The 54,444-nt window shown below is 69.9% G+C and carries 58 protein-coding genes (2 of these 58 only partly in view); 16 read left to right on the plus strand and 42 right to left on the minus strand.

Annotation, left to right across the window (positions count from 1 at the left end; translation table 11 throughout):
• Both PE066_RS10250 and PE066_RS10255 read right to left on the minus strand, forming a co-directional pair.
• Window positions 1–422 carry the beginning of a phosphopantetheine-binding protein gene (locus PE066_RS10250; protein ID WP_271236434.1) on the minus strand. It extends 571 nt beyond the left edge of the window, so only the first 422 of its 993 coding nucleotides appear in the window; the start codon lies at window positions 420–422; its stop codon lies off the left edge, out of view.
• Window positions 419–1,384: a radical SAM/SPASM domain-containing protein gene (locus PE066_RS10255; protein ID WP_271236435.1), complete on the minus strand. Its 966-nt coding sequence runs from the start codon at window positions 1,382–1,384 to the stop codon at window positions 419–421. The genes PE066_RS10250 and PE066_RS10255 overlap by 4 nt, the downstream gene beginning before the upstream one ends.
• 186 nt (window positions 1,385–1,570) lie before the next feature.
• On the opposite strand from PE066_RS10255, the gene PE066_RS21375 reads away from it, so the two are divergent.
• Together PE066_RS21375 and PE066_RS10265 are read left to right on the plus strand one after the other, a co-directional pair.
• A complete protein-coding gene (locus tag PE066_RS21375) occupies window positions 1,571–1,975 on the plus strand; it encodes a cysteine-rich CWC family protein (protein ID WP_336298458.1) in 405 nt (134 codons plus the stop codon).
• 71 nt (window positions 1,976–2,046) lie between these two features.
• On the plus strand, window positions 2,047–2,811 hold the full coding sequence (locus tag PE066_RS10265) for a class II glutamine amidotransferase (protein WP_271236436.1): 765 nt from the start codon (window positions 2,047–2,049) through the stop codon (window positions 2,809–2,811).
• 3 nt (window positions 2,812–2,814) lie between these two features.
• Here PE066_RS10265 and gshB read toward each other — a convergent pair whose 3' ends face one another.
• Window positions 2,815–3,762, minus strand: coding sequence for a glutathione synthase (gshB, locus tag PE066_RS10270; RefSeq protein WP_271236437.1), 948 nt, complete (start codon window positions 3,760–3,762; stop codon window positions 2,815–2,817).
• 21 nt (window positions 3,763–3,783) lie between these two features.
• A complete protein-coding gene (locus tag PE066_RS10275) occupies window positions 3,784–4,494 on the minus strand; it encodes a glutathione S-transferase N-terminal domain-containing protein (RefSeq protein WP_271236438.1) in 711 nt (236 codons plus the stop codon).
• A 148-nt stretch (window positions 4,495–4,642) separates the two neighbouring features.
• On the opposite strand from PE066_RS10275, the gene PE066_RS10280 reads away from it, so the two are divergent.
• Window positions 4,643–5,521, plus strand: a complete 879-nt coding sequence (locus PE066_RS10280) for a transporter substrate-binding domain-containing protein (protein WP_271236439.1) — start codon at window positions 4,643–4,645, stop codon at window positions 5,519–5,521.
• A gap of 58 nt (window positions 5,522–5,579) precedes the next feature.
• On the opposite strand, the gene PE066_RS10285 is transcribed toward PE066_RS10280, so the two are convergent.
• From PE066_RS10285 to PE066_RS10335, 11 genes are all read right to left on the minus strand, one after another.
• On the minus strand, window positions 5,580–7,448 hold the full coding sequence (locus tag PE066_RS10285) for a potassium transporter Kup (protein WP_271236440.1): 1,869 nt from the start codon (window positions 7,446–7,448) through the stop codon (window positions 5,580–5,582).
• 124 nt (window positions 7,449–7,572) lie between these two features.
• Window positions 7,573–8,868 carry a glutamate--cysteine ligase gene (gene gshA, locus PE066_RS10290; protein ID WP_271236441.1) on the minus strand — a complete coding sequence of 432 codons (1,296 nt, stop codon included), beginning with the start codon at window positions 8,866–8,868 and terminating at the stop codon, window positions 7,573–7,575.
• 106 nt (window positions 8,869–8,974) lie between these two features.
• Window positions 8,975–10,258: a glutamate-5-semialdehyde dehydrogenase gene (locus PE066_RS10295; RefSeq protein WP_271236442.1), complete on the minus strand. Its 1,284-nt coding sequence runs from the start codon at window positions 10,256–10,258 to the stop codon at window positions 8,975–8,977.
• Window positions 10,259–10,306: 48 nt separating this feature from the next.
• Complete coding sequence (gene holA, locus PE066_RS10300) at window positions 10,307–11,380, minus strand: DNA polymerase III subunit delta (protein ID WP_271236443.1); 1,074 nt, start codon at window positions 11,378–11,380, stop codon at window positions 10,307–10,309.
• 10 nt (window positions 11,381–11,390) lie between these two features.
• Window positions 11,391–12,644, minus strand: a complete 1,254-nt coding sequence (gene rocD, locus PE066_RS10305) for an ornithine--oxo-acid transaminase (RefSeq protein WP_271236444.1) — start codon at window positions 12,642–12,644, stop codon at window positions 11,391–11,393.
• A gap of 120 nt (window positions 12,645–12,764) precedes the next feature.
• Entirely contained in the window at window positions 12,765–13,256 is a 492-nt protein-coding gene (locus PE066_RS10310; protein ID WP_271236445.1) for an LPS-assembly lipoprotein LptE, read from the minus strand.
• Window positions 13,256–15,895 (minus strand): leucine--tRNA ligase, encoded by a 2,640-nt coding sequence (gene leuS, locus PE066_RS10315; protein WP_271236446.1) that lies wholly within the window; start codon window positions 15,893–15,895, stop codon window positions 13,256–13,258. Before leuS ends, PE066_RS10310 begins: the two co-directional genes overlap by 1 nt.
• Before the next feature lie 31 nt (window positions 15,896–15,926).
• Entirely contained in the window at window positions 15,927–16,340 is a 414-nt protein-coding gene (locus PE066_RS10320) for an ExbD/TolR family protein (protein WP_271236447.1), read from the minus strand.
• Window position 16,341: 1 nt separating this feature from the next.
• Window positions 16,342–16,995, minus strand: coding sequence for a MotA/TolQ/ExbB proton channel family protein (locus PE066_RS10325; RefSeq protein ID WP_271236448.1), 654 nt, complete (start codon window positions 16,993–16,995; stop codon window positions 16,342–16,344).
• 38 nt (window positions 16,996–17,033) lie between these two features.
• The gene (gene dapB, locus PE066_RS10330; protein WP_271236449.1) at window positions 17,034–17,855 is read right to left on the minus strand and encodes a 4-hydroxy-tetrahydrodipicolinate reductase; all 822 of its coding nucleotides are present in this window, start codon (window positions 17,853–17,855) and stop codon (window positions 17,034–17,036) included.
• A gap of 6 nt (window positions 17,856–17,861) precedes the next feature.
• A complete protein-coding gene (locus tag PE066_RS10335; RefSeq protein WP_271236450.1) occupies window positions 17,862–18,410 on the minus strand; it encodes an outer membrane protein assembly factor BamE in 549 nt (182 codons plus the stop codon).
• 76 nt (window positions 18,411–18,486) lie between these two features.
• Between PE066_RS10335 and fur the strand changes: the two genes are divergently transcribed.
• Complete coding sequence (gene fur, locus PE066_RS10340) at window positions 18,487–18,924, plus strand: ferric iron uptake transcriptional regulator (protein WP_271236451.1); 438 nt, start codon at window positions 18,487–18,489, stop codon at window positions 18,922–18,924.
• Here the strand turns inward: fur and hprK are convergent.
• From hprK to PE066_RS10365, 5 genes are all read right to left on the minus strand, one after another.
• Window positions 18,921–19,871 (minus strand): HPr(Ser) kinase/phosphatase, encoded by a 951-nt coding sequence (hprK, locus tag PE066_RS10345; RefSeq protein ID WP_271236452.1) that lies wholly within the window; start codon window positions 19,869–19,871, stop codon window positions 18,921–18,923. The genes fur and hprK overlap by 4 nt on opposite strands.
• 16 nt (window positions 19,872–19,887) lie before the next feature.
• Entirely contained in the window at window positions 19,888–20,355 is a 468-nt protein-coding gene (locus tag PE066_RS10350) for a PTS sugar transporter subunit IIA (RefSeq protein ID WP_271236453.1), read from the minus strand.
• Window positions 20,356–20,504: 149 nt separating this feature from the next.
• A complete protein-coding gene (gene hpf / locus PE066_RS10355) occupies window positions 20,505–20,831 on the minus strand; it encodes a ribosome hibernation-promoting factor, HPF/YfiA family (protein ID WP_271236454.1) in 327 nt (108 codons plus the stop codon).
• A 186-nt stretch (window positions 20,832–21,017) separates the two neighbouring features.
• Window positions 21,018–21,197, minus strand: a complete 180-nt coding sequence (locus tag PE066_RS10360; protein WP_271236455.1) for a hypothetical protein — start codon at window positions 21,195–21,197, stop codon at window positions 21,018–21,020.
• 34 nt (window positions 21,198–21,231) lie between these two features.
• Window positions 21,232–21,471 carry a hypothetical protein gene (locus tag PE066_RS10365; RefSeq protein WP_271236456.1) on the minus strand — a complete coding sequence of 80 codons (240 nt, stop codon included), beginning with the start codon at window positions 21,469–21,471 and terminating at the stop codon, window positions 21,232–21,234.
• A 124-nt stretch (window positions 21,472–21,595) separates the two neighbouring features.
• Here PE066_RS10365 and PE066_RS10370 point away from each other — a divergent pair, with 124 nt between their 5' ends.
• From PE066_RS10370 to corA, 3 genes are all read left to right on the plus strand, one after another.
• Entirely contained in the window at window positions 21,596–22,204 is a 609-nt protein-coding gene (locus PE066_RS10370) for a cysteine hydrolase family protein (protein ID WP_271236457.1), read from the plus strand.
• Between the two features lie 60 nt (window positions 22,205–22,264).
• A complete protein-coding gene (locus PE066_RS10375) occupies window positions 22,265–23,461 on the plus strand; it encodes a patatin-like phospholipase family protein (RefSeq protein ID WP_271236458.1) in 1,197 nt (398 codons plus the stop codon).
• Window positions 23,462–23,589: 128 nt separating this feature from the next.
• The gene (gene corA, locus PE066_RS10380) at window positions 23,590–24,576 is read left to right on the plus strand and encodes a magnesium/cobalt transporter CorA (RefSeq protein WP_271236459.1); all 987 of its coding nucleotides are present in this window, start codon (window positions 23,590–23,592) and stop codon (window positions 24,574–24,576) included.
• Between the two features lie 39 nt (window positions 24,577–24,615).
• Here the strand turns inward: corA and PE066_RS10385 are convergent, their stop codons facing one another.
• From PE066_RS10385 to PE066_RS10405, 5 genes are all read right to left on the minus strand, one after another.
• Complete coding sequence (locus tag PE066_RS10385) at window positions 24,616–25,308, minus strand: 5'-methylthioadenosine/adenosylhomocysteine nucleosidase (protein ID WP_271236460.1); 693 nt, start codon at window positions 25,306–25,308, stop codon at window positions 24,616–24,618.
• 3 nt (window positions 25,309–25,311) lie between these two features.
• On the minus strand, window positions 25,312–26,991 hold the full coding sequence (locus tag PE066_RS10390) for a long-chain-fatty-acid--CoA ligase (protein WP_271236461.1): 1,680 nt from the start codon (window positions 26,989–26,991) through the stop codon (window positions 25,312–25,314).
• A 138-nt stretch (window positions 26,992–27,129) separates the two neighbouring features.
• Window positions 27,130–28,557: an NAD(P)(+) transhydrogenase (Re/Si-specific) subunit beta gene (locus tag PE066_RS10395; protein WP_271236462.1), complete on the minus strand. Its 1,428-nt coding sequence runs from the start codon at window positions 28,555–28,557 to the stop codon at window positions 27,130–27,132.
• Window positions 28,554–28,862, minus strand: coding sequence for an NAD(P) transhydrogenase subunit alpha (locus PE066_RS10400; RefSeq protein ID WP_271236463.1), 309 nt, complete (start codon window positions 28,860–28,862; stop codon window positions 28,554–28,556). The genes PE066_RS10395 and PE066_RS10400 overlap by 4 nt, the downstream gene beginning before the upstream one ends.
• A gap of 2 nt (window positions 28,863–28,864) precedes the next feature.
• Entirely contained in the window at window positions 28,865–29,980 is a 1,116-nt protein-coding gene (locus PE066_RS10405; protein ID WP_271236464.1) for a Re/Si-specific NAD(P)(+) transhydrogenase subunit alpha, read from the minus strand.
• A 163-nt stretch (window positions 29,981–30,143) separates the two neighbouring features.
• On the opposite strand from PE066_RS10405, the gene PE066_RS10410 reads away from it, so the two are divergent.
• Genes PE066_RS10410 through mnmA form a run of 3 tightly spaced genes read left to right on the plus strand, consistent with a single transcriptional unit; the run spans window position 30,144 to window position 32,512 of the window.
• On the plus strand, window positions 30,144–30,866 hold the full coding sequence (locus PE066_RS10410; protein ID WP_271236465.1) for a hypothetical protein: 723 nt from the start codon (window positions 30,144–30,146) through the stop codon (window positions 30,864–30,866).
• An 11-nt stretch (window positions 30,867–30,877) separates the two neighbouring features.
• The gene (locus PE066_RS10415; protein WP_271236466.1) at window positions 30,878–31,357 is read left to right on the plus strand and encodes an NUDIX hydrolase; all 480 of its coding nucleotides are present in this window, start codon (window positions 30,878–30,880) and stop codon (window positions 31,355–31,357) included.
• Window positions 31,358–31,402: 45 nt separating this feature from the next.
• Window positions 31,403–32,512 (plus strand): tRNA 2-thiouridine(34) synthase MnmA, encoded by a 1,110-nt coding sequence (gene mnmA / locus PE066_RS10420; protein ID WP_271236467.1) that lies wholly within the window; start codon window positions 31,403–31,405, stop codon window positions 32,510–32,512.
• On the opposite strand, the gene PE066_RS10425 is transcribed toward mnmA, so the two are convergent.
• The 3 genes from PE066_RS10425 to PE066_RS10435 all read right to left on the minus strand — a co-directional run bounded on the left by PE066_RS10425 (window position 32,490) and on the right by PE066_RS10435 (window position 35,332).
• A complete protein-coding gene (locus PE066_RS10425) occupies window positions 32,490–33,458 on the minus strand; it encodes an NAD(P)H-dependent flavin oxidoreductase (RefSeq protein WP_271236468.1) in 969 nt (322 codons plus the stop codon). The two genes, mnmA and PE066_RS10425, sit on opposite strands and share 23 nt — an antisense overlap.
• Window positions 33,459–33,595: 137 nt before the next feature.
• Window positions 33,596–34,087, minus strand: a complete 492-nt coding sequence (ssb, locus tag PE066_RS10430) for a single-stranded DNA-binding protein (RefSeq protein WP_271236469.1) — start codon at window positions 34,085–34,087, stop codon at window positions 33,596–33,598.
• A 36-nt stretch (window positions 34,088–34,123) separates the two neighbouring features.
• Window positions 34,124–35,332, minus strand: coding sequence for an MFS transporter (locus tag PE066_RS10435; protein WP_271236470.1), 1,209 nt, complete (start codon window positions 35,330–35,332; stop codon window positions 34,124–34,126).
• Window positions 35,333–35,468: 136 nt separating this feature from the next.
• Between PE066_RS10435 and uvrA the strand changes: the two genes are divergently transcribed.
• A complete protein-coding gene (uvrA, locus tag PE066_RS10440; RefSeq protein ID WP_271236471.1) occupies window positions 35,469–38,405 on the plus strand; it encodes an excinuclease ABC subunit UvrA in 2,937 nt (978 codons plus the stop codon).
• A gap of 10 nt (window positions 38,406–38,415) precedes the next feature.
• On the opposite strand, the gene PE066_RS10445 is transcribed toward uvrA, so the two are convergent.
• Window positions 38,416–39,645 carry an NAD(P)/FAD-dependent oxidoreductase gene (locus PE066_RS10445; RefSeq protein WP_271236472.1) on the minus strand — a complete coding sequence of 410 codons (1,230 nt, stop codon included), beginning with the start codon at window positions 39,643–39,645 and terminating at the stop codon, window positions 38,416–38,418.
• A 93-nt stretch (window positions 39,646–39,738) separates the two neighbouring features.
• Between PE066_RS10445 and PE066_RS10450 the strand changes: the two genes are divergently transcribed.
• On the plus strand, window positions 39,739–39,957 hold the full coding sequence (locus tag PE066_RS10450; protein WP_271236473.1) for a DUF3606 domain-containing protein: 219 nt from the start codon (window positions 39,739–39,741) through the stop codon (window positions 39,955–39,957).
• Window positions 39,958–39,971: 14 nt separating this feature from the next.
• Here PE066_RS10450 and pyrF read toward each other — a convergent pair whose 3' ends face one another.
• On the minus strand, window positions 39,972–40,796 hold the full coding sequence (pyrF, locus tag PE066_RS10455; protein ID WP_271236474.1) for an orotidine-5'-phosphate decarboxylase: 825 nt from the start codon (window positions 40,794–40,796) through the stop codon (window positions 39,972–39,974).
• Between the two features lie 146 nt (window positions 40,797–40,942).
• On the opposite strand from pyrF, the gene PE066_RS10460 reads away from it, so the two are divergent.
• The gene (locus tag PE066_RS10460) at window positions 40,943–41,830 is read left to right on the plus strand and encodes a DMT family transporter (RefSeq protein WP_271236475.1); all 888 of its coding nucleotides are present in this window, start codon (window positions 40,943–40,945) and stop codon (window positions 41,828–41,830) included.
• A 13-nt stretch (window positions 41,831–41,843) separates the two neighbouring features.
• Here the strand turns inward: PE066_RS10460 and PE066_RS10465 are convergent, their stop codons facing one another.
• Window positions 41,844–42,683 (minus strand): M48 family metallopeptidase, encoded by an 840-nt coding sequence (locus PE066_RS10465; protein WP_271236476.1) that lies wholly within the window; start codon window positions 42,681–42,683, stop codon window positions 41,844–41,846.
• Between the two features lie 31 nt (window positions 42,684–42,714).
• On the opposite strand from PE066_RS10465, the gene PE066_RS10470 reads away from it, so the two are divergent.
• Window positions 42,715–44,070 (plus strand): AmpG family muropeptide MFS transporter, encoded by a 1,356-nt coding sequence (locus PE066_RS10470; protein ID WP_271236556.1) that lies wholly within the window; start codon window positions 42,715–42,717, stop codon window positions 44,068–44,070.
• A gap of 2 nt (window positions 44,071–44,072) precedes the next feature.
• On the opposite strand, the gene PE066_RS10475 is transcribed toward PE066_RS10470, so the two are convergent.
• Entirely contained in the window at window positions 44,073–45,545 is a 1,473-nt protein-coding gene (locus PE066_RS10475; RefSeq protein WP_271232484.1) for a class I adenylate-forming enzyme family protein, read from the minus strand.
• Window positions 45,546–45,634: 89 nt separating this feature from the next.
• On the opposite strand from PE066_RS10475, the gene PE066_RS10480 reads away from it, so the two are divergent.
• Together PE066_RS10480 and PE066_RS10485 are read left to right on the plus strand one after the other, a co-directional pair.
• Window positions 45,635–46,351: a response regulator gene (locus tag PE066_RS10480; protein ID WP_271232485.1), complete on the plus strand. Its 717-nt coding sequence runs from the start codon at window positions 45,635–45,637 to the stop codon at window positions 46,349–46,351.
• Window positions 46,352–46,361: 10 nt separating this feature from the next.
• Window positions 46,362–47,558 carry a sensor histidine kinase gene (locus PE066_RS10485; protein WP_271232486.1) on the plus strand — a complete coding sequence of 399 codons (1,197 nt, stop codon included), beginning with the start codon at window positions 46,362–46,364 and terminating at the stop codon, window positions 47,556–47,558.
• Between the two features lie 106 nt (window positions 47,559–47,664).
• On the opposite strand, the gene PE066_RS10490 is transcribed toward PE066_RS10485, so the two are convergent.
• From PE066_RS10490 to PE066_RS10535, 10 genes are all read right to left on the minus strand, one after another.
• Window positions 47,665–48,663 carry a fumarylacetoacetate hydrolase family protein gene (locus PE066_RS10490; RefSeq protein WP_271232487.1) on the minus strand — a complete coding sequence of 333 codons (999 nt, stop codon included), beginning with the start codon at window positions 48,661–48,663 and terminating at the stop codon, window positions 47,665–47,667.
• Window positions 48,664–48,675: 12 nt separating this feature from the next.
• Window positions 48,676–49,356: a Crp/Fnr family transcriptional regulator gene (locus PE066_RS10495; RefSeq protein WP_271232488.1), complete on the minus strand. Its 681-nt coding sequence runs from the start codon at window positions 49,354–49,356 to the stop codon at window positions 48,676–48,678.
• A gap of 12 nt (window positions 49,357–49,368) precedes the next feature.
• Window positions 49,369–49,698, minus strand: coding sequence for a ferredoxin FdxA (gene fdxA, locus PE066_RS10500; protein ID WP_271232489.1), 330 nt, complete (start codon window positions 49,696–49,698; stop codon window positions 49,369–49,371).
• Window positions 49,699–49,710: 12 nt separating this feature from the next.
• On the minus strand, window positions 49,711–50,487 hold the full coding sequence (locus tag PE066_RS10505; RefSeq protein WP_271232490.1) for a ferredoxin--NADP reductase: 777 nt from the start codon (window positions 50,485–50,487) through the stop codon (window positions 49,711–49,713).
• A gap of 7 nt (window positions 50,488–50,494) precedes the next feature.
• Entirely contained in the window at window positions 50,495–51,370 is an 876-nt protein-coding gene (locus PE066_RS10510; RefSeq protein ID WP_271232491.1) for a tripartite tricarboxylate transporter substrate binding protein, read from the minus strand.
• A gap of 98 nt (window positions 51,371–51,468) precedes the next feature.
• Complete coding sequence (locus PE066_RS10515; RefSeq protein WP_271232492.1) at window positions 51,469–52,833, minus strand: (Fe-S)-binding protein; 1,365 nt, start codon at window positions 52,831–52,833, stop codon at window positions 51,469–51,471.
• The gene (locus PE066_RS10520) at window positions 52,830–53,237 is read right to left on the minus strand and encodes a Rid family hydrolase (RefSeq protein ID WP_271232493.1); all 408 of its coding nucleotides are present in this window, start codon (window positions 53,235–53,237) and stop codon (window positions 52,830–52,832) included. The genes PE066_RS10515 and PE066_RS10520 overlap by 4 nt, the downstream gene beginning before the upstream one ends.
• A complete protein-coding gene (locus PE066_RS10525) occupies window positions 53,234–53,566 on the minus strand; it encodes a DUF1330 domain-containing protein (protein ID WP_271232494.1) in 333 nt (110 codons plus the stop codon). The genes PE066_RS10520 and PE066_RS10525 overlap by 4 nt, the downstream gene beginning before the upstream one ends.
• Before the next feature lie 189 nt (window positions 53,567–53,755).
• Window positions 53,756–54,397, minus strand: coding sequence for a GNAT family N-acetyltransferase (locus tag PE066_RS10530; RefSeq protein WP_271232495.1), 642 nt, complete (start codon window positions 54,395–54,397; stop codon window positions 53,756–53,758).
• A gap of 20 nt (window positions 54,398–54,417) precedes the next feature.
• Window positions 54,418–54,444, minus strand: partial view of an AMP-binding protein gene (locus PE066_RS10535; protein ID WP_271232496.1) — the 3' portion only. The gene runs 1,683 nt beyond the window's last position; only the last 27 of its 1,710 coding nucleotides appear in the window; the start codon falls outside the window, past its right edge; it ends in the stop codon at window positions 54,418–54,420.

Below are 54,444 nucleotides of genomic sequence, written 5' to 3' on the forward strand. Positions count from 1 at the left end.
GAACCATGGCCCACCACGGCGCCCACCAGCACCACGCTCGACCGCCCTACCGAAGCGGCGGCGCCGATCGTCGCGTGCTCGTAGATGCTGACTTCACCGGCCAGCTGGGTGCCGATCAAGTCGACGCCGGGGTGCACCAAGGAAGCGAAGGGAATGCGAAAGCCTGCGATGCGCTCGCGGGCGCGGGCGCGGCCGGCGGTGGTGCGGGTGACGAGGTTCACCACTTCATCGAGCGCCGGGTCGGCTTCGCGCAGCAGGTCGAACGAGCCGGCCACGCACAGGTCCATGCGGGTGCTGCCGTGCTTGCTGGCATCGTCGTCGAGCAGCACGATGCGACGCCAGCGCCTGCTGGCGCGGTTGACCTGCAAGGCCAGGCGGATGCCCTCGCCGTTGCCCGCACCGCACAGGTAGAGCGTTCTCATCGGGCCGCCTCCCCGTTCAGGCGTTGCCAGGTGGGCTCGATGGGGACCGCTTCGGCTTCCGGCCGCACCCGTTCGGCGGCGCCGGTCATCCAGTCGGTGCACTTGAGGCAGCGCGCCGGCAGCTGGTCGAACCTGCGCTCCAGGTGCAGATCCCGATACCGGCCGAGCTGGGCCCACAGGCTCGAGAGGCTGTCGTGCCAGGCGTTGCCGGCGCCCTCTTCGCACTCGGTGTCGCCGGGACAGCGCGGCACGCGGCCGTCCCAGAACACATGCATCATCGTCACGGCCCAGGGGCAGGGAATGCGCTCGTCATTCGAGATGCCCAGGCCGGTTTCGAACTGGCCGCCCCAGCTGAGCTGGCGGCGCACCTTCACCACGGCGTTGCGCGCCAGCCAGTAGGCCTTGTATTCACCGACTTCGTGGGCGTTGTCATCCATGGCGATGAACTGCACCTGGATGGCCAGCTTCGAGCCGGACTCGTCGCGCCGCTTCAGCAGTCGTTCCACGTTGGCATACACCACGTCGCGATCGGCCTTCACGCGGTACTTCTCGAAGGACGCCTTGGAGAAACCGTCGACGCCGAAGACGATCAGGTGCGCGCCTGAACCGAGGATCGCCTCGTTCAGATCGGCCGTGAGCAGCATGCCGTTGGTGTTGATGTTCATCGACTTCAAGCCGACCGACCGGCCGTAGTCGAGGCACTTCAACAGCAGCTCGGGCTCGAGCAGGGGCTCGCCGCAGAACGAGAACCAGCATTCGGTCCGGGGCGAGATGGCTGCGATCTCGTCGGCACACTTCTGCCACAGCGCGAAGGGCATCGTGCCCTTGGGTCGCTTCATCCAGGGGTGGTGGCACATCGAGCAGGCCAGGTTGCATTCGGCGCAAAGTTCGACAGCGAATTTCCTGGGGAAGGCGAACTTGCCCAAGGTGGCGGCAATATCTTCGAGTTCGACGGCAGCCATCGTGCATCTCCATGAAAGGTGGAACGGGACGCCCCGATGCCGGAGGGAACCCAAGCCACACCCGGCATCACGAATCAGCCTAATGAATGCCCGTGATCTGGTGGGGTCGCGGGAGGCCACGTTCGACCGAGTGCTTGATCTGCGTCATCGGTTCTTCACCAGCGAACCGAACGGCACAAGCCATCCGTGGCCGCACTCCTGCGCGGAGACCACGCCGATGAGTCCTTCGATGAGCTCGGGCGCAAGCCCATCCGTTTCGACGGCGGGAACAGCGCCCGCACCGCTTCGATCCGGACGGCCGCGGCTTGCGCGGCGGACATCCTGTGCGCCTCGAACGAACGCACCCGCATCCAGGTGCCCGCTAGACTGCCCGCCATGAACCCGCGCGCCGTCGTCGACCCGAGCCGCTGCCCGCTGTGCGGCCAGTCCAACCGCTGCGCCAACGAAGTCGAGCGCGCGACCGGGCGGCCGCAGCCGCCCTGCTGGTGCACCCGGGCCGATTTCACGCGCGAGCTGCTGGCGCAAGTGCCGCCGCAGGCCGTCGACAAGGCCTGCATTTGCGCGGCTTGCGCCGCGGCGGCCGCGAGGTAGCGGCCCCCTTGCCATCAAGCCCGCGCCGGCAGCTGGTCCCGCGCGGGGCAGCACTCGCGAATAATGGCCGCATGTGCCAGCTCCTCGGGATGAACTGCAACACCGCCACGGACATCACGTTCAGCTTCAGCGGCTTTGCCCAGCGCGGCGGCCGCACCGACCACCACGCCGATGGCTGGGGCATCGCCTTCTTCGAAGGACGGGGCCTGCGCCACTTCGTCGATCACGAGCCGGCGGCGCAGTCGCCGGTGGCCGGGCTGATCCGCCGCTACCCGATCAAGAGCCGCAACGTCATCGCCCACATCCGCAAGGCGACGCAGGGCGAGGTCGCGCTGGAGAACTGCCACCCGTTCGTGCGCGAACTGTGGGGCCGCTACTGGGTGTTCGCCCACAACGGCGACCTGAAGGACTTCCAGCCGCGGCTGCACGCCAGCTTCCAGCCGGTCGGCAGCACCGACAGCGAGCGGGCCTTCTGCTGGATCCTGCAGGAGCTGTGGAAGTCGCACGCCGGCGTGCCCAGCGTGGCCGAGCTGACCCTCACCCTGCGCGAGCTGGCCCCGCGCATCGCCCGCCACGGTCCGTTCAACTTCCTGCTGTCCAACGGCGAGGCGCTGTGGGCGCACTGCGCGACCAACCTGTTCCACGTCGAGCGCAAGCACCCGTTCACCCATGCGCGGCTGAAGGACGAGGACCTGTCGATCGACTTCGCCCACCACACCACGCCGCAGGACCGGGTGGCGGTGGTGGTCACCGCGCCGCTGACGGTGAACGAGGACTGGCAGCAGATGCAGCCGGGCGAGCTGCGCGTGTTCGTCGACGGCGCCGCGGTGGCTTGAACGTCAGGCGGCCATCGCCGCTTCCAGCGCGTCGATGAACATGGCGGGCACGTCGAAGCCGGCCTGCTGGTGGATCTCCTGGAAGCAGGTCGGGCTGGTGACGTTGATCTCCGTGAGGTAGTCGCCGATCACGTCCAGGCCGACCAGCAGCAGCCCGCGCGCGGCCAGCACCGGCCCCAGCGCCTGGGCGATCTCGCGGTCGCGCGCGGTCAGCGGCTGGGCCACGCCCTTGCCGCCGGCGGCCAGATTGCCGCGCACTTCCGAGCCCTGCGGAATGCGCGCCAGGCTGAAGGGCACCGGCTGGCCGCCGATCACCAGCACGCGCTTGTCGCCCTGCACGATCTCGGGCACGAAGCGCTGCACCATGATCGTCGTGTCCCCGTGACGGTTGAGCGTCTCGGTGATCGAGCCCAGGTTCAGTCCGTCCGGTCCGACCCGGAAGATCCCCATGCCGCCCATGCCGTCCAGCGGCTTGAGGATGATGTCCTGGTGCTCGGCATGGAAGCGCCGCACCTCCTGCGGGTCGCGCGTCACCAGCGTCGGCGCGACGAACCGGGGGAACTCCATCACCGCCAGCTTCTCCGGGTGGTCGCGCAGCGAGCGCGGGCTGTTGAACACGCGCGCGCCCTCGCGCTCGGCCTGCTCCAGCAGGTGGGTGGCGTAGAAGTATTCCGGGTCGAACGGCGGGTCCTTGCGCATCAGCACCGCGTCGAATTCGTTCAGCGCGAGCGTCGGGCTGGCGGTCTCGGCGAACCAGTCCTCGTCCGAGCCGGTCAGGCGGATCTCGCGCACGCTGGCGTGCACCGGGCCGCCGGAGCGCCAGGACAGATGGCGCGGCTCGCAGGCGGCAACGGAATGGCCGCGCCGCTGCGCCTCGCGCATCATGGAAAAGGTGGTGTCCTTGTAGACCTTGAAGGCCTCCAGCGGATCGGCAACGAAAAGCAGCTTCATGGTGTGGGCTCGGCGGTGCGTTCAGGCGCGGGGCGCCGGGATGGCGAGCCCGCGCTGCACCGCGGGGCGGGCGAGGAAGGCGTCAAGTGCGCGCTGCACGTGGGTGAAGGTGCCGAACTCGACCAGCTCGCCGGCGCCATAGAAGCCGACCAGGTTGCGCACCCACGGGAACGTCGCGATATCAGCCACGCTGTAGTCGTCGCCGGCCAGCCAGCGGCTTTCGGCCAGTTGCTTGTCCAGCACGCCGAGCAGGCGGCGCGACTCGGCGACATAGCGGTCGCGCGGACGCTTGTCCTCGTAATCCTTGCCGGCGAACTTGTGGAAGAAGCCGACCTGGCCGAACATCGGCCCGACCCCGCCCATCTGGAACATCAGCCACTGCACCGCCTGCCAGCGCAGCGCCGGATCGCGCGGCAGCAGCTGGCCGGTCTTCTCGGCCACGTACAGCAGGATGGCGCCGGATTCGAACAGCGCGAGCGGCCGGCCGCCGGGCCCGTCGGGATCGAGGATGGCCGGGATCTTGTTGTTCGGGCTGAGCGACAGGAATTCCGGCGAGAGCTGGTCCTGCCGGTCGAAGTCGATCCGGTGCACCTCGTAGGGCAGCCCGGTCTCCTCCAGCACGATGGAGGCCTTGACGCCGTTGGGCGTGGCCAGCGAGTACAGCTGCAGCCGATCCGGGTGCTGCGCCGGCCACTTGCGGGTGATGGGAAATGGGGACAGGTCCGTCGTCATCCCGACACCGTAGCACGGCTTCGGAGCGCCCGCGGCGCGTGGGTTCTCCGGCGGCGTGCCATGGGTTTGCGAGGAGGCGCCGCGCCGCGGCCCTGCCTACACTCGACCGGCAGCGATGGGCTGCGACCCCGATACGACAGGAGTTCGCATGAAGAAGATGTTCCTGATTCCCCTGGCGCTGGCCCTGGGGGCCACGGGCGCGGCCGCCGACACGCTCAAGAAGGTGGCCGACAGCAATCGGATCACGCTCGCCTATCGCGAGGCCTCCGTGCCTTTCAGCTACCTGGCCGGCCCCGAGAAGCCGGTGGGCATGATGGTGGAAATCTCCGAGGCCATCGCCGCCGAGGTCGGCAAGGTCACCAACAAGCCCAACCTCGAGGTGCGCTGGCAGGCCGTGACCTCCGCCAACCGCATCCCGCTGCTGACCAACGGCACGGTGGACCTGGAGTGCGGCTCGACCACCAACAACAGCGCCCGCGGCAAGGACGTGCAGTTCGCCATCAACCACTTCTACACCGGCACGCGCCTGCTGGTGAAGAAGGACAGCGGCATCAAGAACTGGTCCGACCTGGCCGGCAAGACCGTGGCCACCACCACCGGCACCACCAATTTCCAGGTCATGCGCAAGTACAACGCCGACAAGAACCTGAACATGAACATCGTCGCCGCCAAGGACCACGGCGAATCCAAACTGCTGGTGGAATCCGGCCGCGCCGTCGCCTTCGGCATGGACGACATCCTGCTGTACGGGCTCAAGGCCAGCGACCGCAACCCGGCCGACTGGGACGTGGTCGGCGAGGCGCTGCAGGTGGAGCCGTACGCCTGCATGCTGCGCAAGGACGACCCGCAGTTCCACGCGCTCGTCAACCGCGTGATCGGCGGCATGATGAAGGACGGCACCTTCGAGAAGCTGTACGCCAAGTGGTTCACCTCGCCGATCCCGCCGCGGAACGCGAACCTGGGCTTCCCGATGGCGCCCGAGCTGAAGGAGAACCTGAAGGTCCAGAGCGACAAGCCGGCCACCTGAGCGGCGGCGGCGCCATGCAACAAGGGGCGCCACGGTGCCCCTTGTTGCGTTGGTGCCGTCAGATCTCGACCTTGGCGCCGAGCTCCACCACCGCGTTGCTCGGCAGGTTCAGGAACTCGGCCGCCGCGCCGGCGTTGTGGTGCATCTGGGCGAACAGCTTCTCGCGCCAGGGCGCCATGCCGCCGCCCATGGTGGGCACCACCAGGTCGCGCGAGAGGAAGTAGCTGGTGGTCATCGGCTGCAGTTCGCAGCCGCGCCCGCGCATCTGCTCCAGCGCGCGCGGCACGTCGTAGTCGTTCTTGAAGCCGTAGTGGATCACCACCTGCCAGCAGTTGCGGCCCAGCGGCTCGACCTCCAGCCGCTTGCCCATGCCGATCCACGGCACCTCGTGGCTGCGCACGGTGACGAACAGGTTCTGTTCGTGCAGCACCTTGTTGTGCTTGAGGTTGTGCAGCAGCGCGTTGGGCACGGTGCCCGGCTCGGCGGTCATGAACACCGCGGTGCCCTCGACCCGCGTCGGCGGACTGACGAACACCGCCTCCAGGAAGCTGGGCAGGTCGATCGCGTCGGCCCGCAGCTTCTCGTTCATCAGCGCCCGGCCCTCCTTCCAGGTCATCATCAGCGTGAACATCAGCGCGCCGATCAGCACCGGGAACCAGCCGCCGTGCAGCAGCTTGAGCAGGTTGGACGAGAAGAACATCAGGTCCACCGCGAAGAACAGCGAGGTCGCCGCGATGCACAGCGCCAGCGGGTAGCCCCAGGCGTAGCGGATCACGAAGAAGGTCAGCACCGTGGTGATCAGCATGTCGGTGGTCACCGCGATGCCGTAGGCGAAGGCCAGGTTGGTGGAGTTGCGAAAGAGCCCGACCGCCAGCACGATCGCCCCGAACAGCGTCCAGTTCACCACCGGGATGTAGATCTGGCCGGTCTCGCGCACCGAGGTGTGCCGGATCTCCATGCGCGGCAGGTAGCCCAGCTGGATCGCCTGCTTGGTCACCGAGAACGCCGCCGACAGCAGCGCCTGCGAGGCGATCACCGTGGCGGCGGTGGCCAGCAGCACCAGCGGCACCAGTGCCCACGACGGGGCCAGCTTGTAGAACGGGTTGTCGACCGCGCCCGGCGTGTACAGCAGCAGCGCACCCTGGCCGAAATAGTTCAGCACCAACGCCGGCATCACCAGCCCGAACCAGGCCAGCCGGATCGGCTTCTTGCCGAAGTGCCCCATGTCGGCGTACAGCGCCTCGGTGCCGGTGACGGCCAGCACCAGCGCGCCGAGCAGCACGAAGCTGGTGCCGGGCTGCTGCAGCACGAAGCGTAGCGCATGGTGCGGGCTGACCGCGCCCAGCACCTCCGGATGGGCGGCGATGTGCGGGATGCCCAGCGCCGCGATCGACAGGAACCACACCGTGCAGACCGGCCCGAACAGCCGGCCGATGCCGCCGGTGCCGCTCTTCTGCAGCCAGAACAGGATGAAGATGATCACCAGCGCCGCCGGCACCACGTAGGGCGTGAGGGCCGGCGACAGCAGCTCCACGCCCTCCACCGCCGACAGCACCGAGATCGCCGGGGTGATCACGCCGTCGCCGTAGAAGATGGCGGTGCCGAAGATGCCGACCACCAGCAGCGCGCCGCGCAGCCGCGGGCGCTCGTTCATCGCGGTGGTGGCCAGCGCCAGCATGGCGATCAGGCCGCCTTCGCCGTTGTTGTCGGCGCGCAGGATCAGGCCGACGTACTTGACCGAGACGACGATCGTCACGGTCCAGAAGACCAGCGACAGGATGCCGTAGACGTTGTCCGGGGTGAGCGCGACCAGGCCGGAGTTGAACACCACCTTGAGCGCATACAGCACGCTGGTGCCGATGTCGCCATAAACGATGCCGATGGCGCCCAGGGTCAGCGCCGCTAGCGAGGATTTGGTGCTTGGCACGAAGGCCCCCGTCTTGGCGCCGGCAAAGGCGCGGGGTTCCGTTAGTCGAAAAGCCCGCTATTGTGCGCCCGCGCCCCGGCTTGCGCAGCGGCCATGTTGCAGCGCAACAACTCGCGCCGCCCCGTCAGTCGTAGGTCTCCGCCTCGGGGTCGGTGGCTTCCAGTTCGTAGCTGGCGGCCAGCATCGCCAGCCGGCCGATCACCCCGTACATGTAGAAGCGGTTGGGTGCGCTGGCGCCGGGCTTTTCCCCCAGTTGCGGCAAGCGCGTGCTTTCGGCGAACGCCAGGGGTACGAAGCCGGCCCCGGGTGCGTTCAGGTTCTCGTCGATGCCGCGCTCGGGGTGCACGCGGTAGAAGCCGCCGACCACGTAGCGGTCCATCAGGTAGACGACGGGCTCGGCCACCGCGTCCTGGATGCGCTCGTAGGTCTGCACGCCCTCCTGGATGATCACGTCCTTGATCGGCTGGCCATCCTTGATGACGCCCATCTTGTTCTTGGTGCGCCGGTTGAGCTGTTCCAGGTCCTTGACGTCCCGCACGGTCATGATGCCCATGCCGTAGGTCCCGTTGTCGGCCTTGACCACCACGAACGGCTTCTCGTTGATGCCGTATTCCTTGTACTTGCGGCGGATGCGGGTCAGCAGCGCGTCGACGTTGGTGGTCAGGCAGTCCATGCCCGTGCCTTCGGCGAAATTGATCTCGCCGCAGCGGTTGAACATCGGGTTCACCAGCCAGGGGTCGATGCCCAGCATCTTGCCGAAGCGCTTGGCCACCTCCTCGTAGCTCTGGAAATGCCGGCTCTTGCGCCGCACCGACCAGCCGGCGTGCAGCGGCGGCAGCAGGTACTGCTCGTGCAGGTCCTCCAGGATGCCGGGCGCGCCGGCCGAGAGGTCGTTGTTGAGCAGGATGGTGCAGGGGTCGAAGTCCTTCAGCCCCAGGCGCCGCTTGCTGCGCACCACCGGCTCCAGCAGGATCGACTCGCCGGTGGGCAGGCGCACCGTGGTCGGCTCCTTGATGTCCGGGTTGATCGAGCCGATGCGCACGTTCAGCCCGGCCATGTGGAAGATGCGCTTCAACTGAAGCACGTTGGCCAGGTAGAAGCTGTTGCGCGAGTGGTTCTCCGGGATCACCAGCAGGTTCCTGGCTTCCGGGCAGATCTTCTCGATCGCCGCCATTGCCGCCTGCACCGCCAGCGGCAGCATCTCGGGCGTCAGGTTGTTCCAGCCGCCGGGAAACAGGTTGGTGTCCACCGGCGCCAGCTTGAAGCCGGCGTTGCGCAGGTCCACCGAGGTGTAGAACGGCGGCGTGTGCTCCATCCACTCGAGCCGGAACCAGCGCTCGATGGCGGGCGTCGACTCCAGGACGCGCTGCTCGAGCTCGTTGATCGGGCCGGTCAGGGCGGTGATGAGGTGGGGGACCATGGGGCTTGCCGCCGGCGGGCGACGGAAATATTCGACAGGATTCTAGGGATTTGAGGCCGTCGCAACGGCTTGCAAGGGCAGCTCGGCCGTGGCGGCGCGGCCACCCTCAGGTGCGGACTTCGCCCTGGCCCAGCACGACCCATTTCAGGGAGGTGAGCCCTTCGATGCCGACCGGACCACGGGCATGGAACTTGTCGGTGCTGATGCCGATCTCCGCGCCCAGGCCGTACTCGAAGCCGTCGGCGAAGCGGGTGCTCGCATTGACCATCACGCTGGCCGAATCGACCTCGCGCAGGAAGCGCTGCGCATGCACGTGGTCGCGCGTGACGATGGCGTCGGTGTGGTGGCTGCCGTAGCGGTTGATGTGGGCGATCGCCTCGTCCAGTCCGGCCACCACCTTGACGCTGATGATGGGCGCCAGGTACTCCTCGGACCAGTCCTGCTCGGTCGCGTCCTTGAGCAGCTCGCCCGGCGCGGCGGCCGCCAGGATGGCCCGGGCCTCGCCGTCGCAGCGCATCTCCACGCCCTTGGCCGCGAGCACCGCACCGATCTTCGGCAGGAATCCGGCGGCCACCCCGCGCGCCACCAGCAGCCCCTCGCTGGCGTTGCAGGGGCTGTACTTCTGGGTCTTGGCGTTGTCCACCAGCTTCACCGCCATCTCGAGGTCGCAGGGATCGTCGACGTAGGTGTGGCAGTTGCCGTCCAGGTGCTTGATCACCGGCACCTTGGCGTCGCGGCTGATGCGCTCGATCAGGCCCTTGCCGCCGCGCGGGATGATCACGTCCACGTACTGCGGCATGGCGATCAGCTGGCCGACCGCCTCGCGGTCGGTGGTCTGCACCAGCTGCACCGCGTCCTCGGGCAGGCCGGCTTCGGCCAGCGCCTCGCGCACCAACCGCGCCAGCGCCTTGTTGGACTCGATCGCCTCCGAGCCGCCGCGCAGGATGCAGGCGTTGCCGCTCTTGATCGACAGGCTGGCCGCCTCCACCGTCACGTTGGGGCGGCTTTCGAACACCATGCCGAACACGCCGATCGGCACCCGCATGCGGCCGACCCGGATGCCGCTGGGCTGCTCGGCCAGGCCGCTGACCTCGCCGATGATGTCGGACATCGCGGCCAGCTGCTCGCAGCCTTCGGCCAGCGTCTCGACGATCTTCGGCGTGAGCTTGAGCCGGTCCACCATGGGGGCGGCCAGGCCGCCCGCCTCGGCCCGCTCGATGTCCTTGCGGTTGTCGATCGCCAGGGCGTCGACCGCCCCCCGCAGCCTGCGCGCCAGCGCGCGCAGGGCCGCATTGCGGGCTGCCGCCGATGCCGCCGACATGCGGGTGCTGGCCTGCCGGGCCTGCAGGCCCAGCGTCTGCATGTATTCGGCGACGTTCAGCGCATTCATGGGCCCGAATTATCCCCCCTGCGTCGCAGGGGGCGCCGCCGCGAGGGCTCAGGCGCGGCTGCGCGGGGACGCCGCCGGTGCGCAGGCCCGGCACAGCTCGCCGGCCAGCCGGTGCAGCGCCTGCCAGCCATCGGCCGGCCAGCCCGGCGCCTTCAGGCCCTTGACGATGCCGTCCACCACGTGGGCGGCCTGCAGCAGGTTGTCCAGCGTCACGGCGGGCAGGCGCGGCAGCACCCGCTCGAACAGCCGCTCCTTCAGCCCCCAGACCCGCTGCTCGCGCAGCGCCAGCGGCAGCGGCCGGCCGGCGGCGATGGCGTCCTTGACCCGCTTGAGCGCGCGGATGTCCTCGGCCAGCGTGTAGTGCACCAGCACCTCGGCCTCGCCCTCGGCCTGCAAGCCGTCCAGCATGCGCTGCACGCGCGCCATCTGGCCGGCCAGCACCGCCTCGGACAGCTTGAACACGTCGTAGCGCGCCACGTTCAGCACCGCCGCCTCGACCTGCTCGAACCCCAGCTCGCCGGCCGGGTACAGCAGGCCCAGCTTCTGGATTTCCTGGTGCGCCGCCAGCAGGTTGCCCTCCACCCGGTCGGCGAAGAACTGCAGCGTGCGCTGGCCCTCTTCGCCGGCGGCCACCCGCTGGCCCTGGCGCGCCAGCCGCTGGGCGATCCAGGGCGGCAGCGCGGCGCGCTCGACCGGATCGAGCTGCACCGTGACGCCGTGGCTGTCGAGCGCGGCGAACCAGGCGCCGTTGCGCGTCAGGCGGTCCAGCCGGGGCAGCAGCACCAGCGTCAGGGTGCTGTCGTTGCCGGGCGCGGCCTCGGCCAGTTGCTGCAGGGCCGCGCTGCCGTCCTTGCCCGGCTTGCCGGAGGGAATGCGCACTTCCAGGATCTGCCGCTCGGCGAACAGGCTGAGCGAACCACCGGCGGCCAGCACGCTGCTCCAGTCGAAATGGGCGCCGGCCACGGTGTGGACGCTGCGCTCGGCATAGCCCTGGGCGCGCGCCGCCTCGCGGATCGCGTCGGCCGCTTCCTGCACCAGCAGCGGCTCGTCGCCGTGCAGCGTGTACAGGGGCTTGAGCCCCTTGCCCAGGTGGGCGGCGAGCTGGGCGGCGGCAACTTGCATCGATGCAAGTTTAGGCGCTGTGGCTGGCCGTCCGCACCGCCGCCAGCGCGACGTCCCGGAACACGCCGACCGCCCTGTCGATCAGCGCCGGCGTGATGGTCAGCGGCGGCGCGAAGCGGTTCACGGTCTCGTGCGTCTCCTTGGACAGCACGCCGCGCCGCGCCAGCTGCTCGACCAGGCGGCGCGCCGAGCCGTGGGCCGGGTCAATGTCCACGCCGGCCCACAGCCCGCGCCCGCGCACCGCGCGGATCAGCGGCCGGGCGGCGCCCTGCACCTCGTGCAGCCGCTCCAGCAGGTACGGGCCCCGTTCGGCGGCGCGCTCGACCAGCCGTTCCTCGTGCAGCACGCACAGGCCCTCCAGCGCGACCGCCGCCGCCAGCGCATTGCCGCCGAAGGTGGAGCCATGGCTGCCCGGGTCGAACACGTCCATCACCGCGGCGTCGGCCAGGAAGGCGCTGACCGGCAGCAGGCCGCCGCCCAGCGCCTTGCCCAGCACCAGCGCGTCGGGCCGGATGCCCTCGTGCTCGAAGGCGAACCAGCGCCCGGTGCGGCCCAGCCCCGCCTGCACCTCGTCGGCGATCAGCAGCACGCGCTCTCGCGTGCACCAGTCGCGCAGCTCGCGGAAGAATCCGGGCGGCGGCAGGATCACCCCGGCTTCGCCCTGGATGGTCTCGATCAGCACGGCGCAGGTGTGCGGGCCCGCGGCGGCCCGCAGGCTGGCCATGTCACCGAAATCGAAGGCGCGAAAGCCGGGCGCGAAGGGGCCGAAGCCGGCCTTGTACTCCGGCTCGCTGGAGAAGCCGACGATGGTGCTGGTGCGGCCGTGGAAGTTGCCGCGCGCCACCAGGATTTCGGCCTGCCCGTCGGGGATGCCCTTGACGCGATAGCCCCAGCGTCGGGCGCACTTGATGGCGGTTTCCACCGCCTCGGCGCCGGTGTTCATCGGCAAGGCGCGGTCGAAGCCGGCCAGCGAGCACAGCCGCGCCAGGAACGGGCCGAGCGTGTCGCCGTAGTAGGCACGCGAGGTGACGGCGACCCGCTCAAGCTGGCGACGGGCAGCGGCCACCAGCCGCGGGTGCAGGTGGCCATGGCTGACCGCCGAGTACGCACCCATCATGTCGATGTACTCGCGCCCTTCCACGTCCCACACCAGGCAGTCCAGCGCCCGGTGCACCACCACCGGCAGCGGCTGGTAGTTGCGCGCACCGTACCGCGCCTCGAGGGCGACGTAGTCGCCGCTGCCGGGTGCTGGCTGGCTGTCCATCGCGGCTCTCCCTGGGGCCCAAAGCCTCGCTGAGCCACTGTAGGCGGCGGGCGGCGGCGCCGGCGTCGGAGAAGGCCGCGTCTGCGCGGGCCTGTCGCAGGGACGGCAGGCGGCCGTGGGCTACAGGCTCTTGACCGCGGCCAGCCGCCGCATCAGCTGCTGCACCAAATCGTTCTGCATGTCGCGGTACAGCAGGCCTTCCTCGGCCTCCTTGGCCAGCACCGCAGACTCGTTGAAGCTGACGTCGCGCTCCTGCACCAGCTCGGTGTCGGGGATCAGCTCGCGGCCCTGCGGCGTGCGCAGGCGGAACTTGAACCGGGTGCGCAACTGGAACTCGCGCACCTGGCCGGTGGCGTTCAGGCCCACCACCACCTTCTCGCGTTGCTCGGCCAGGATGTCGAGCACCACCTGGGCCTGGCTGGGCGCCTCGCCCGCCGCCAGCACCCGCACGCCGCCGCTGCCGGACAGGGTGCGGCGCAGCTGGGCGGCCACGCCGGAGGTCGACCCCGGGATGGCGATGGAGTCGAATGCGAAATCGGGCGCCTCGCGCAGGCGGAAGCCGCACCCTGACAGGCCCAGCACCCCGGCAGCCAGCAACAGGCGGCGCTGCATCAGACCACCACGTTGACCAGGCGGCCGGGCACCACCACCACCTTCTTCGGGGTGGCGCCGGCGCCGAACTTGGCGAACGCCTCGCTGGCCAGCGCCAGCCGCTCGATCTCGTCCTTGCCGGCGCCGGCCGGCACCGACAGCGAGCCGCGGTGCTTGCCATTGACCTGCAGCACCAGTTCGACCTCGTCCTGCTGCAGCGCCTGCTCGTCCACGCGCGGCCAGGGCGCGTCCAGCAGGTCGCCGTGCAGCGCGGTGTAGCCCAGGGCCTCCCACAGGCCATGGGTCAAATGCGGCGTGGCCGGGTACAGCACGCGCAGCAGGATGCCGAAGCCCTCGGCCTGGACCGCGCCGGCGCCCGGCTCGGCCGTGGCACGGAAATCCTCCAGCGCGTTGAGGATCTTCATCGCGCCCGACACCACGGTGTTGTATTGCATGCGGACGTAGTCGTAGTCCACCTGCTTGAGCACGGTGTGCACCTCGTGCCGCAGCGCCCGGGCCGCCTTGCCGAACCCGGCGGCGGCACCCAGCTCCTTCAGGTGGCCGGCAACGGCGCCGGCCGCGTGCAGCTTGTGGCCGAACTGCCAGACCCGGCGCAGGAAGCGGTGGCTGCCTTCCAGTGCCGCATCGTTCCATTCCAGCGTCGCTTCCGGTGGCGCGGTGAACATGGTGTACAGGCGAGCGGTGTCGGCGCCGTACTTCTCGATCAGGTCCTGCGGGTCGACGCCGTTGTTCTTGGACTTGGACATCGTCGTCCAGCCCTCGTAGGTCACCGGCTGGCCGTCGGCCTTCGAGGTGGCCGAGACGACCTTGTTGTGCTCGTCGCGCACGATGTCCAGGTCGTGCGCCCAGAAGTACTGCTTGCCGGTGACGGTGCGCGAGAAGGCCTCGTTGAGCACCATGCCCTGGGTCAGCAGCTTGGTGAACGGCTCGTCGATCTTCACCAGCCCGAGGTCGCGCATCACCTTGGTCCAGAACCGCGCATACAGCAGGTGCAGGATGGCGTGCTCGATGCCGCCGATGTACTGGTCCATCGGCATCCAGTACTGCGTGCCGCCGGCCACCATCGCCTGGTCGTTGGTCGGGTCGCAGTAGCGCATGAAGTACCAGGACGAGTCCACGAAGGTGTCCATGGTGTCGGTCTCGCGCCGCGCCGGCTTGCCGCACACCGGGCACTGGCAGCGCAGGAAGTCCTCGCGCTTGTTCAGCGGGTTGCCGCTGCCGTCGGGCACGCAGTCCTGCGGCAGCACCACCGGCAGGTCCTGCTCGGGCACCGGCACCGCGCCGTGCTCGTCGCAGTGGATGATGGGGATGGGCGTGCCCCAGTAGCGCTGGCGGCTGACGCCCCAGTCGCGCAGGCGCCAGGTGGTCTTCTTCTCGCCCAGCCCCTGCTGCTGCAGCGCGTGCGCCACCGCATCGACCGCCTGCTGGTAGCCGTAGCCGCTGAAGTTGTCGGAGTTGACCGTCACGCCCTGCGCCTTGTCGGCGTACCAGTCCTGCCAGCGGTGGTAGTCGTAGGTCTCGCCGTCGACATGCACCACCTGCAGGATCGGCAGGCCGTACTTCAGGGCGAAGGCGAAGTCGCGCTCGTCATGGCCGGGCACGCCCATCACGGCGCCGTCGCCGTAGCCCATCAGCACATAGTTGCCCACCCACACGTCGACCGGATTGCCGGTGAGCGGGTGCGTGACCTGCAGCCCGGTGGGCATGCCTTCCTTGTCCCGCAGGGCCAGCTCGGCCTCGGTGGTGCCGCCCTTCTTGCAGTCCTCGATGAAGGCGGCCAGCTTGGGGTTGCCGCGGGCGGCGTGCGCCGCCAGCGGATGCTCGGGCGCCACCGCGCAGAAGGTCACGCCCATGATGGTGTCGGCGCGCGTGGTGAACACGTACATGCGGCCGTCGCCGATCAGCTGGCCGTCGTCGCCGCGGATGTCGTGTGGGAAGGCAAAGCGCACGCCTTCGCTCTTCCCGATCCAGTTCTCCTGCATCAGCTTGACGCGCTCGGGCCAGCCCGGCAGCTTGTGCTGCACGTGGTCCAGCAGCTCGGCGGCGTAGTCGGTGATTTTCAGGTAGTAGCCGGGAATCTCGCGCTTTTCCACCACCGCGCCGGTGCGCCAGCCCTTGCCGTCGATCACCTGCTCGTTGGCCAGCACGGTCTGGTCGACCGGGTCCCAGTTCACCACCTGCGTCTTGCGGTAGGCGATGCCCTTTTCCAGCATCTTCAGGAACAGCCACTGGTTCCACTTGTAGTAGGACGGGTCGCAGGTGGCGACCTCGCGCGACCAGTCGATCGCCAGTCCCATGGCCTGCATCTGGCCCTTCATGTAGGCGATGTTCTCGTAGGTCCACTTGGCCGGCGGCACCCCGTTCTTCAGCGCCGCGTTCTCGGCCGGCAGGCCGAAGGCGTCCCAGCCCATGGGCATGAGCACGTTGTAGCCGTTCATGCGCAGGTACCGGGTCAACATGTCGTTGATCGTGTAGTTGCGCACGTGCCCCATGTGCAGCTTGCCGCTGGGGTAGGGCAGCATCGAGCAGGCGTAGAACTTCTTCTTGCGCGCGTCCTCGACCACGCGGTAGGCGTCGCGCGCGGTCCAGTGCGCCTGCGCTGTCTGTTCGACTTCGCGATGGTTGTACTTGTCTTGCATAGCGCGGAATTCTAGGTGGCGGGGCTCAGCCTCAGCGCGGCTCGGCGACGAAGCCGATGCGGTTCAGGCCGGCCTTCTGGGCCGCGCCCATCACCTCCACCACCGTGCCGTACGGCACGGTGCGGTCGGCCCGCAGCTGCACCTCGGTGTCGCGGCTGCGGCCGGCGGCCCGGGCCAGGCCCTGGGCGAGTTGCTCGGCGCTGACCGGCTTGTCGTCCAGGAACAGGTGGCCCTGCGGGGCGATGCCCACCGTGACGAAGCGCGGCGCATCGGTGGGCTGCGCGGCCTCGGCCTGCGGCAGGTCCAACCGCAGCGAGCTGGCCATCAGCGGCGCGGTGATGATCAGGATGACCACCAGCACCAGCATCACGTCGACCAGGGGCGTGACATTGATATCGCTGATGGGTCGCGGCGCTTCGCTGCGCTCGAGGCGGCCGAAGGCCATCTCAGGGCTCCTGCGGCGCCGGCTGGGCCGCCAGTTCGCGCAGGTCGCGCGCGAAGCCCTCCAGGTCGGCCTCGATGCGGCCGATGCGGCGGCCGAAGACGTTGTAGCCCAGCACGGCTGGAATGGCGACCGCCAGCCCGGCGGCCGTCATGATCAACGCCTCGCCCACCGGGCCGGCGACCTTGTCGACGCTGATCTGGCCGGCGTTGGCGATCCCGGTGAGCGCGTGGTAGATGCCCCAGACCGTGCCCAGCAGGCCGACGAACGGCGCGGTCGAACCCACCGAGGCCAGCAGCACCTGGCCGAACTGCAGCTTGTCGACCACCGCATGCAGCGCATCGCGCAGGCCGCGGGTGAGCTGCTGCGCCCGATCGCCGGCAGCCGCCAGCGAACCGGGCGCCTGGGCGGCGGTCGAGGCGATCAGCGGCAGCACCAGCCCCTCGCGGTCGAACGCGCTGACGCGCTGCTGCGCCTCGGCCAGCGACGGCGCCTGCCAGAAGGCGGCGGTGGCGCGGGCCACGTCGGCGCCGGCGCGGCGCAGCAGCCAGCCTTTCCAGAGGATGACGACCCAGCTGGCCACCGACATCAGCAGCAGCAGCAGCGCGACGGCGCGGCCGATCGCATCGGTCTGGCCCAACAGCTCCGCAATGCCCATAGCTCCCCTCCCGAAGGTGCGCGCCGGCGGCGCGCGCCTTACCTCAGGCCCAGCACGTCGAACATGTCGTACAGGCCGTTGCGCCGGCCGGCCAGGAAGCGCACCGCCCGCAGGCTGCCCTGCGCGTAGGTGGCGCGGCTGGACGACTTGTGCGTGACCTCGATGCGCTCGCCGGTGCCGGCGAACAGCACGGTGTGGTCGCCCACGATGTCGCCGCCGCGGATGGTCGAAAAGCCGATGGTGGACGGGTCGCGCTCGCCGGTGACGCCTTCGCGGGCGTACACGGCGCAGTCCTTCAGGTCGCGGCCCAGCGCCGCGGCGATCACCTCGCCCATCTTCAGCGCGGTGCCGGAAGGGGCGTCGACCTTGTGCCGGTGGTGGGCCTCGATGATCTCGATGTCGTAGCCGGTGGACAGCGCCTTGGCGGCCATCTCCAGCAGCTTGAGCGTGACGTTCACGCCCACGCTCATGTTGGGCGCCATCACGATCGCGATGTCGCGCGCATGCTCGGCGATCTGCTGCTTCTGCGCCTCGGAAAAACCGGTGGTCCCGATCACCGCCTGCACGCCCAGCTCGCGGCAGGCGGCCAGGTGCGCCATGGTGCCCTCGGGCCGGGTGAAGTCGATCAGGACCCTGGCGCGCGCCAGGCCGGCGCGCACGTCCGACACCACCGGCACGCCGCTGGCGACGCCGAGAAAGGCCGCCGCGTCATTGCCGATGGCCGGGCTGGAAGGCAGGTCGGTGGCGCCCGCAAGCTGGCAGTCGCCCGAGGCGCGGATCGCCTCGATCAGCATCTGGCCCATGCGGCCGGTGGCGCCGGCCACGGCGACGGGGTGCGGGGTTGCGCCGGTGGTGGCCATGCGGCTTCAGCGCCCGGCGGGCTCGAGGGGGGGATAGACGGCAGGCGCCGCCCCGGCGGCCGCCGGCGGCTGGGCCGGCGCGGCCGGCTTGCCGGCGGCGCGCTGCAACTGCTCGGGACTGGCTTCCAGCACCGGGGTGCGCGCTTCCTTCGGCTTGGCGCCGATCGAGGCGACGAACTCGGCCTCGCTGGGCATCGGGTCGCCCTCGAAGCGGTCCAGCGCGTCGCCCTTGAAGTACAGCGTCAGGCGGCGCGGCGGCTCGTCCACGCCCTGGCGCCGCAAGGTGAAGACGTAGTCCCAGCGGTCCTCGTGGAACAGGCTGCTGACCAGCGGCGTGCCGAGCAGCTCGCGCACCTGCTGGCGGCCCAGGCCGGGCTTGAGCAGCTCGACCTGCTCCTTCGACACGAAGTTGCCCTGCACCACCTCGACCTTGTACGGCGTGACGGCGCCGGCGATGCGCTGGCTGACGCCGTCGACGGTGCCGCAGGCGGCCAGCGCCGCACAGGTCACGAGCACCAGGCTGGGGCGAAGAAGGCTATTGCGCAGCGAAGCCATGGTTCCGAGGGGCAGGGGCTATGATCGAACGATGATTGTAGCGGGAGCCCCTGCGCGGCCCCGCCGCGCGCCATCCATGTCGAATATCGAGGAACTGAAAAACACCGGCCTGAAAGCGACGTTGCCACGACTGAAGATCCTGGAGGTCTTCCAGCGCGGTTCGCAGCGCCACATGACGGCCGAGGACGTGTTCCGGGTGCTGCTGGAGGACCGCTCGGACATCGGCCTGGCCACGGTCTACCGGGTGCTCACGCAGTTCGAGCAGGCCGGCATCCTCTCGCGCAGCCATTTCGAAAGCGGCAAGGCGGTCTACGAGCTCAACGAGGGCACGCACCACGACCACCTGGTCTGCCTGGATTGCGGCCGGGTCGAGGAGTTCTACGACGCCGAGATCGAGAAGCGCCAGAACGCGGTGGCCAAGGCCAAGGGCTTCCACATCGAGGATCACGCGCTGAGCCTGTATGCGCGTTGCACCAAGGCCGATTGCCCGCACCGGCTCAAGCCCCGGAGCTAGCCGTCCCTTTCCATCGCGCGCCGGTGGCGCTCGATGAATTCCTGGTAGGTATCGACGCCACGCAGCTGCAGGATGGTGTTGCGCACCGCCGCTTCCACCAGCACGGCGATGTTGCGGCCGGCCACCACCTGGATCACCGCCTTGCGCACCGGCACGCCCAGCACGTCCTGCACCAGCGGCTCGTAGGGCAGGCGCTCGTAGTCGCGCTCCAGCGTCTCGCGCCGCACCAGGTGCACGATCAGGCGCAGGCGCATCTTGCGGCGCACCGCCGTCTCGCCGAAGATGGCGCGGATGTCCAGCAGGCCGATGCCGCGCACCTCCAGCAGGTTCTGCAGCAGCTCGGGGCAGCGGCCCTCGATGGTGGTCTGGTTGACCCGGTACAGGTCGACCGCGTCGTCGGCCACCAGGCCGTTGCCGCGCGTGATCAGCTCCAGCCCCAGCTCGCTCTTGCCCAGCCCGCTCTCGCCGGTGATCAGCACGCCCAGGCCCAGGATGTCCATGAACACGCCGTGCATGGTGGTGCGCTCGGCGAAGTGGCGCGACAGGTAGGCGCGCAGCACGTCGATCACGAAGGCCGAGGCCTCGCGCGTGGCGAACATCGGGATCTGGGCGCGCTCGCACATCTGCAGCAGCGCCTCGGGCGGCGACTGGCCGTCGGTGAGCACCAGCACCGGCGGCTCCAGCGTCACGATGCGGGCGATGCGGCGGGCGCAGTCTTCCTCGGTGTTGTTGGTGAGGTAGGCGATCTCGCGCTCGCCCAGGATCTGCACCCGGTAGGGATGGATGTAGTTCAGGTAGCCGACCAGGTCGGCGCCGGAGCGGGCGGCGCGCACCGCCACCTCGTCGAAGCGCCGCTCGGAGGCGCCCAGCCCGGCGATCCACTCCCACTTGAGCTGCGCGCGATGGTCCTCGAACAGGACATCGGCGCTGACGACGGTGGGCTTCACGCGCGGGCCGCCGCGATCAGGCTGGCTGGGCCGACTGCCAGTTGGCGATCAGGCCGTGCAGCTCGGCGGCCGTGCCGCTGGCCTTGATCCTCTCGCGCAGCGGCGCGTCCGACAGCAACTCGGCGATCTCGGACAGGATCTCCAGGTGCTTCTGGGTGGCCGCTTCGGGCACCAGCAGGAAGATCAGCAGGCTGACCGGCAGCTCGTCGGGGGCGTCGAAGCCGATCGGGTGGGCCAGCTGGAACAGCGCCGCCATCGGCGCCTTCAGGCCCTTGATGCGGCCATGCGGGATCGCCACGCCATGGCCGAGGCCGGTCGAGCCCAGGCGTTCGCGGGCGAACAGGCTGTCGGTGATGAGCGCGCGCGACAGGCCGTGCAGGTTCTCGAACAGAAGGCCGGCTTCCTCGAATGCACGCTTCTTGCTGGTCGCATCGACGCCCACGAGAACCTGGGCGGCGGGCAGGATGGCTGCGAGGCGGTTCATGGTCGGGATGGCGATTATGCACCCCGTGTCCGGCGCACCGAGGCGGTGCGCGAGCGGCGGGCGGCGGGCCAAAACAACGGTTCCGGCAAGGCCCAAGAACAAAGGGCCCGCAAGGGCCCTCGTCCGGTATGGCGGGTTCGGCGCCCGGCCTACATCACGCGCTTGGCGGCGGAGTGGTGCGCCTGCAGGCGGGTCTTGTGGCGGCCGACCTGGCGATCGAGCTTGTCGACCAGCTGGTCCAGCGCCGCGTACAGGTCCTCGTGGGCGCTCTCGGCGAACATGTCGTTGCCCTTGACGTGAATGCGGCACTCGGCGCGCTGCCTTCGTTCCTTTTCCTTTTGCTTCTCGATGGTGAGGAGAACCTTGATGTCCACCACCTGGTCGAAGTGGCGGGTGATGCGATCGAGCTTGGTGGTCACGTAGTTGCGCAGGGCGGGGGTGACTTCGAGGTGGTGACCGCTGATCGTCAAGTTCATGCTGGAGCCTCCTGGTTCGCTCGGTGGGAGGGCCGGCCACGATACCCGGCAGGCCCAGGAAAAAAGATCGAAGCGCTTGCGAACCACTATGCCCGCCACCCCCCTGAAAAGCAATTGCCGTGGGTCAATCGGACACAAAAAAGGCGGCCCGCAAGCCGCCTCTTGTTTGCTGCGCGCAGCGCGCGCTCACTGCCAGCGCCAACGCGTGTCGCGGTCGATGTAACGGGCCCAGCCCGTGCCGCCGAAGCTCGGATGCGCCTGGGCCCCGGGCCGGCGCTCCAGGTTGGCGTGCTCGATGCCTTCGCGCTGCGGCTTGTCGCGCGGCAGCTCGGTGAACTTGTTGGGGGACTTCGATTCGGTCAACATGCCGGGGCTCCTTGTGCGGGAGGTGTGTGGACGCTCAACTGCCGCTGTCGTTGCGGGGAGTGGGCTTGCCGCCTTCCGGCGCCGCCGGCCGGCGGGCCTGCGGACTGAGGAAGGGCCAGGGGTGTCCGGGGCGGACCCGCCGCGCCGGCTGCGCCATCGCCTTGTCGTCGCCGGCGGGGCGCCAGCCGGTGCGGCTGGCGTTGGGGTCGTTGGCTAGCTGGATCATGGGCATGTCTCCGGGGTCCACCGGGTCCACCCGATGGGATGCATCCACTCTAGGGAGGCGACCTCATCGGGTCTGTCGGACGGGTCGGCCCGCGGCTGTAGGACGGGTCCTGCTGCCGAGCCACGGCGTTGGACGGCAGGCCCGCCGCGGCGCCAGCCGCAGAATCGCCGCCATGCCGCACCGGATCCGCGACACCGGCGTGCGTGCGACCCGACTGCCCCGCAGTCCGCGCGTGCTCCTGCTGGTCGACTTCATCGCCCCGCTGGACTTTCCCGGCGCCGGGCAACTGGCGGCGCGCGCCGTGGCCGCGGCGCGCGCGACGGCCGCGCTGAAGCGACGCCTGCGCGACGAGGGCGTGGCCTGCGTCTATGCCAACGACAACTACGGCGTGTGGCAGTCGGACTTCCACAGCCAGGTCTCCAGCTGCCTGGGCCTGGACGGGGCGCCGGCCGAGATCGCCCGCCTGCTGTACCCGCAGGCCGACGACATCACCATCCTCAAGCCGCGGCACTCGGCCTTCTACGGCTCCCCGCTGGAGATCCTGCTGGCCGAAATGGACACCAGCGAACTGGTGATCTGCGGCATGGCCGCCGACATGTGCGTGCAGATGACCGCCGCCGACGCCTTCCTGCGCCAGTACCGCACCTGGGTGCCCTCCGACTGCACCGCCGCCGAGACCGAAGAAGCCAAGGCCGGCGCGCTGGCCTACATGGCATCGGTGCTCAAGTGCGACGTGCAGCCTGCCGACGGGACTGCGCCGCCGCGCGCGCCAAGACCCTGAGCCCGCGCGCCCGCCGGCGCTGCTCTACCATGCAGCGCGAGGAGCGGGAGAAAGCGGCGCATGAGCCAGGGGACCATCATCCATGCCGGCCCGGACAGGCCGGACCGGCCGCTGCATGCGCTGGTGCTGATGGGCGGCGGGGCCCGCACCGCCTACCAGGCCGGGGTGCTGCAGGCCATCGCGTCGATGCTGCGGCTGCAGCCGCAGGCCGCTGCCTTCCCGTTCCAGGTGCTGGTGGGCACTTCGGCCGGGGCGCTCAACGTCGCCTACCTCGCCAGCACCGCCACGCAGGGCCTGGACGCCTTCGATGCGCTGTCGGCGTTCTGGGCCCGGCTGCGCAGCGCCGACGTCTATGACCTGCAGGTGCCGGCCTGGGTGCGCTTCAGCCGGCTGGTCACCGCCGTGCGCCTGTGGGGCCGGGCCCGGCGCGCCGGCGCCATCCTCGACACCATGCCGCTGGTGGACAGCCTGCACCGGGCGATCTCGCTGGCCGGCATCGAGGATTCGCTGGCCGCCGGCGCGATCGAAGCGGTGGCGGTCACCGCCTCCAGCTACACCAGCGGCGTGCACTGGACCTTCTGCCACACCGCCGCGGACGCCCGGCGCCCCGCCTGGGACCGGCCCGGCCGGCGTGCCGAATTCCAGCCGCTGACCATCGAGCACCTGATGGCGTCCAGCGCCATCCCGTTCCTGTTTCCGTCCACCCCGCTGTGGGTGGACGGCCGGCGCGAGTACTTCGGCGACGGCTCGATGCGGCAGATGTCGCCGCTGTCGCCGGCCATGCACCTGGGCGCCCGGCGCATCCTGGTGGTGGGCGTCGGCCAGCCCGAGCGCGCCGGTCTGGCCGGCAACGGCGCCGGCGGCGAGCCGGGCCTAGGCGCCATCGCCGGCCATGCCATGGCCAGCGTGTTCCACGACACGCTGCAGGCCGACGTGGAACAGGCCCAGCGCATGACCCGTACGCTGCGGCAGTTGCCGCCCGAGATGGCCGCCGCACTGCCTTACCGCAGCACCGACGTGCTGGCCATCCAGCCCTCGCAATCGCTGGATGCGATCGCCCAGCGCCACCTCCACCTGCTGCCCGCGGCCGTGCGCCGCGCGCTCGGCGGACTGGGCGCCGGCAAGGGCGGCGGCGCGCTGGCCAGCTACCTGCTGTTCGAGCCGGCCTTCGTGCGCGCGCTGATCGACCTCGGCGAGCAGGATGCGTATGCGCGCAAGCCACAACTGCTCGCCTTTCTCGACCGCCGCGCGCCATAATCCGCGCGTTTGCCAACTCGCCAGATCGCTCCTTCGGAAAGCTGCCCCTGGTAGCAGCTTCCGGTTGTCCGTGAGCGGCGTTGGAATCATCTTGCACGACGCCGACCAGAATCCACGGAAGTAGGGCCATGCTCAACGTCTTCACGCTCGCCAATGGGCGCCTGTTCCAGGAAGAGATCGAGTCGCTCGAGGAACTGTCCCGGTTCCAGCCGATCTGGGTCGACCTGGAGTCGCCCACGCTGGAGGAAAAGCGCTGGGTCAAGCAGTACTACGGCCTGTCCATCCCCGAGGACGTGATGGACGAGGACATCGAGGAGTCGGCGCGCTTCTACGAGGAAGACAACGGCGAGCTGCACATCCGCAGCGACTTCCTGATCGCCGACGACGAGGAGACCCGCTCGGTGCGGGTGGCGTTCATCCTGAACCAGATGAACGAGGCGCTGAAGAGCCGCGGCGTGCTGTTCTCCATCCACGACGAGGACGTGCCGGTGTTCCGGCTGCTGCGGCTGCGCGCGCGCCGCTCGCCCGGCCTGATCGAGGACGCCAAGGACGTCATGCTCAAGCTGTTCGACGGCGACGCCGAGTACTCGGCCGACGCGCTCGAGGGCATCTACGACGAGCTCGAGAAGGTCAGCCGGCAGGTGCTGGCCGGCGAGGTGACCGACACCCTGGCCGGCGAAGTGCTGAACGCCATCGCCCGCCAGGAGGACCTGAACGGGCGCATCCGCCGCAACGTGATGGACACCCGGCGCGCGGTCAGCTTCATGATGCGCAGCCGCATGCTGTCGTCCGACCAGTTCGAGGAAGCGCGCCAGATCCTGCGCGACATCGAGTCGCTGGACAACCACACGGCGTTCCTGTTCGACAAGATCAACTTCCTGATGGACGCCACCGTCGGCTTCATCAACATCAACCAGAACAAGATCATCAAGATCTTCTCGGTCGCCAGCGTGGCGCTGCTGCCGCCGACGCTGGTGGCCAGCGTTTACGGCATGAACTTCCGGTTCATGCCGGAGTTCCAGTGGGAGTTCGGGTACCCGTTCGCGATCTCCCTGATGGCAGCCAGCGCGCTGCTGCCCATGTGGTACTTCCGCAAGCGGGGCTGGCTGCGCTAAGGCGCTCGCCGCCGCCGTGCGCCAGCGGCACCCGGGGCGTCAGGCCAGCAGCGCCTGGACGATCGCCGCCGAATGCGGGCTGGCGACTTCGCGCACGAAGCGGGTGAAGTCGCCGGGCGCTGCGTCGTCGGCGCGGTCGGAGATCGTGCGCACGGCCGCGAAGGGAACGCCGCAGTCGTGGCAGACCTGGGCGACGGCCGCGCCCTCCATCTCCACCGCCAGCGCCTGCGGCAGTTCGGCTTGCAGGGCGCGGCTTTCCGCCGTGGTGGACACGAAGCGGTCCCCGCTGATCACCAGCCCGCGGTGCAGTCGCGCCGCTGGCAGGGCGCGGGCCACGGCAGCGGCCAGCCGCTGTGTCAGCGCCGCATCGGTGTGGAACTCGCTGGTGCCGTACAGCGGCACCTCGTAGCGCGGGAAGATCGGCGAGGCGTCCAGGTCGTGCTGCAGGAAGCGGTCGGCCACCACCACGTCGCCCACCTGCACCCCCGGCGCGAGCCCGCCGGCCACGCCGGTGAAGACGATCTCGCCGACGTCGAAACGCTCGATGAGGAGGGTGGCCGTGGTCGCCGCCGCCACCTTGCCGATGCGCGAGAGCACCGCCACCACCTCGCGGCCGTGCAGGTGGCCGACCCAGAACTCGCGCCCGGCCGCGACCTGCCGGCTCTCGTCGGGCATGAGGTCCAGCACGGCGGCCAGCTCCTCGTGCATGGCGGAGACGATGGCGGTGCGCATGGGCTAGGTCTTGTCGCGCAGCTCCCGGCGCAGGATCTTGCCCACCGGCGTCTTGGGCAGGTCGGTGCGGAACTCGATCACGCGCGGCTGCTTGTAGCCGGTCAGGTTGGCGCGGCAGAACTCGCGCACCTGCTGCTCGGTCAGCGCCGGGTCCTTCCGGACGACCACCAGCTTGACCGCCTCGCCGGTCTTCTCGTCGGGCACCCCGACCACGGCGCACTCGAGCACGCCCGGCATGCCGGCGACCACGTCCTCGACCTCGTTCGGGTAGACGTTGAAGCCCGAGACCAGCACCATGTCCTTCTTGCGGTCGATGATCTTGAAGTAGCCGCGCTCGTCCATGACGCCGATGTCGCCGCTCTTGAAGAAGCCGTCGGCGGTCATGACCTTGGCGGTCTCGTCCGGGCGCTGCCAGTAGCCGGCCATCACCTGCGGACCCTTGATCGCGATCTCGCCGGGCTGGCCCATCGGCACTTCATTGCCGTCGTCGTCCACGCACTTCATGACGGTGGACGGCAGCGGCACGCCGATGGTGCCGGTGAAGGCGGCGCTGGTCACCGGGTTGCAGCTGGCCGACGGCGAGGTCTCCGACAGGCCGTAGCCCTCGCAGATCGGGCAGCCGGTCTTGTCCAGCCACTTCTGCGCGACCGCGCCCTGCACCGCCATGCCGCCGCCGACCGAGACCTTCAGGTTGCTCCAGTCGACCTTGTTGAAATCGGGGTGGTTGGCCAGGCCGTTGAACAGCGTGTTGACGGCCGGGAAGCTGTGGAAGGTGTGCTTGGACAACTCCTTGAGCACCGCCGGCAGGTCGCGCGGATTGGGAATCAGGATCAGCTTCCCGCCGGTGCGCATGTTCAGCATCATCCCGACGGTGAACGCGAAGATGTGGTACAGCGGCAGCGCGCAGATGCTGGTGGGCTGCTGGCCGGCCGGCACCTTGTTCATCACCGGCGCGTTCCAGGCCTCGGACTGCAGCACGTTGGCGATGACGTTGCGGTGCAGCAGTACCGCGCCCTTGGACACGCCGGTGGTGCCGCCGGTGTACTGCAGCACCGCCACGTCGTCCGGCTGGATGTCCACCGGCTTGAGCGTGGCGCGCGTGCCCTGGGCGATGGCGTCGTTGAAGCGCACTGCGCCCGGCAGGTTCCAGGCCGGCACCATCTTCTTGACGTTGCGCACCACGTAGTTGACCAGCGCGCCCTTGAGCAGGCCGAGCCGGTCGCCCATGGCCGCCAGCACCACGTGCTTGACCGGCGTCGCCGAGATGCACTGCTGCAGCGTGTTGGCGAAGTTCTCGATGATGACGATCGCCTTGGCGCCCGAGTCCTTCAGCTGGTGCTCCAGCTCGCGCGGGGTGTACAGCGGGTTGACGTTCACCACCACCATGCCGGCGCGCAGGATGCCGGCCACCGCCACCGGATACTGGGGCACGTTGGGCATCATGATCGCGACCCGGTCGCCCTTGGCCAGCCCCAGGCTTTGCAGGTAGGCGGCGAACGCCTGGCTCAGCGAGTCGGTCTCGCGGAAGGTCACGTCCTTGCCCATGAAACTGTAGGCGGTGCGGTCCGCGTTCTTGCGGAAAGCCTCCTCCATCAGCTGCACCAGCGAGCGGTACTGGGCGGGGTCGATCTCGGCCGGCACACCGGCGGGATAGGCACTGAGCCAGGGGTAGTCGTTGCTCATGGTTCTCTCCTCCGCGGTCTTCGATGGAAGAAAGCCCCGGGCGCGACGCCGCGGGGCAAAAAAACGGCCCCGCGGATTGTGTCGCGGGGCATGCCTTCTTGCGGCTGTGTTAACCCTATTCGCGCAGCCGACAGCCGGTCATTCGATCGCCTTGGCCATCTCCTCGACCACCTTCTTGGCGTCGCCGAACACCATCATGGTCTTGTCCATGTAGAACAGTTCGTTGTCCAGGCCGGCGTAGCCCGCGGCCATCGAGCGCTTGTTGACGATCACGGTCTTGGCCTTGTAGGCCTCCAGGATCGGCATGCCGTAGATCGGGCTGCCCTTTTGCAGCGCGGCCGGGTTCACCACGTCGTTGGCGCCCAGCACGATGGCCACGTCGGCCTGGCCGAACTCGCCGTTGATGTCCTCCATCTCGAACACCTGGTCGTAGGGCACCTCGGCCTCGGCCAGCAGCACGTTCATGTGGCCCGGCATGCGGCCGGCCACCGGATGGATGGCGTACTTGACGGTGACGCCCTTGTGGGTGAGCTTCTCGGCCAGTTCCTTGACCGCGTGCTGCGCGCGCGCCACCGCCAGCCCGTAGCCGGGCACGATCACCACCGTCTCGGCGTTGGACAGCAGGAAGGCGGCGTCCTCGGCGCTGCCGCTCTTGACCGTGCGCTGCACCGCCGCGCCGGTCGCCGCCGGGCCGGCCTCGCCGCCGAAGCCGCCCAGGATCACGTTGAAGAACGAGCGGTTCATCGCCTTGCACATGATGTAGCTCAGGATCGCGCCCGAGCTGCCCACCAGCGAGCCGGCGATGATCAGCATGCTGTTGTTCAGCGAGAAGCCGATGCCCGCGGCCGCCCAGCCCGAGTACGAGTTGAGCATCGACACCACCACCGGCATGTCGGCGCCGCCGATCGGGATGATGATCAGCACGCCCAGCACGAACGACAGCGCCAGCATGGCGAAGAACGCGGTCCAGTTGCCGGTGAAGGTGAACACCAGCCCCAGGCCGATCGTGACCAGCGCCAGCACCAGGTTCAGCAGGTGCTGGCCGGCGAACACCACCGGCGCGCCCTGGAACAGCCGGAACTTGTAGCTGCCCGACAGCTTGCCGAAGGCGATCACCGAGCCGCTGAAGGTGATCGCGCCGATGGCCGCGCCCAGGAACAGCTCGAGCCGGTTGCCGGTCGGGATCGGGTCGCCCTTGGGCAGGCCGTTGAGCAGCGCCGAGGGCTCCAGCACCGCGGCCACGGCGATGAACACCGCCGCCAGGCCGATCATGCTGTGGAAGAAGGCGACCAGCTCCGGCATCTTGGTCATCTCGACCGTGCGTGCCCGGTAGGCGCCGTAGGCGCCGCCGGCCACCAGCCCGAGCAGGACCCAGACCAGGCCGCGGCCGGAGCCGGCGGAGAGCTCGACGATCAGCGCAGCGGTGGTCAGCACGGCGATCGCCATGCCGGCCATGCCGAAGACATTGCCGCGGATCGAGGTGGTCGGGTGCGACAGGCCCTTGAGCGCCTGGATGAAGCAGACCGAGGCCGCCAGGTACAGCAGCACGACGAGGTTCATGCTCATTGGGCGCGCTCCGACTTCCTGTCCTTCTTCTTGAACATCTCCAGCATGCGCCGGGTGACCAGGAAGCCGCCGAAGATGTTCACCGCCGCCAGCGCGACCGCCAGGATGCCCATGGCCCGGCCGGCCCAGGTCTCGGTCTGCGCCGCCGCCAGCATGGCGCCGACGATGACGATGGCCGAGATGGCGTTGGTCACGGCCATCAGCGGCGTGTGCAGCGCCGGCGTGACGGTCCAGACCACGTGGTAGCCGACGTAGATGGCCAGCACGAAGATGATGAGGTTGGTGATGGTGTGACTGACTTCCACGGTCACTTCCTCCTGACTTCCCCGTCCTTGGCCATCAGGCACGCGGCCACGATGTCGTCGTCCAGGTCGATGTTCAGCTGGCCTTCCTTGTTCACGATCAGCTTGAGGAAGTCCAGCACGTTGCGGGCATACAGCGACGAGGCGTCGGCCGCCACCAGCGCCGGCAGGTTGGTCTCGCCGACCAGCGTGACCCCGTGCTTGACCACGGTGCGACCCGGCTCGGTGAGCGGGCAGTTGCCGCCCTGCGGCGCCGCCAGGTCGACGATCACCGAGCCCGGCTTCATCGACTGGACCATCTCCTCGGTCACCAGCACCGGCGCCGCGCGGCCGGGGATCAGGGCGGTGGTGATCACCACGTCGGCCTGGGCCACCCGCTTGGCGACTTCCGCCTTCTGCCGCTCCAGCCAGCTCGGCGGCATGGGCCGGGCATAGCCGCCCACGCCTTCGGCCGCTTCCTTTTCCTCGGCGGTCTCGTAGGGCACGTCGATGAACTTGGCGCCGAGCGACTCGACCTGCTCCTTGACCGACGGACGCACGTCCGAGGCCTCGATCACCGCCCCCAGCCGCTTGGCGGTGGCGATGGCCTGCAACCCCGCCACGCCAACCCCCAGGATGACCACCCGCGCCGCCTTCACGGTGCCGGCGGCGGTCATCAGCATGGGGAAGAAGCGCTGGTAGCGGTCGGCCGCGATCATCACCGCCTTGTAGCCGGCGATGTTGGCCTGCGAGCTCAGCACGTCCATGCTCTGGGCCCGGGTGGTGCGCGGCACCGCCTCCAGCGCGAACGCCGTCAGGCCGGCCGTCGCCAGGCGCTGCAGCCCGGGCGCATCGAAGGGGTTGAGCATGCCGACCACGGTGGCGCCCGGCTTCATGGCCGCCAGTTCGTCGTCCTGCGGCGCCCGCACCTTGAGCACCAGCTCGCAGCCGAGCGCGCCGGCCTGGTCGGTGATCTCCGCGCCGGCGGCGAGGTAGGCCGCATCCGGCGCGCTGGCGGCCAGGCCGGCCGCCGACGCGACCCGCACCGTGTGGCCTTGCGCCTTCAGCTTCTTCGCGGTTTCCGGCGTGACGGCAACGCGGGTTTCTCCCGCCGTGGTCTCGGCGGGCACGCCTATCTGCATGGGCGGACTCCTCGCTTTTTCTGTGCTTGTAAAAGTTGGTTCAAGCTTACCTGAACTCTGCAGCGCCGCCCGGCCGCTGCGCGGCTGGGCTGGGAGCGGTCCTACACCGACGCAAGCCGGCGTCCCACGCCGATGAGCTTTTCGGCCACCAAAGACTGCCCGGATGCCACGCCCCGCCTTCCTCTCCTCACCCCTGACCGGCGCCCGTGCCAATGGTGTCTGCTACCTGGGTGCCGCGCGTGCCCGGCGCAAGTTCGAGCTCTATTACCCGGACGGCTTCCTGGACGAAACCTACCTGATTGCCGAGCGCGCGTACAAGGAGCGGGCCCACCTCGAATGGCAGGCGGAGCTGGGGCCGGCCGAATTCCGCAAGCTGCTGGCGCGCGGCGAGTTCCGGCAGATCGCCGACATCGCCATCCGCATCGAGTCGCGCACCAACCTGCTGTTCTCGTTCGAGAAGATGGCCCTGCGCGACGCCCTGCGCACGCCGGCCGGGGCGCGCCTGTTCGCGCACGAGCTGTACGCCTTCCTGTACGGGCGCGGCGCGCCGCACCGCAAGTTCGACGACTGGGTGCAGGCGGTGGCCGACCTGCCCCGGCGCGACGCACGCGTGCTGACCTGGCCGGTGGTGACGGTGTTCGGCTTCATCGCCCGGCCCGATCGCCACCTGTTCCTCAAGCCCCGGGTGACGCGCAAGGCGGCGCGGGCGTACGGCTTCGATTTCGGCTACCGCCCCGAGCCGTCCTGGGGCGTGTACCAGGGGCTGCTGACGTTCGGCGCCATCATCCGGCGCGACCTCGACCGCCGGATGGGCTTCCGGGCGCGCGACATGATCGACGTGCAGTCCTTCATCTGGGTCCAGGGCTCCGAGGAATACGAGACCTGACAATCGGCGCGATGCAGCGCTGGAAACCCAACGTCACCGCCGCCGCCATCATCGAACGGGACGGCCGCTTCCTGTTGGTGGAGGAAGAAACCCGCGATGGACTCAAGCTGAACAACCCGGCCGGCCACCTGGAGCCGGGCGAATCGCCGGCGCAGGCCTGCGCCCGCGAGGCGCTGGAGGAAACCGCCCACCCGTTCGAGCCGACGGCGCTGGTCGGCATCTACCTGGCGCCGGCGCCGCACGCGGCGGGGGGCGAGGACCTGACTTACCTGCGCTTCGCGTTCTGCGGCCGCGTCGCCGAGCCGCGGTCCGGCCGGCCGCTGGATGACGGCATCGTGCGCGTCCTGTGGATGACGCCGGACGAGGTGCGCGCCAGCCGCGAGCGCCACCGCAGCCCCGCGGTGCTGCGCGGCATCGAGGACTACCTGGCCGGCATCCGCTACCCGCTGGCGCTGGTGACGGTGCACGGGCCGCTCCAGCGCGACGGCTGATCCCTGATCCGGCGCGGGCAAGGGCGGCGCCGGGATAATCCACCCATGGGCAGCAGTCGCAGGGTAGTGGTCGGCTTGAGCGGCGGGGTCGACTCCGCGGTCAGCGCCTGGCTGCTCAAGCAGCAGGGCTGGGACGTCGTCGGCATCTTCATGAAGAACTGGGAGGACGACGATGACGACGAATACTGCTCGTCGCGCCAGGACTTCCTGGACGCCGCCGCGGTCGCCGACGTGATCGGCATCGAGCTCGAGCACGTCAATTTCGCCGCCGCCTACAAGGACCGGGTCTTCGCCGAGTTCCTGCGCGAGTACCAGGCCGGCCGCACGCCCAACCCCGATGTGCTGTGCAACGCCGAGATCAAGTTCAAGGCCTTCCTCGACCACGCCATGCGGCTGGGCGCCGACAAGATCGCGACCGGCCACTATGCCCGGGTGCGCGAGGCCGACGGCCGCTTCGAGCTGCTCAAGGGGCTGGACGAGAGCAAGGACCAGAGCTACTTCCTGCACCGGCTGACCCAGGCACAGCTGGCGCGCAGCCTGTTCCCGGTGGGCGAGCTGCGCAAGACCGAGGTGCGGCGCATCGCCGCCGAGATCGGCCTGCCCAATGCGAAGAAGAAGGACTCCACCGGCATCTGCTTCATCGGCGAGCGGCCGTTCCGCGAGTTCCTCAACCGCTACATCGCGCGCGATCCCGGCCCGGTCAAGGACGAGCGCGGCCGGGTGATCGGCCAGCACCACGGCCTGTCGTTCTACACGCTCGGCCAGCGGCAGGGGCTGGGCATCGGCGGCGTCAAGCCCAAGGGGGCGCAGAAGGGGGGCGGCGAGCACGCCCCCTGGTTCGTGGCGCGCAAGGACGTGGCCGCCAACACGCTGTGGGTGGTGCAGGGCCACGACCACCCCTGGCTGCAGTCGGTCGCGCTGGAGGCGCAGGATGCGAGCTGGATCGCCGGCGCCGCGCCGGCCGCCGGCGCCTACGGCTCGAAGACCCGCTACCGCCAGGCCGACGCGCCCTGCGTGCTGGCGGCCGGCGCCAACGGCGCCTTCCAGTTGCAGTTCCCGCAGCCGCAATGGGCGGTGACGCCGGGCCAGTCGGCCGTGCTCTACGACGGCGAGGTCTGCCTGGGCGGCGGCGTCATCGCCGCGGCAGCGCGCTGAGGCACTCGCGCGCCTGCGCCGCCATCCGGCGCACCAGCTCGGCCGCCGGCGCCACGTCGTCGATCAGGCCCACGCCCTCGCCCACCATCACGCAGGTGTCCTGCGGGTTGCCCTCGGCGACGCCGCGCCAGTAGCGCGCCTCCTCGCGGGCCAGCACCGGCGGTTCGACCAGCTCCTGCTCTCGCCCATGCCACTCGGCGGCATAGCCGGTGTGCAGGATGCGGGCGGTGAAGCCGGGCGGCCAGACGTAGCGGCGCGCCAGGTCGGGCACCGTGCTGCGCACCGTGAGGTCGCCATCGGCGGCCCGGGCAGCGGCCTGCAGGCCGGGCGGGAACAGCGCCTCCGGGCTCATCAGCAGGCGGGTGCCGACCAGCACGCCGTCGGCGCCCAGCGCCAGCGCCGCGACCAGCCCGCGGCCATCGGCGACGCCGCCGGCCGCCAGCAGCAGCGTGTCCGGAGCCTCGCGTGCGATCAGGTCGGCCACTTCCGGCACCAGGGTGAAGGTGGCGCGCTGCAGGCCGTGGCCGCCGGCTTCGCTGCCCTGGGCCACCAGCACGTCGGCGCCGGCCGCCAGCGCTTCGCGCGCCATCGCCACGGTCTGGACCTGGCAGATCAGGCGGGCGCCGGCTTCGCGGATGCGCGGCGCGAACGGCGCCACCTCGCCGAAGGACAGCATCACCGCCGCCGGCCGGTGCGCCAGCGCCTGTTCCAGCAGCTGCGGCTGCTTCGCCAGCGACCAGGTGATGAAGCCGACCCCGATGCGGGCGTCACCGGCGGCGGCGAACTCGCGCTCGAGCCAGTCGGCCTCGCCGTAGCCGCCGCCGATCAGGCCCAGTCCGCCGGCCGCGCTGACCGCCGCCGCCAGCCGGCCGCCGGCGACCTTGCCCATGGGTGCGCCCACGATGGGCAGCTGGATGCCGAACTGGCGGGTGAAGCGCGTGTCCATGGATCCCTCCGGGCGACGAAAGGGAGCATCAGAGCACGGATAGCGCGGCAGCCGCAGGAACGGGCCCGGGTCGCCACAAGGTCAGCAGGGATGGCCGCTGCGGGCGCCCGGGCCGGGCGCCGGGGACGTTCAGGGCGTCAGAACGGGATGTCGTCGTCCATGTCCTCGAAGCCGGACGCGGACTTGGGAGCGGCCGGGGCGCGCTGGGGCGCCGGGGCCGGCTGGCGCGCGGCCGGGGCGCGGCGCTCGCCGCCGCCTTCGTAGTCGTCACCGGCCGAGGGGCCGCCCATGCCTTCGCGGCGGCCCAGCATCTGCATGGTGTCGGCGCGGATCTCGGTGCTGTACTTCTCCACGCCCTGCTGGTCGGTCCACTTGCGGGTGCGCAGGGTGCCCTCGACATACACCTGCGAGCCCTTCCGGAGGTACTCGCCGGCGATCTCGGCCAGCCGGTCGTTGAACACCACGCGGTGCCATTCGGTGTGCTCGCGCGGCTCGCCGGACTGCTTGTCCTTCCACTTGTCGGTGGTGGCGATGGTGACGTTGCAGACGCGACCGCCGCTCGGGAAGGTGCGCATCTCGGGATCGCGGCCGAGGTTGCCAACGATGATGACTTTGTTGACGGATGCCATTGAGGTGCTCCTCCGGTAGATCGGTCGATTATGGGGTTACGTAGCGCGGGCTTCGTCCGCCAGCACTTCCTCCGGCGAAGGCGAGCGGCCCGGCGCCCGCATGGGCCAGGCCACCACCAGCCAGAGCAGCAGGGCACCGGCGCAGGCGGCGAACAGCCCCGCGTCCCCAACGTGCTTGGCCAGCCAGCCGCCGACCGCGCCGCCGGCAAAGAAGCCCAGCGACTGGAGGGTGTTGTATACGCCCAGGGCCGCCCCGCGGGCGTGCGCCGGGGCCAGCCGCGACGCCAGGCTGGGCTGGGTGGCCTCCAGCACGTTGAAGCCGATGAAGAAGACGAACAGCACCAGGCCCAGTGGCCAGACCGCCGGCTGGCCGGCCAGCACGGCAAAGCCCAGCTGGGCCAGCAGCAGCAGGCCGATCGAGGCCAGGAACACGGCGCGCAGGTAGCCGCGCCGCTCCAGCGGGAACAGGGTGGCGGCCATCACCGCCACCGCTGCCGTGATCGCCGGCAGGTACACCATCCAGTGGCTGTCCTTGTCCAGTCCGGCCTGCACCAGCAAGCCCGGCAGCGCCACCCACATGGCCAGCTGCACGGCATGCAGCACGAACACGCCCACGTTCAGCCGCAACAGCGGCGCGTACCGCAGCACCTCGGCCAGCCGCCCCTTGGGCGGGTTCGCATGGGCGGCCGGCTCCGGCGGCGTCCACCAGGCCACCACCGCCATGCAGGCGAGCGCCAGCACCCCGGTCAGCGCGAACAGGCCCGACAGCCCGATCCAGCGCGCCACCACGGGCGAGGCCACCAGCGAAACGGCGAACATCAGGCCGATGCTGGCGCCCACCAGCGCCATCGCCTTGGTGCGGACCTGGTCGCGGGTCTGGTCGGCCAGCAGGGCGGTGACCGCCGCTGAAACCGCGCCGGCGCCCTGCAAGGAGCGCCCGACGATAAGCCACCAGACGCTGTCGGCTGCCGCCGCCAGGAAGCTGCCGGCGGCGAACACCGCCAGCCCCAGCAGGATCACCCGCTTGCGGCCGAACCGGTCCGACGCCATGCCGTACGGGATCTGCAGCAGGCCCTGGGTCAGGCCGTAGATGCCCATGGCCAGGCCGACCAGCACCGGATCGCCGCCGCCGGGGTAGCGCGCCGCTTCCAGCGCGAACACGGGCAGCACCAGGAACAGGCCCAGCATGCGGGCGGCGAACACCAGCGAGAGCGAACCGCTGGCGCGGCGCTCGTCGGGGGTCATGCGGTGGGAGGAGCGGGAAGAAGCTGGGGTCACGGGGAAACAGGCGCCGCCGGGCTGGACGGTAAGGCCCGGGGCAGCCCGCATTGTCAGGCAAGGGGCGACCGGCCCTGCCGCCGCGCCGACCCCGCGGCCTATCATGGCGGGTTTTCCCAGCCCGCCCCAGCCGTTGAACATTCCCGACGAAGGCAAGTACCTCGCGCGCTCGCTGCAGGACCAGCGCATCGCCATCCGGGGTGCGCGCACGCACAACCTCAAGAACATCGACCTCGACCTGCCGCGCAATGCGCTGGTGGTGATCACCGGCCTGTCCGGTTCGGGCAAGTCCTCGCTGGCCTTCGACACCCTGTACGCCGAAGGCCAGCGGCGCTACGTCGAGAGCCTGTCGGCCTACGCCCGGCAGTTCCTGCAGCTCATGGACAAGCCCGACGTCGACCTGATCGAAGGCCTGTCGCCGGCGATCGCCATCGAGCAGAAGGCGACCAGCCACAACCCGCGCTCCACCGTGGGCACGGTGACCGAGATCCACGACTACCTGCGCCTGCTGTATGCCCGCGCCGGCACGCCCTTATGCCCCAACCACGGGCTCCCGCTGGCCGCCCAGACCGTCTCGCAGATGGTCGATGCGGTGCTGGCGCTGCCGGCCGAGACCCGGCTGATGGTGCTGGCGCCGGTGGCGCGCGAGCGCAAGGGCGAGTTCGAGGAGCTGTTCGCCCAGATGCAGGCCCAGGGCTACGTGCGCTTTCGCATCGACGGCCAGGTGCTGGAGTCGGACCGCCTGCCCGGGCTGAAGAAGAACGAGAAGCACGACATCGACGTGGTGATCGACCGCCTCAAGGTGCGGCCAGGCATGCAGCAGCGCCTGGCCGAGAGCTTCGAGGCCGCGCTGCGGCTGGCCGACGGCCGCGCCATCGCGCTGGAGATGGACGGCGGGCGCGAGCACCTGTTCAACGCCCGCTTCGCCTGCCCGATCTGCCACTGGTCGATCGCCGAGCTGGAGCCGCGCCTGTTCTCCTTCAACACGCCGGTGGGCGCCTGCCCGGCCTGCGACGGCCTGGGCTGCCTGGAGTTCTTCGACCCGCAGCGGGTGGTCGCCTTCCCTTCGCTGTCGCTGGCGTCCGGCGCGATCAAGGGCTGGGACCGGCGCAACCCCTACTACTTCAGCATGGTCGAGAGCCTGGCACGGCACTACAAGTTCAGCGTCGACGAGCCGTTCGAGGACCTGCCGCCCGCGATCCAGCAGGCGGTGCTGCAGGGCACCGGCGAGGAAGAGGTCAAGTTCAACTACGTGATGGAGTCGGGCGCCTCGGCCGGCCGCAAGGTCACGCGCAAGCACCCGTTCGAGGGCGTGATCCCGAACATGGTGCGGCGCTACCGCGAAACCGATTCGGCGGTGGTGCGCGAAGAGCTGGCCCGCCACCGCAGCCTGCAGCCCTGCCCCGAATGCGGCGGCACCCGGCTGCGCCCGGAAGCACGGCACGTGCGCGTCGGTGAAGGCGAACAGGCCCGCACCATCCACGAGGTGGCGCGCGTCACGCTGGCGGACGCGCAGGCCTGGTTCGAGGAGCTGAAGCTGTCCGGCGCCAAGGCCGAGATCGCCGCCAAGATCGTGCGCGAGATCGCCGCGCGGCTGAAGTTCCTCAACGACGTCGGCCTGACTTACCTCAGCCTGGAGCGCAGCGCCGAGACGCTGTCGGGCGGCGAGGCCCAGCGCATCCGGCTGGCCAGCCAGATCGGCTCCGGCCTGACCGGCGTGATGTACGTGCTGGACGAGCCCAGCATCGGCCTGCACCAGCGCGACAACGACCGCCTGATCGGCACCCTGCACCACCTGCGCGACCTGGGCAACAGCGTGCTGGTGGTCGAGCACGACGAGGACATGATCCGCGCCGCCGACCACGTGGTCGACATGGGCCCGGGCGCCGGCCTGCACGGCGGCCAGGTGATGGCGCAGGGCACGCCGCAGGACGTGCAGGACAACCCCGGGTCGCTGACCGGCCGCTACATGGCCGGCACGCTGCAGATCCCGGTGCCGAAGAAGCGGCACGCCTGGCTGCCGGTGCCGGGCGGCAAGCCCGGCGCGGTGCAGCGCCTGCACATTGCCGGCGCCCGCGGCCACAACCTGAAGCACGTGACCGTCGACTTCCCGGTCGGGCTGCTGACCTGCGTGACCGGGGTATCCGGCTCGGGCAAGTCGACCCTGGTCAACGACACCTTGTACGCGGCGGTGGCGCGCACGCTGTACCGGGCGCACGAGGAGCCGGCGCCGCACGACGAGATCGAGGGCATCGATCAGTTCGACAAGGTGATCAACGTCGACCAGTCGCCGATCGGCCGCACGCCGCGCAGCAACCCGGCCACCTACACCGGCCTGTTCACGCCGATCCGCGAGCTGATGGCCGAGACCGCGGCGGCCAAGGAGCGCGGCTACGGACCGGGGCGCTTTTCCTTCAACGTGGCCGGCGGCCGCTGCGAGGCCTGCCAGGGCGACGGCGTGGTCAAGGTCGAGATGCACTTCCTGCCCGACCTGTACGTGCCGTGCGACGTCTGCAAGGGCCAGCGCTACAACCGCGAGACGCTGGAGGTGCAGTGGAAGGGCCGCAACATCGCCCAGATCCTGGACCTGACGGTGGAGGACGCGCACGAGTTCCTCAAGCCGGTGCCGGCGATCGCGCGCAAGCTGCAGACCCTGCTGGACGTGGGCCTGTCGTACATCAAGCTGGGCCAGGCGGCCACCACCCTGTCGGGCGGCGAGGCGCAGCGGGTCAAGCTGGCGCTGGAGCTGTCCAAGCGCGACACCGGGCGGACGCTCTACATCCTGGACGAGCCCACCACCGGGCTGCACTTCGCCGACATCGACCTGCTGCTGAAGGTGCTGCACCAGCTGCGCGACGCCGGCAACACCATCGTCGTGATCGAGCACAACCTGGACGTGATCAAGACCGCCGACTGGGTGATCGACATGGGCCCGGAAGGCGGCGATGGCGGCGGCACCGTGGTGGCGGCGGGCACGCCGGAAGCGATCGCGGCGAACCCCGCCAGCCACACCGGCAAGTACCTGCAGCGGCTGCTCTGAACCGCACCCTTCAGCTGGCGGCTGCGGCGCCGAGCAGGCCGTCCGCGATCTGCCGCGCCGTTGCCAGCGACTGGGTCAGCCCCAGGTGGCCATGGCCGGTCGCCAGCCACAGCCCCGGGTGGCCCGGCGCCGGGCCGACCACCGGCACCGAGTCGGGCATGCAGGGCCGGTGGCCCATCCAGGTCTGCATGGGCAGGTCCTGCAGGCCGCGGAAGTTCTCGCGCGCGATGCGGCCGAGCACGGCGGCACGGCGCTCGTCGGGCGGCGCGGCCAGGCCGCCGATCTCCACCGTGCCGCCAATGCGCAAGCCCTCTTCCATCGGCGTGACGAACACCTTGCGGTCGGCCAGCACCACGGTCCGCGAGACCAGGTCGCGGCCGCCGGCGAACTGCGCGTGGTAGCCACGCTGGCTTTCCAGCGCCAGCCGCACGCCGAGCGGCGCCAGCAGGGCCCGTGACCAGGCGCCGGCGGCGACCACGACGTGGTCGAACGCGCGCCCATCCGCCGCGCCGGCGGCACGCAGCTGCCAGCGCCCTTGCCGCTGCGCCAGCCCGCTGACATCGGCGCGGGCGATGCGCCCGCCGCCGGCCGCGAACGCGCCGGCCATGGCCTGAACGTAGCGCAAGGGATTGAGGATGGTGGCGTGATCGGCCAGGAACAGGCCGATCCGGTAGCGCTCGGACACCGCCGGCTCCAGCGCCTCGATGCCGGCCCGGTCGAGCCGTTCGGCGCGAAAGCCGGCGGCCTCGCGCAGGGGCCAGCCGGTGGCGTCCTTGGCCAGGGCCTGCTCGTCGGGGTACAGGTGCAGGTGGCCGCGCCGCAGGAACAGCTCCGGCACGCCGAGTCCGCGCGCCATGGCTTCGTGCGCCTCCAACGCACCGGCCTGCAGCGCCGCCAGCCGGGCCGCCGCGGCCTGCACGGCGGCCGGCCGCGCCGACGCCACGAACCGCGCCAGCCACGGCAGCGCGCGCGGCAGGTAGCGCCAGGGCAGGTACAGCGGGCTCTCGTCGTCCAGCAGCATCCCCGGCACCGACGCCAGCACGCCCGGCATCGCCAGCGGCGCCACCGAGGACACGCTGATCGCGCCGGAATTGCCGTAGCTGCAGCCGCGCCCGGGTTCGTCCCGGTCCACCAGCAGCACCTCGGCGCCGCGGCGGCGCAGGGCCAGCGCGATGCTGGTGCCGACGATGCCGGCGCCGACCACGGCCACGGCGGGAGCGCCGGAAGGGAATGCTTGCATGTGGTTGCGTTCAGGAGCCCGGCCGGGGCGGCAGCCTACAGCCGCCGCCGGCCCGCTGCGCTAGCTTGGGGCCTTCGCCATGGAGAGTTTCGAATGGCCCAGACCAACGCCCCCGAGGCGGCGCCGGACCGCATCGACCCGAACGACCCGCAGTCGCGGGCCCGCTGGACGCGCGAGCTCGATTGCACCGAAGACCAGCTGCGCGAGGCCGTGCGCGCCGTCGGCGCCGACGCCTCCGATGTCGAGCTGCACCTGAAGGGCGCCCGCAGCAGCACCAACGCCGACCGCGTGCACGAGGCCGACAGCGGCTGACGCCGGCGTCGCGTTCACGGCTTCGCCGAAGCCAGCAGCGCGCGGGTCTTCTGTGCCTCGGCGCGCGCGGCCTGCGCGAAGTCGTCGCCGCCCGACGCGTAGAGGATGGCGCGCGAGGAGTTCACCACGATCGGCGCGTCGGGCCGCCAGCCGGCGCGCACCGTCGCCCGCGCATCGCCGCCTTGGGCGCCGACGCCCGGGATCAGCAGCGGCAGCGTCGGCGCCAGCGCGCGCACCCGCTCGATCTCGGCCGGGTAGGTGGCGCCCACCACCAGCCCCAGCTGGCCGTTCAGGTTCCAGGGCCCCTGCGCCAGCCGCGCGATGTGCTCGTACAGCAGCGGCGTGCCGTCCACCGAGGCCAGCCGCTGGTTCTGCAGGTCGTCGCCGCCCGGGTTGGAGGTGCGGCACAGCAGGAAGGCGCCCTTGCCCTCGTACTCCAGGTAGGGCTGGACCGAATCGAAGCCCATGAAGGGGGACAGCGTGACGGCATCGGCGCCATAGCGCTCGAACGCCTCTGCCGCGTACTGCTCGGCTGTGGAGCCGATGTCGCCGCGCTTGGCATCCAGGATCACCGGCACCTGCGGCGCCACCTGCCGGATGTGGGCGATCAGATGCTCGAGCTGGGCCTCGGCCCGGTGGGCCGCGAAGTAGGCGATCTGCGGCTTGAAGGCGATGGCCAGGTCGGCGGTGGCATCGACGATGCGGGCGCAGAACTCGCCGATGCGGGTCGCATCGCCGCGCCAGCCGCCGGGAAAGCGTTTCGGCTCGGGGTCCAGCCCCACGCACAGCATCGAGTCGTTGCGCTGCTGCGCGCGCTGCAGCATCTCGAGAAAGGTCATGGGCGGGAATTGTAGGGAGCGGCGTCGCTTGTCATGCTCCGCGCAGGCGGAGGATCCAGCGCAATGCGCAGGCGGCACGCGAAGTGCTTTGCGGTCGATTCCCGCCTTCACGGGAATGACGCGGCGGGGGCCCGACAATCCGCCCCATGCACAAACTCAGCCGCCAGCAGCTCGTCGTCCTGGTGCTCCTGACCCTGTCGTGGGGTGTCAACTGGCCAGTGATGAAGCTGGGCGTGACGCACTACCCGCCGCTGACCTTCCGCGCGATCTCGATCGGGCTCGGCCTGCCGATCCTGGCCGCCACGCTGGTGCTGGCCCGGGCGCCGTTCACCATCCCACGCCGGCACTGGCCGGAGCTGCTGTGGCTGGCGGCGACCAACATGTTCGTCTGGCACGCCTGCATCATCCTGGCGGTGCAAACGCTGTCCAGCGGACGCGCCGCCATCCTGGGCTACACCATGCCGATCTTCTCGGCGGTGATCGGCGCGCTGCTGTTCCGCACCGCGCTCTCGCGCCGCGGCTGGATCGGCGTCGGCGCCGCGGCGCTCGGCGTGGCGCTGCTGCTGTGGCACGAGCTGACGCAGCTGGCGGGGCGGCCGCTCGGCGTGCTGCTGGCGCTGTTCTCGGCGGCCAGCTGGGCGCTGGGCACGCAACTGCTGCGACGCACCCGCATCGAGGTGCCGACATTGACCCTGTCGTTCTGGATGATCGCGCTCACCGCGGTGGTGATGGGCGTGCTGTCCATCCTGTTCGAGCGCCATCTGTGGGCCGCGCCCGACGCCGTGGCGACCTGGACCATCGCCTTCAACGCCATCGTGATCTGCGGGCTGGCCCAGGCCGCCTGGTTCTACCTGGCGCGCGGCCTGCCGCCGGTGGCCTCGACGCTGAGCGTCATGCTCATCCCGGTGCTGGGCGTGTTCTCCGGCGCGCTGTGGCTGGGCGAAGTGCTGCACTGGCAGGACTACGCCGCGGTGCTGCTGATGGTGGTGGCGATCGCCTCGGTGCTGTGGCCGGCTCGGCCGCCAGCGGCCTGAAGCCGGGTAGCCGTCAGCGGCGGCTGGCGAGCGCCTGCTGGTACAGGCCGCGCACCCGCGGCACGTTGTCGCGCAGGCGGGCCAGCCGGTCCGGCCCGGTCGGGTGGGTGGACAGGAAAGCCGGCCCCTGGTTGCCGCCCGAGGCACGGCCCATCTTCTCCCACAGCGAGATCGCCGCTTCAGGCACGTAGGCGGCTCGCGCCCCCATCTCCAGCCCGACCAGGTCGGCCTCGATCTCGTCCTCGCGCGAGAAGCGCAGCGTCAGCAGCTGGGTGCCGATGTTGGCGGCCACGTCGCCCAGCTGGCCCAGGCCGAACAGTTGCGCGCCCAGCGACAGCAGCGCGCCGGTGCCCTGCTCCTTGGCGATGCGCGAGCGCGCGTGCTCGCGCACGGCGTGCGCCATCTCGTGGCCGATGACCATGGCGGCTTCGTCGTCGGTGAGCTGCAGCTGGTCGAGGATGCCGGTGTAGACGGCGATCTTGCCGCCCGGCATGCAGAAGGCGTTGATCTGCTTGCTGCCGATCAGGTTGACTTCCCAGCGCCAGCTGCGCGCCCGGTCGTTCCAGCGCACGCTCTGCGGAATCAGGCGGGCGGCAATGGCGCGCAGCCGCTGCAACTGGGGGTGGTTCTCCGGCGCCAGCGCGCCCTGCTGCTTGGCCTGCGCCATCATCTGCGAGTACTGCTGCGTGGCGGCGGCTTCGATTTCCTCGGCCGGCACCAGGCCGCGCATGCGCGAAGGCGGGCCGACCTCGACCTGCGCCAGCACGGGGGTCGCCGCAGCGGCGCCCACCAGTGCCATGAAGCTGCGCCGCCGCATCTGCGGCGAAGCCCCGGCGTAACACAGCTGGCACATGCAGCAATAATAAGTGCGATCGGTCGAGCAGATGTCGGACAACAACCCCACGCGCCCTCAGACGAGCCGCCCCGCCGGATGGATCAGCAGCCTGAGGGTGTACCTGGAGCCGGCCGCGCTGCGCATGCTCGCGCTCGGCTTCTCGGCCGGGCTGCCGCTGCTGCTGGTGCTGGGCACGCTGAGCTTCCGCCTGCGTGAAGCGGGCGTCGACCTGGCCACCATCGGCTACCTGTCCTGGGTCGGCCTGGCCTACGCCTTCAAGTGGGCCTGGGCGCCGCTGGTCGACCGCCTGCCGCTGCCGCTGCTCACGCGCCTGCTCGGGCGGCGCCGCAGCTGGCTGCTGCTGTCGCAGTCGGCGATCGCCGCCGGCCTGGTCGGCATGGCCTGGTTCGATCCGCAGGTCGATCGCACGCTGGTGGCGGCGTGCGCACTGGCCGTGGCGTTCGCATCGGCCACGCAGGACATCGCGCTGGACGCATTCCGCATCGAGTCGGCCGGCGTCGAGCGGCAGGGCGCGCTGGCCGCCACCTACCAGACCGGCTACCGGCTGGCCATGATCTGGGCCGGTGCCGGCGTGTTCTGGATCGCCGCCCACGCCGAGGCCCCGGGCGCCAGCGGCTACCAGCACGCCGCCTGGCGCACCGCCTACCTGGCGATGGCGGCGTCGATGGCCGTGGGGCTGCTCACCGTGCTGTTCTCGCCCGAGCCGATGCGGCGCGAGCTGCCGCCGGCGCGCAGCACCGGCCAGTGGCTGCGCGAGACGGTGGTCGAGCCCTTCGCCGAATTCCTGCGCCGCTACGGCAGCCACGCGGTGCTGGTGCTGGCACTGATCGCGGTGTACCGCATCAGCGACGTGGTGATGGGCATCATGGCCAACCCGTTCTACGCCGACATGGGCTACACCAAGGCGGAGGTGGCCAACATCACCAAGGTGTTCGGCGTGGTCATGACCCTGGCCGGCACCTTCCTGGGCGGCGTGCTGGCGCTGCGGCTGGGGGTGATGCGGGTGCTGATGCTGGGCGCGCTGCTCAGCGCCGCCAGCAACCTGCTGTTCGCCTGGCTGGCCTCGCGCGGGCACGACGTGCGCTCGCTGGTGCTGGTGATCTCGGCCGACAACCTGTCCTCGGGCATCGCCTCGGCCGCCTTCATCGCCTATCTGTCGGGCCTGACCAACGTGAACTACTCGGCCACGCAGTACGCCCTGTTCAGCTCGATGATGCTGCTGCTGCCCAAGTGGCTGGCCGGCTTTTCCGGCAGCTACGTGGAGCACTTCGGCTACACCCACTTCTTCACCGCCACCGCGGCGCTGGGCGTGCCGGTGCTGCTGCTGGTGTGGCTGGCGTCGCGGATGCAGGCGGTGCGGCAGCCCGAACCGGCGGCCGCGTAGTCTCAGGCCGCCTTCAGCAGCGCCACCAGCGCCTGGCGCTGCACCTTGCCCAGCGCCGTCTTGGGCAGCGCGTCCAGCCGCAGGCAGTGGCGCGGCAGCTTGTAGCGCGCCAGCTGCGCCGCCAGGTGGGCGCGCAGCTCCTCGTCGCTCGCCGTCATGCCGGGCCGCAGCACCAGCGCCACGGCGACGGCCTCGCCCCACTGCGGGTCGGGTACGCCGAAGGCGGCGCACTCCAGCACGGCCGGATGCTCGGCCAGCGGCCCCTCGATCTCCGCCGGGTGGATGTTCTCGCCGCCCGAGATGATCAGGTCCTTGGCGCGGCCGACGATGGTGTAGCTGCCGTCGGCCGCCTGGGTCGCCAGGTCGCCGGTGTGGAACCAGCCCTCGGCATCGCACGCGGGCTGGTCGGGCCAGTAGCGCTGCACCACGTTGGGCGCGCGCACCCACAGCTCGCCGGTGCCGCGCTGCAGGTCGGCCAGCCGCACCTCGACGCCGGCCGGGGGCCAGCCACAGGAGCCGGCGTGGTCGAAGGCGCGCTCCGGCGGCAGCGCGATCGAGAACGGGCCGGTCTCGGTGGCGCCGTACACGTTGCACACCGGCAGCCCGCGCGCATGGAAGGCCCGCACCAGCGGCGCCGGCAGCAGGCTGGAGCCGGCCCACACCGCGCGCAGGCTGGCGAGGTCGGCCGCCGGCCACAGCGGGTGTTCGATCAGCGCCTTCAGGGTGGCCGGCACCTGCAGCGTCAGCGTCGGCCGGTGGCGCGCGATCGCGTCGAATGCCGCCTCCGGCGCGAAGCGCGCCAGCAGCACCACCTGCGCGCCTGCGTACAGCGCCGGCAGGGTCTGGATGCACAGCCCGCCGACGTGGAACAGCGGCAGCACCGTCAGCACCACGTCGCGCGCCGTGATCCGCTGGGTCGCGGCGGCGATGCGCATGTTGGCCAGCAGGTTGGCCTGGGTGTGGACCGCCGCCTTGGGCTGGCGCGTGGTGCCGGAAGTGAAGACCAGCAGCGCGGGCGCCTCGGCGGCGGCATGCTCCGGCGCATCGGCGGCGGCCGCCGCGCCCTGCAGCGACGGCAGGCCATGCACCGGCAAGCCCCGGCTGCTGGCGAGCGCCTGGGCCGCCTGCGCGAACGGCTCGTCGTGCACCAGGTGGGCCGGCGTGCACTGGGCCAGCAGCGTGTCCCACTCGGCGGGCGCCAGCCGGACGTTCAGCGGCAGCAGCACCGCGCCGAGGCGGGCCAGCGCGAACAGCAGCAGGACCTGTGCCGGGTGGTTCAGTCCCAGCCAGGCGACGCGGTCGCCGGGGCGCACGCCCCATTCGTGCCACAGGCGCGCGGCCAGCGCCCGGACATGCGCCTCCAGTTCGGCGTAACGCAGCACCGCGCCTTCGAAATGCAGCGCCGGGGCGTCGCCGCGCGCCGCGGCCTGCGCGGACAGCACCTGCGGCAGCGTGCGGGCGGCGGCAGCATCCATTTACCTAACTTTACCGCTGCGACAAGACCGCGTGCGGCGCTGTGGCGATGCTCGACCCCAACCGCTTGCGCCTGACTACCATCTGCCCCATGCAGCAACTCCTGATGATCGAAGACGATGCGCGGCTGGCGCAGATGGTGGGCGAATACCTGGAGCGATCCGGCTTCGGCGTGACGCAGGCGCTGGACGCCAAGGGCGGCCTGGCGCTCCTGCACGAACCGGCCAACGGCCGCCTGCCCGACCTGGTGATCCTGGACCTGATGCTGCCCGACCTCGATGGCCTGGAAGTGTGCCGGCGCATCCGCGCGATGCCCAGCGAGGCGGCGCGCGTGCCGATCCTGATGCTCACCGCCAAGGGCGACCCGATGGACCGCATCGTCGGCCTGGAGATCGGCGCCGACGACTACCTGCCCAAACCGTTCGAGCCGCGCGAGCTGCTGGCGCGCATCCGCGCCGTGCTGCGGCGGCGCAGCGAGACCGCGGCGCCGCCGGCGGCGCGCCGCATGCAGTTCGGCTCGCTGGAGATCGACCGCGACGCCCGCAGCGTCACCATCGCCGGCGAACACCGCGAGCTGACCTCCTACCAGTTCGACCTGCTGGTGGCGCTGGCCGACCGCGCCGGCCGCGTGCTCACGCGCGACCAGATCATGGAAGCGGTGCGCGGGCGCGAGCTGGAAGCCTTCGACCGCTCGATCGACGTGCACATGGGCCGCATCCGCGCCGCCATCGAAGCCGACGTGAAGAATCCCAAGCGCATCCTCACGGTGCGTGGCGTGGGCTACGTCTTCGCCAAACAACAGGACTGACCCCCCGCTCGTGAACCTGCGCCTGCCCCTTTACCTGCGCATCTGGCTCGCCGTCATCGCCGCGGTGGCCGTCCTCACCGTGGTGTTCGGCGCGCTGTGGGAGGCGTACCGGGACGCGGTGCGATCCGAGCAGTCGACGCCGGCGCGCGAGATCGTGATCCGCGATGCCGCCGGCGAGGTGATCGGCCAGGGCGGGCTGCGCCGCGTGCCGTCGCAGGGCACGGGGCCGAGCACGTTCGAAGGCGAGGTCGTGCTCAAGGACGGCCGCGAGATCACCGTGCAGGTGCCGCCGCGCCAGCGCCGCGCAGGCGAAGGCCCGGCGGGCCTGCGCCCGTTCCTGCCGCGCAGCCCGTCGGGGCTGTTCTGGCTGCTGGGCGTGGTGGCCCTGGCGGTGGTGCTGGGCAGCTACCCGGTCATCCGGCGGCTCACGCTGCGGCTGGAGAACGTGCGCCGCGGCGTCGAGCGCTGGGGCGAAGGCGACCTGTCGGCGCGCGCGGACGAGAGCGGCAGCGACGAGGTGGCCTTCCTGGCGCGCCGCTTCAACCATGCCGCCGAGCGCGTCGAGACTTTGGTCAAGAGCCACAAGTCGCTGCTGGCCAACGCCTCGCACGAGCTGCGCTCGCCGCTGGCGCGCATCCGCATGGGGATGGAACTGATGGATGGGCCGCCGACGCCCGGGCAGCGGCAGGAGATCGTGCGCAACCTGGGCGAGCTGGACCAGTTGATCGACGAGATCCTGCTGTCCAGCCGGCTGGATGCGCGCGAGACCGATGTCGGCACCTTCGAGCCGGTCGACCTGACCGGCCTGGCCGCCGAGGAATGCGCCCAGACCGGCGCCGAGCTGTCGGCGCAAGCGGACGGCGGCGACGTCACGGTCAACGGCGTGCCGCGCCTGCTGCGCCGTGCGATCCGCAACCTGCTGGAGAACGCCCGCCGCTACAGCCCCGGCCCGGTGGAAGTCGAGGTGCGCCGCGAAGGCAGCCACGCCGTGCTGCGCGTGTGCGACCGGGGGCCGGGCGTGCCGCCCGACCAGTGCGAGCGGATCTTCGAGCCGTTCTACCGGCTGCCGGGCGCGAGCGAGCGCGACGGTGGGGTCGGGCTGGGGCTGGCGCTGGTGCGGTCGATCGCGGGGCGGCACCACGGGACGGTGCACTGCGAGGGGCGCGAAGGCGGTGGGGCGTGTTTCGTGCTCAGGTTGCCGGCGTAGCTGTCCGGTGCCCGGTGCCCGAACGCGGCGCCGATCGGCTGCGGGGGATTTGGAAACCGGATGATGCAGGCCGCTTGTGCGGGGAGCGGACATCTGGCGGGCGCGCTCAGCTGCACGCTCGAATGGGCATGGCAACAACCTTCTGATCGATCGTCCCGAACACATTGCGGCCATCCTTGTCACGCACCTCGATTCGCACGGTTTCACCGTGCCGCAGGTAGGGAGTCTTCGGCGCACCGCCTTCCAGCGTCTCGCGTGTACGTTGCTCGGCGATGCATCCATAACCATTTGCAGCGCTTTCGTTCGAGACCGTGCCGCCTCCCACGATGGTGCCCGCGCCAGCTGGCCGCGTTCGGCAGAGATGGGCGATCAACTGGCCGAACGAAAAGTGCATGCCGTCGCCGCAGTCAAGTCGGCCGACCTGAGCGGCATTCCTGAACGTGGCCATTTGCATGTGCAGCCGCCCTCCATCCCATGCCACACCCAGTTCGTCAGGCGTGACCGCCACCGGTGAGAACGAGGAGGATGGCTTGCTCTGCAGGAAGCCGAAGCCTTTGGCGAGCTCGGAGGGAATCAGGTTGCGCAGCGACACATCGTTCACGACCATGACCAGCTTCACCGCCGCAAGCGCCTCCTGCGCCGATATCCCGGCAGGAACGTCGCCGGTGATGACGGCGACCTCGGCCTCGAAATCGATGCCCCATTCTTCATTTCCGCACGCGATGTCATCGCACGCCCCCACCATGCTGTCGCTGCCGCCCTGGTACATCAGGGGGTCGTGAAGCAGCTCCGGTGGCATGGCCGCACCCCGGGCACGCCGTACCAGGGCCACATGGTTCAGGTAGGCGGATCCGTCGACCCATTGGTAGGCACGCGGCAACGGCGCCATGCACATCCGGGGTTGGAACGGAAACGCCCCTGCGATCTTCCCGGCTTCGAGCTGCCGCCAGCGCTGGCGCAGCAAGGGCTCCAGGTCATCCCAGCGGTCCAGGGCGTCCTGCAGCGTGTGCGCCATGTCCGTGACGAGCGTTGCGCGATCGAGGTCGCGGCTCACCAGGACGAGTTGGCCATCGCGACTGCCATCACGATAGGTGGCCAGTTTCATGGGGGGTCCTCCTTAGGTCCTTTCCGGGCGACCGTCGCCCGCGAGTGCCGCCCGGTCGAGCAGGACGATCGTTCCAGGCTGCTTCAGGATCAGGCCCTTGCGCTCGAACTCCGCAAGGGTGAGGCTGACCCATGTGCGCGTGGCGCCGATCATCTTGGCCAGGTCTTCATGCGTCAGTTCCTGCACCAGGTGCCGCCCGTCAGCCGAGGTCACGGACAAGGCGGCCAGGATGCGACCGAGCCGCAGCGTGGCGGAATCCAGCACGAGCGGCGCACTGCGCTCGATCGTCTCCACGGCAAGAACCGCCAGCAGCTGCGTGATGTTGTGCGCGAAGCGCGGGATGCTGCGCAGACACTCCTGGAAGTGCGTGGCAGGAAGGATCGAGGCGTCGACGGCGCCCACGGCTTCCACCGACAGGATGCGCGGCGTTCGCAGCACCACGGCCGCCAGCCCCAGGATGCTGCCGCTGGTCAGGATGCTCATGGTGAACTCTTCACCCTCGGGCGAGGTGAGGTACAAGCGAACGCGGCCGTTGCGCACCACCACAAGGGAATCGCTTGGCTCCCCCTGGCCGAAAACCGGCGCACGCGGGGCGAACGACTTCACGCGCATCAGCCTGTGGATGGACTCCGCTTCGTCGTGGCTCAGGCCCTCGAGCGCGCGGGTCCATTTGGGGTCGGACGTGCGATTCATCTGCCACCCGCCTCAGCTGGCCGGTGTGCCGTCGAAGTACCGGTCGTACTTCCCCGACAGCGAGCGGAACGCCCCAGCGTCGGCCGGAGGCGGCCGGGGCGAACGGATGGCAGGCCAGGTCCGGGAGTAGGTTCGATTGAGTTCGCGCCAATGGGGATCGGCCTGCATGTCGAAAGCGATGGCGCCGACCGGGCATTGGGGTTCGCACACGCCGCAGTCGATGCAGGTCTCGGGATCGATCACCAGCATGGTCTGCCCCTCGCGGAAGGCATCCACGGGGCATATGGCCACGCAGTCGGTGTATTTGCAGCGGATGCAAGCCTCGGTCACGACATAGCTCAAGGCAAAACCCCCTTACCTCTCGACAAAAGCGCGCTCGAACACGTAGTCGCCGGCCTGGCCGGCTCCGGGCGAGACCTTGAATCCGCGGCCATCGAGCTCGGCGCGGATGTCCGTGAGCGCCGCGGGGTTGCCGCAGACCATGAAGCGGTCGCTGGCCGGGGAAAGGGCGGGCAGGCCGAGATCCTGCGTGAGCTTGCCGGAGCGCATCAACTCAGGGATCCGACCGGTCACTCGAAACGGCTCGCGCGTGCAGGTGGGGTAGTAGAGCAGGCTGCGTTGGACCAGGGGGCCCAGGTACTCGTCTTGCGGCAGGCGTGACTGCAGTTCGTCGGCATACGCCAGTTCGCTGACGTAGCGCACCCCGTGCACCAGGATCACCCGCTCGAACCGCTCGTAGGCCTCCAGGTCGCGCACGATGCTCATGAACGGCGCAAGCCCGGTGCCCGTGGCCAGCAGGTAGAGGTTTCGTCCAGGCCGCAGATCGTCGAGCACCAGGGTGCCCACCGGCTTGCGACCCACCAGCACCTCGTCGCCTTCGCGCAGGTGCTGGAGCCTGGAGGTCAGCTGGCCATCGGCGACCTTGATGCTGAAGAACTCGAGTTCCTCTGCGAAGCTGGGGCTGGCGATGCTGTAGGCCCGCAGCACGGGCCGCTGGTCCACCATCAGCCCCAGCATCAGGAAGTGGCCGCTGCGAAACCTCAGGCTGGACGGCCGTGTCGTGGTGAAGCTGAACAGCGTATCGTTCCAGTGGCGCACCGAAGTGACGCGCTCGGTGGTGGCTGCACTCATCGTCGCCTCACTGCATCCGGATGTTGGCGTCCTTGACCACGCGCGACCAGCGGGCCACCTCGGCGCGGATGAACCGGTCGTACTCCTGGGGCGTGCTGCCCACCGGGTCCATGCCGAAGTCGCGCACCTTGGCCGCGAATGCCGGATCCCTGACAACGCTCGCCACATCGGCGCCGATCCTGTCGATGATGGCCCGCGGCACCTTGCTGGAGGTGACCAGCCCGAATGCCGAAACCACTTCGAAGTGGGGGATGGTTTCGGCGATGGCCGGGTAGCCCGGGTCGCTGGCCAGCCGGTTCTTCAGGGTGACGCCCAGGACCTTGAGCTTGCCGCTGCGGACGTATTCCTTGACGGGCGCCCAGACGTCGAACAACAGGGGCACGCGGCCGCTCAGGACATCGGAATGGGCTGCCGCGCTGCCGCCGTACGGCACGTGCAGCAGGTCGATGCCGGCCAACTGGTTCAGGAGCGCGCCCGAGACGTGGTTGAGCGTTCCAATTCCCGGGGTCGCGTAGCTGAGGGTGCCCGGCTTGGCCTTGGCGAGAGCAATCAGTTCCTGCACGTTGTTGGCAGGAAGCGAAGGGTGCGCCACCAGCACGCAGGCGGACGAGGTGATCTGGCTCACGGCCGCCAGGTCGTTGAGGGTGTCGTAGGGCATGTCGCTGCGGATGGCCGGGTTGACCACGTGCGCCATGACGACCATGCCGATGGTGAGCCCGTCCGGCGCTGCCTTCGCCACGATGTTGGTGCCGATGGTCGAGCCGCCGCCCGCCTTGTTCTCCACCACCACCGGCTGCTTCCATATCACGGCAAGGCGCTCGGCCAGCATGCGCGCCAGCACGTCGGTAGGGCCACCGGCCGTGAAGGGCACCACGATGCGCACGGGCCTCGAAGGAAAACCCTCCTGCGCGGCGAGCGGTCCCGCAGCGAGTGCCGCCGCTGCGGTCATGACGAAGACGCGTCTGGAATGCGAAACCGGTTTCATGCGGAGCCTTTCGGGATGGATGGATTCTGGATTGCGTCGGGTGTCCGCCCTGGGGGCGCTTCGGAGGCGAGGCAATCCAGCCCGCCACGAAATTCGGCCACGGAGAAGATCTCGGCGCCGTAACGCTCGAGCCAGTCGCTGTCGACCCGCACGCCATTTCGCAGCAACCAGGGCTGGGCTTCGCGAACGATCAGTTTCCAGTCCTCCAGGTGGCGCAGTTGCTTCAGGCGGTCGGGGCGAGGAGGTTGGCCCAGCGCCTCGGCCAGCAGGTCCGTGAAGTTGACGACCTCGAACCCGCCCGGCTTCTCGTGGCCGATGAAGGCCATGTGACAGCCGTGGTAGAGCGTGACCAGGGCATCGGCCCGGGTGGCGCGCACCCGATCGAGCAGGTGGGCGTGTTCGACGGCCTGCAGCTGCGGCGAACGCGAACAGCCCGAACCGCCGCAGGTGTACGAGGACTCGAGCACCGTCTCCACGACCTGCAGGTCCGGAATCGATCGCAGCAGCGCCTCGACGTTGCGCCCGACTTCCGGCATGCCGTGGTGGGCGTGAAGCACCACGCGCCGGGGGATGCCGCGCACGAAGCGCCTGCGCAGTTCATCGGCGCGCTCCAGCAGATAGGCCGTGACGTGGTCGAAGTCATACCCGCGGGGCCGGAAGCCCGCCATCGTTTCATTCAGGTGCAAGTCGCAGGTAGGGCACCAGTTCAACACCTTCTCGGCCTCGAAATCCCCGAACCGCTTGAGCGTGTGGGCGGTCACGCGGCCGCCCACCGGCAGTTCCCCTTCCCACTTGGAGGCGATGACCCCACAGCAGGACGAAGGGCCGCCGACCACCTCGTAGTCAAGCTCCAGCGCGTCCAGGATGTACAAGGTGTTGAACATCAGGTTGGGCGTGCGCAGCGCATTGCAGCCCGTGTAGAACACCAGGTCGGTCTTGCGCGGCCGTGACGGCGTGAAAAGCCGCGCGTAGTCCTGGGGAAGCAGCTGCATGGCGATCATGAGCTTGATGGACCGCGCCATGCGCCGAAAGAGCTGCGGCGTGCGGCTTTCAATGGCCGCATCGCGCATGTTGGCCAGCATCAGCATCTTGCGGGGGTTCACGCCTTCGGGACACGCCTCTATGCAGTCGCCGCAGCCGTTGCAGCCGTGCATCCAGGCGGAGGCCGCCGCCCCGCTTGCGCGGTTCTCGCCCAGCAGCTGCAAGACGTCGGCCACCACTGCGCGCGAGTCGGCGCCGCTGGCCGCGCCGTAGGGAACAACCGGGCACACATCCACGCACTTGCCACACCGCGTGCAGGCGGAGAGAAGCTGATCGATCTCCCCGTGCACATGATGTTCGGCATCCGCCACGATGTTCATGACGAAGCCTCCGTGTCTCCTATCCGGACGATGGCCTCGATCTCCACCAGCATCCTTGGATCGATCAGGCGGCTGACCTCGACCAGGGTGGCCGCCGGGTTGCCGCAGAAGAACGGGGCTCGCAGCGCCAGCGTTTCGGTGTGGAATCGCTCGATGTCCGTGGTGAAGATCGTGTACTTCACGACGTCTTCCAACTGCGCGCCCGCGGCCACGATGATCTCGTTGAGGTTCGAAAAACACTGCGCTGTCTGCGCGCGGATGTCGCCGACGCCGACCACCTCACCATGTGGATCACGAGCCGTGATGCCGGCGGTGTGAAGCAGGCGGCCGTCGGTCACCACTCCGAGCGAGAAGCGCACCGTCTTCTCCCAGGGCTTGCCGAGCCGGAGGACTTGCCGGGTCACGCGCCGACCCCCTTGAGCAAGAGGACGGTGCAGTCCGCCCCGGCCACCCGATCGCGCGAGATGTCCTGGTAGCCGGGCGACTCGGCCCAGGCCCGCCAGGCGGCTTCGTCAGGAAAGGAAAGAAGAACGACCTTGTCGCCTTCCCAATGGCCCTCGAGCACCTTGGGTCGGGTGTCCGCGGACAGGACGGCGCCTTCGAACGCACCGAACACTCCGCCGAATGCCGCTTGATAGCGGTCATAGGCCGCACGGTCCTTGAACTTGAGCTGTGCGAGTACGTATACCGTCACATTGCGCCTTTCACACTGAAATTCCGGATCAGTGTGCAAGCACGAAGCAACGGCGCAAGTTAACTACTTAACACCGCGCCAGCAAGAAAGCCAGGGATCGACCTGGGCCATCGCAGATGACGACGGCAATCCGGACGGTGCTTTCAGAGTCGTCTTCGCGCGCCTGAGCGAATGCATACCACACCTGGCCGGCGTGGACAGCTCAGGCGCTTTCGCGAAGAATCGCGCTCAAACCTTCGCCGGAACTGTTAGATGGGCTGGCGCCTTCGGAAATCGTCTTCCCCGATCCCTGGGGGCAACGGAGGGAGCGTCACTCTGCTCGTTGCCCCTCTTGCGCCAGCCATGGAGCGCCCGCAGCACTCGCAACACCGTGGAGTCCCCCGGCACGGGCTCGGTCTTGAACTTGAGCTTTCGGGCAAGCGCAAGCATCGCGATGTTCTCGGCGATCACCCAACCCTCCATCATCTCGTAGCCATCGCGTCGTGCCCGGCGCACCAGGCTGGCCAGCAACTTGGTTGCCAGTCCGCTCCTGCGCCAGTCCTCGGCCACAGTGACCGCGAACTCGCAAACCTTGTCACCGGGTTCGCCCGCCTGCACGTACTGCGCGGCACCCACGATGTCGATGCTGTCGGCCGCGGGTATCGTGGCGACGAACACGAAGTCATGCCCGGGCCGCGGATGCACTCCGCGTTGGAGGGCAGCGTCGTCGAGCCGTTCTTTGTGCATCATGAACCGGCTGTAGCGAGATGAGGCCGACAGGCGGTCGAAGGCCTGGACGATCTCCGTCGCATCGGCCTCCACGACCGGACGCAACGTCACCTCGCGACCATCGCGCAGGGTGATGCGGCGCGGGCGATAGCTCCCCGCCATCTTCGCCGCCAGCGCTTGCCCTAGGCAGATGCGATCGCCGACAACGG

Origin of the sequence: Ramlibacter tataouinensis (assembly GCF_027941915.1) — a bacterium.
Classification (GTDB): domain Bacteria; phylum Pseudomonadota; class Gammaproteobacteria; order Burkholderiales; family Burkholderiaceae_C; genus Ramlibacter; species Ramlibacter tataouinensis_C.

Coding starts and splice junctions, on each gene's coding strand:
- dapB (WP_271236449.1), bottom strand. CDS start 17,855: ATGGCCACCACCGGCGCAACCCCGCACCCCGTCGCCGTGGCCGGCGCC.
- corA (WP_271236459.1), top strand. CDS start 23,590: ATGCTCAACGTCTTCACGCTCGCCAATGGGCGCCTGTTCCAGGAAGAG.
- PE066_RS10425 (WP_271236468.1), bottom strand. CDS start 33,458: ATGGACACGCGCTTCACCCGCCAGTTCGGCATCCAGCTGCCCATCGTG.
- PE066_RS10410 (WP_271236465.1), top strand. CDS start 30,144: ATGCCACGCCCCGCCTTCCTCTCCTCACCCCTGACCGGCGCCCGTGCC.
- PE066_RS10495 (WP_271232488.1), bottom strand. CDS start 49,356: ATGAATCGCACGTCCGACCCCAAATGGACCCGCGCGCTCGAGGGCCTG.
- PE066_RS10435 (WP_271236470.1), bottom strand. CDS start 35,332: ATGACCCCCGACGAGCGCCGCGCCAGCGGTTCGCTCTCGCTGGTGTTC.
- PE066_RS10505 (WP_271232490.1), bottom strand. CDS start 50,487: ATGAGTGCAGCCACCACCGAGCGCGTCACTTCGGTGCGCCACTGGAAC.
- gshA (WP_271236441.1), bottom strand. CDS start 8,868: ATGGTCCCCCACCTCATCACCGCCCTGACCGGCCCGATCAACGAGCTC.
- PE066_RS10490 (WP_271232487.1), bottom strand. CDS start 48,663: ATGAAACTGGCCACCTATCGTGATGGCAGTCGCGATGGCCAACTCGTC.
- uvrA (WP_271236471.1), top strand. CDS start 35,469: ATGGCGGGTTTTCCCAGCCCGCCCCAGCCGTTGAACATTCCCGACGAA.
- PE066_RS10530 (WP_271232495.1), bottom strand. CDS start 54,397: ATGGCGGGGAGCTATCGCCCGCGCCGCATCACCCTGCGCGATGGTCGC.
- PE066_RS10265 (WP_271236436.1), top strand. CDS start 2,047: ATGTGCCAGCTCCTCGGGATGAACTGCAACACCGCCACGGACATCACG.
- PE066_RS10385 (WP_271236460.1), bottom strand. CDS start 25,308: ATGCGCACCGCCATCGTCTCCGCCATGCACGAGGAGCTGGCCGCCGTG.
- PE066_RS10275 (WP_271236438.1), bottom strand. CDS start 4,494: ATGACGACGGACCTGTCCCCATTTCCCATCACCCGCAAGTGGCCGGCG.
- PE066_RS10310 (WP_271236445.1), bottom strand. CDS start 13,256: ATGCAGCGCCGCCTGTTGCTGGCTGCCGGGGTGCTGGGCCTGTCAGGG.
- PE066_RS10470 (WP_271236556.1), top strand. CDS start 42,715: ATGTCGGACAACAACCCCACGCGCCCTCAGACGAGCCGCCCCGCCGGA.
- PE066_RS10295 (WP_271236442.1), bottom strand. CDS start 10,258: ATGAATGCGCTGAACGTCGCCGAATACATGCAGACGCTGGGCCTGCAG.
- PE066_RS10335 (WP_271236450.1), bottom strand. CDS start 18,410: ATGGCTTCGCTGCGCAATAGCCTTCTTCGCCCCAGCCTGGTGCTCGTG.
- PE066_RS10375 (WP_271236458.1), top strand. CDS start 22,265: ATGAGCCAGGGGACCATCATCCATGCCGGCCCGGACAGGCCGGACCGG.
- pyrF (WP_271236474.1), bottom strand. CDS start 40,796: ATGACCTTTCTCGAGATGCTGCAGCGCGCGCAGCAGCGCAACGACTCG.
- PE066_RS10370 (WP_271236457.1), top strand. CDS start 21,596: ATGCCGCACCGGATCCGCGACACCGGCGTGCGTGCGACCCGACTGCCC.
- PE066_RS10320 (WP_271236447.1), bottom strand. CDS start 16,340: ATGGCCTTCGGCCGCCTCGAGCGCAGCGAAGCGCCGCGACCCATCAGC.
- PE066_RS10390 (WP_271236461.1), bottom strand. CDS start 26,991: ATGAGCAACGACTACCCCTGGCTCAGTGCCTATCCCGCCGGTGTGCCG.
- mnmA (WP_271236467.1), top strand. CDS start 31,403: ATGGGCAGCAGTCGCAGGGTAGTGGTCGGCTTGAGCGGCGGGGTCGAC.
- PE066_RS10255 (WP_271236435.1), bottom strand. CDS start 1,384: ATGGCTGCCGTCGAACTCGAAGATATTGCCGCCACCTTGGGCAAGTTC.
- PE066_RS10395 (WP_271236462.1), bottom strand. CDS start 28,557: ATGAGCATGAACCTCGTCGTGCTGCTGTACCTGGCGGCCTCGGTCTGC.
- holA (WP_271236443.1), bottom strand. CDS start 11,380: ATGCAAGTTGCCGCCGCCCAGCTCGCCGCCCACCTGGGCAAGGGGCTC.
- PE066_RS10360 (WP_271236455.1), bottom strand. CDS start 21,197: ATGTTGACCGAATCGAAGTCCCCCAACAAGTTCACCGAGCTGCCGCGC.
- leuS (WP_271236446.1), bottom strand. CDS start 15,895: ATGCAAGACAAGTACAACCATCGCGAAGTCGAACAGACAGCGCAGGCG.
- hpf (WP_271236454.1), bottom strand. CDS start 20,831: ATGAACTTGACGATCAGCGGTCACCACCTCGAAGTCACCCCCGCCCTG.
- gshB (WP_271236437.1), bottom strand. CDS start 3,762: ATGAAGCTGCTTTTCGTTGCCGATCCGCTGGAGGCCTTCAAGGTCTAC.
- PE066_RS10325 (WP_271236448.1), bottom strand. CDS start 16,995: ATGGGCATTGCGGAGCTGTTGGGCCAGACCGATGCGATCGGCCGCGCC.
- fur (WP_271236451.1), top strand. CDS start 18,487: ATGTCGAATATCGAGGAACTGAAAAACACCGGCCTGAAAGCGACGTTG.
- PE066_RS10415 (WP_271236466.1), top strand. CDS start 30,878: ATGCAGCGCTGGAAACCCAACGTCACCGCCGCCGCCATCATCGAACGG.
- PE066_RS10465 (WP_271236476.1), bottom strand. CDS start 42,683: ATGTGCCAGCTGTGTTACGCCGGGGCTTCGCCGCAGATGCGGCGGCGC.
- PE066_RS10405 (WP_271236464.1), bottom strand. CDS start 29,980: ATGCAGATAGGCGTGCCCGCCGAGACCACGGCGGGAGAAACCCGCGTT.
- PE066_RS10475 (WP_271232484.1), bottom strand. CDS start 45,545: ATGGATGCTGCCGCCGCCCGCACGCTGCCGCAGGTGCTGTCCGCGCAG.
- PE066_RS10445 (WP_271236472.1), bottom strand. CDS start 39,645: ATGCAAGCATTCCCTTCCGGCGCTCCCGCCGTGGCCGTGGTCGGCGCC.
- PE066_RS10350 (WP_271236453.1), bottom strand. CDS start 20,355: ATGAACCGCCTCGCAGCCATCCTGCCCGCCGCCCAGGTTCTCGTGGGC.
- PE066_RS10515 (WP_271232492.1), bottom strand. CDS start 52,833: ATGAACATCGTGGCGGATGCCGAACATCATGTGCACGGGGAGATCGAT.
- rocD (WP_271236444.1), bottom strand. CDS start 12,644: ATGGACAGCCAGCCAGCACCCGGCAGCGGCGACTACGTCGCCCTCGAG.
- PE066_RS10480 (WP_271232485.1), top strand. CDS start 45,635: ATGCAGCAACTCCTGATGATCGAAGACGATGCGCGGCTGGCGCAGATG.
- PE066_RS10450 (WP_271236473.1), top strand. CDS start 39,739: ATGGCCCAGACCAACGCCCCCGAGGCGGCGCCGGACCGCATCGACCCG.
- ssb (WP_271236469.1), bottom strand. CDS start 34,087: ATGGCATCCGTCAACAAAGTCATCATCGTTGGCAACCTCGGCCGCGAT.
- PE066_RS10460 (WP_271236475.1), top strand. CDS start 40,943: ATGCACAAACTCAGCCGCCAGCAGCTCGTCGTCCTGGTGCTCCTGACC.
- PE066_RS10280 (WP_271236439.1), top strand. CDS start 4,643: ATGAAGAAGATGTTCCTGATTCCCCTGGCGCTGGCCCTGGGGGCCACG.